A 55774-nucleotide genomic window follows, 5' to 3' on the forward strand; every position below is an offset into this window, starting at 1 on the left:
GATCAGCTCTTGGGCATGTGGCTGTGCGGGATCAGCTCTTGGGCATGTGGCTGTGTGGGACCAGCTCTTGGGCATGTGGCTGTGTGGGATCAGCTCTTGGGCATGTGGCGAGGGAGCTTGCTCCCGCTGGGCTGCGAAGCGGCCCCCGGATCGGACTGTATGGCGCACCAGCCCCGGCGCGGCAGCCGTTGGCGGTCGCTGCGCAACCGAGCGGGAGCAAGCTCCCTCGCCACAGGGGACGGGGCGGCCATGAGGCTCTAGCGGTGCTGGATCAGTTTGTTGCGCAGCGCCGTCATGTCGTCCGGCGCCAGCTCCAGCCAGAACTGCGGCTTGCCGGCGATCTCGGCGGCGGCCGGCACGCCGTCGCGGTACACCAGCCGGTTGCCCGCCAGCGCCGGCACTTTTGCGCCCGGCAACAGGGTGCCGGCCAGGTTCAGCGGGTCGACCCCGCACACCGCCACGAGGCTGCCGTCATGGGGCCGGCGACGGACCTCGCGCAGCAGCGGGATCGCTTCGGGCAGGGCGAACTGCTCGCCCGCCAGGCCGCTGACGAAGCGCCCGCCGCGGATCTCGCCCCGGGCCTCCAGGCGATGAAAGGTCTGGAGCAGCTCGCGCCAGCTCGGCAGCCAGTCCGCCTCGCGCTCCAGCAAGCGCCAGAACACCACGCCGTAGCGGCGCAGCAGGGTCATGGCGATGTGTTCCAGGGCCTGCGGTTTATCCACAGGCGCGCCGCGCCGCAGCAAGGCCCAGCGTCCGGCATCGTCCATGCCGCCGGCGAAGGCGCCGCGGCCGCGCCGGTGGCTGCGTTGCGGGCGTTTGCCGGCCGGGGCGGTCAACGCCCGCAGGCCGGCGAAGCTGTCGGCGTTCACCAGGCCCGCGCCCACCAGTTCCTGCAAGGCGGTCTCCAGTTCCGAGCGCAGCAGGTGCGCTTCGTGGATCAGCTCGTCGAAAAACAGTGCGCCGTGCAGGCTCAGGGCCTCGAACACCTTTTGGGCTTTGGGCGACAGTTCATCGCTCGGCGTCTGTTCGGCCAGCCCGCTCCACAGCCCCACCCGGCTGCGCGGCAGCAGCACCACCGGCGTGCTGCGCAGGGCGCTGCCGCCCGGGGTCGGGCGGGCGTTCAGGCGCATCCACACCTGTTTGCCGCTGCGGCACAGCTCGTCCAGCCAGCCTGGCGAGTAGTCCTTGAGCCTGGCCGGCAGCAGGTCGCTGTCCCAGGCCGACGCGGCCGCCGGGTAGCCTTCGAACTGGGCGACGATGGCCGGCAGCACGGCGTTGCCCTGGCCTTGGGTGGCGGCCGACAGATGCTGCCAGTCGAACAGGAACCGCATGAAGTCCTGCAGCGTCACCGGTTCGATTTCCCGGCGCAGGCGCTTGACCGTGTAGCGGTGGATCCGCGCCAGCAGGTGCCGCTCGCACCACTCTTCGGCGTCCAGCCCAGGCGTGAAGCGGCCGCGCAGCACATAGCCCTCGTGCTCCAGGCGGGCCAGGGCCTGTTGGACGAGCGAGGCCGACAACGCCAGCGGTTCGCCGATGGCCTGCACCGGCAGCGGGCCGAAACCGCCGAGCCGGGCGCGGATCACCTCGACCAACGCGTCATCGGCCGTCCAGGCCTCGTCGAAGCCGGGCAGCGGCTCCACCGCCGGATGCCGTTCGGCCTGTGGATAAAGCGCCAGCAGACAGGCCAGGCGTTCCCGCGCCAGCCACAGTTCCTGCTGCGCACCGATCCGCAAACGGCAGGCGCGGCCGCTGTCGGCCAATGCCTCCAGCCATTGCGGCCAACGTTGGTCGGCCTGGGCCTCGCGGTCGCTGACGCAGGCCAGGGTCATCAAGGCTTCGTGCATTTCATCGACGTTGCCCGGCGCCGGCCAGGCCTCTTGCGCGACGGCGGCGATCGCGTCGGCGTCCAGTGCGCCGAGGTCGTCGGTGGACTGCGGATCGCTCCAGCGCCGGTTGAGCACCGCCTGGGTGCGGCGTTCCTCCAGCGGCGCATCGTCGAGGAAGGTGTAGGGGCGGGCGCTGAGGATCTCGGCGGCCAGCGGCGAGGGCGCCGGCAGGTCGCGGCTGACCAGGCGCACGTCGCCGCGCTCGATGCGCCGCAGCAGGGCGAGCCAGCCCTCGGTGTCCATCGCTTCGTGCAGGCAGTCGTCAATGGTCTGCTCGACCAGCGGATGGTCCGGGATCTCACGCTCGCCGGCAAGGTTCTCAAGGCAGGCGATCTGGTCGGGAAACACGCTGGCGATCAGGTCTTCGCTTTTCATCCGCTGCAACTGCGGCGCGACCTTGCGCCCGCCGACGAAGCGCGGCAAGGCCAGCGCCACCCCGGCGTTCCAGCGCCAGCGCACGCCGAACAGCGGCGCGTCCAGCAGCGCTTGGATCAGCACGTGTTCGGCGCTGTCGCTGCGCAGGTAGCGCCAGACGTCGTCGAGGGCGAAGCTGTGGCTGGTGGACAGCGACAGCACAATCGCGTCTTCGCTGGCGGCCGCCTGCAGCTCGAAGTTGAAGGTGCGGCAGAAGCGCTTGCGCAGGGCCAGGCCCCAGGCGCGGTTGATGCGGCTGCCGAACGGCGAGTGGATGATCAGTTGGGTGCCGCCGGACTCGTCGAAGAAGCGCTCCATCAGCAGCGTGTCCTGCGAGGGCAGGGCGCCGAAGGACTGGCGGGCGCGGGCCAGGTAATCCACCAGTTGCCCGGCGCTTTCAGGGTTCAGGCCGAGGGTCGCGGTCAGCCAGTCGAGGGCCGGTTGCAGGTCGCCGGGGCGGGCGCCGAGCAAGGCGTCGAGCTGCGCGTGCAGGCGCGCCACCGCCGCCGACAGTTCGGCGCTGCGTCCCGGCGCTTCGCCGAGCCAGAACGGAATGGTCGGCGGCTGGCCCTGGGCGTCCTCGACCCGCAGCTTGCCGGTCTCCACCCGCAGGATGCGGTAGGACGTGTTGCCGAGCTGGAACACGTCGCCGGCGATGCTCTCCACGGCGAAGTCTTCGTTGACGCTGCCGACGTTCAGGCCCTGCGGCTCCAGCAGCACGCTGTAGTCGGCGTTGTCCGGGATGGTGCCGCCGCTGGTCACGGCGGTCAGTTGCGCGCCGCGCCGGCCGCGCAGGGTGCCGCTGACGGCGTCGCGGTGCAGGTAGGCGCTGCGGATGCCCTGGCGGCCGTTGTAGCCTTCGGCGAGCATCGTCAGCAGCGCCTGATAGTGCTTGTCGTCGAGCCCGGCATAGGGTTCGGCCTGACGCAGCAGCTTCAGCAGCGCGGCCTCGCTCCATTCCCGGCAGCTGACCTCGGCGACGATCTGCTGCGCCAGCACATCCAGCGGCGCCTCGGGGATGTGCAGGATGTCGAGTTCGCCCCGGCGCACGCAGTCGAGCAGGGCCGCGCATTCGATCAGGTCGTCGCGGGAGGTGGCGAACAGCCGGCCCTTGGGCGTGCCGCCGACCTGGTGCCCGGAACGCCCGACCCTTTGCAGGAACGCGGCGACCGAGCGCGGCGAGGCGATCTGGCAGACGAGGTCGACGTCGCCGATGTCGATGCCCAGCTCCAGCGCGGCGGTGGCCACCAGCACGCGCAGCTCGCCGCGCTTGAGCCGCTGTTCGGCCTCCAGCCGCGATTCCTTGGCCAGGCTGCCGTGGTGCGCCGCCACCGCGTCCTTGCCCAGGCGCTCGCTCAGGTGCCGGCTCAGGCGTTCGGCCAGGCGCCGGGTGTTGACGAACACCAGGGTGGTGCGGTGCTCGCGCACCAGGTCGGCGAGGCGCTCGTAGACGAGTTCCCAGACATCGTTGGCCATCACCGCCGACAGCGGCACGGGCGGCACCTCGATGCCCAGGTCCCTCGGCCGGGCGTGGCCGATGTCGATGATCTCGCAGGGGCGGCCGTGGCCGACCAGAAACCGCGCCACCGCCTCGATGGGGGTCTGCGTGGCCGACAGGCCGATGCGCAAGAGCGGCTCCGGGCACAGCGCCTGCAAGCGCTCAAGGCTCAGGGCCAGGTGGCTGCCGCGCTTGCTGGCGGCCATGGCGTGGATCTCATCGACGATCACCGTGCGCGCGGTGCCGAGCATTTGCCGCCCGGACTCCGAGCCGAGCAGCACGTAAAGCGATTCGGGGGTGGTCACCAGAATGTGCGGCGCGTTCTTGCGCATCGCGGTGCGGTCTTTCTGCGGGGTGTCGCCGGTGCGCACGGCGGTGGTGATCTCCAGCGCCGGCAGGTCCATCCGGCGCAATTGGTCGGTGATGCCGGCGAGGGGATCCTGCAGGTTGATGCGGATGTCGTTGGACAGGGCCTTGAGCGGCGAAACGTAGACCACCAGGGTTGCGTCCGGCAGCCCGTCGGGGTTTTCCAGGCCACGGCGGACGAGGTCGTCGAGCACGGCGAGGAAGGCGGTGAGGGTCTTGCCCGAGCCGGTGGGCGCCGCGATCAGGGCCGAGCGGCGCTGGCGGATCAGCGGCCAGGCGCGGGCCTGGGCGGCGGTGACCGTCGGGAACGTGCTGGCGAACCAGGCGCTGACGGCGGGATGAAAGCCTGCCAGGGCGCTGTCGGCGGGGAGGGGCAGATTCATGGGGCCAGTTATGCGGGCACCGGCCGCAAGTTGCAAGTCTGACAGGCTGACCGGTTCCTTGTGGCGAGGGAGCTTGCTCCCGCTCGGCTGCGAAGCAGCCGCCTTTCGTTCAATGCAACCCGAGCGTCGTCGGGGCCTCTGTGCCGCCGGCGGGAGCAAGCTCCCTCGCGATAAAGCCTGCGCCGATCCCGAAGATCTACACTTTGCGGGTGACGGTTGCGCACTAAACCCGCAAAATGCAACGATTCCGGCAATGACCGGCGGCGCCAGCCGCGCCGCCATCGCCATGTTTCCCATCAGACTGGGCCTGCTGACTCTATGCGAATGCGCCTTATGTTACTGGGCGGCGGAAATGCCCTTGGGCAGGCGCTGATTCGCCTCGGTGCAGAGGAAGACATCGGTTTCCTCGCCCCCCGCCCGCCCGAAGACGGCTGGGATGCCGCGAGCCTGACCCAACTGCTCGACGACACCCGTCCCGACGCGTTGATCAACCTCGCCTACTATTTCGACTGGTTCCAGGCCGAGGCCGTCAGCGAAAGCCGCCTGGCCGGGCAGGAACGCGCCATCGAGCGTCTGGCCGAGCTGTGCCAGCACCACGAAATCATCCTGTTGCAGCCCTCCAGCTACCGGGTGTTCGACGGCTCCCGCGCCACCGCCTACAGCGAGAAGGACGAGCCGGTGCCGTTGGGCCTGCGCGGCCAGGCCCTGTGGCGCATCGAGCAGAGCGTGCGGGCCACGTGCCCGCAGCATGTGCTGCTGCGCTTCGGCTGGCTGCTGGACGACAGCCCTGAGGGCACGCTGGGCCGTTTCCTCGCCCGCGCCGAACAACCCGACGAACTGCTCCTGGCCGATGACCGCCGGGGCAATCCGACCCCGGTGGACGACGCGGCACGGGTGATCATCTCGGTGCTCAAGCAACTCGATTGCGCGGCGCCGCTGTGGGGCACGTACCATTACGCCGGCCAGGAGGCGACCACGCCGCTGGCGCTGGGCCAGGCGATCCTGACCGAAGCGCGGGGCCTGCACCCGCTGGCCGTCGAAGCGCCGACCGCCCAGGCCCACGCCGCACGTCCGGACGCCGCCGAAGAGCCGCAGCACGCGGTGCTGGCCTGCAAGAAAATTCTGCACACCTTCGGGATCAAGCCGCGCGCCTGGCGCGCTGCGCTCCCGGGCTTACTGGATAGGTTTTACCGTCATGGCTGAAGGCCCTGTTTTAATCACCGGCGGCGCCGGTTTCATCGGCTCGCACCTGGTCGACGCACTGCTCGCCAAAGGCCGTTCGGTGCGGGTGCTTGACGACCTGTCCACCGGCAAGCGCAGCAACCTGCCGCTGGACAACCCCAAGGTCGAACTGGTGGTCGGCGATGTCGCCGACGCGGCGCTGGTCGCCACGGCGATGCAGGGCTGCAGCGCCGTCGCCCACCTGGCGGCGGTGGCGTCGGTGCAGGCGTCGGTGGACGACCCGGTGAAGACCCACCAGAGCAACTTCATCGGCACCTTGAACGTCTGCGAGGCCATGCGCGTGGCCGGCGTCAAGCGTGTGCTGTTCGCCTCCAGCGCGGCGGTCTACGGCAACAACGGCGAAGGCCAGGCGATCGACGAAGACACCCCCAAGGCACCGCTGACGCCCTACGCGTCGGACAAGCTGGCGGGCGAGCATTACTTCGATTTCTACCGGCGCCAGCACGGCCTGGAACCGGTGATCTTCCGCTTCTTCAACATCTTCGGCCCGCGCCAGGATCCGTCCTCGCCGTACTCCGGCGTGATCAGCATCTTCAGCGAGCGCGCGCAGAAAGGCCTGCCGATCACCGTGTTCGGCGACGGCGAGCAGACCCGCGATTTCCTCTACGTCGAAGACCTGGTCGATGTGCTGGTGCAGGCCATCGAGAAACCCGAGGCGCAGGCCGGTGCGGTGAACGTCGGCTGGAACCGCGCGACCAACCTCAAGCAGATGCTGGCCGAGCTGGAAAAGGTCGTCGGGCAGCTGCCGGCCGTGAGCTACGGCCCGGCCCGTTCCGGTGACATCCGCCACTCGCGGGCCGACAACCGGCGTTTGCTGGAGCGCTTCGACCTGCCGGCGCAGACGCCGATGAGCGTCGGCCTGGCGCGGTTGCTGGGGCGATAGTCCGAAGAAACAAAAAAGGCGCCTTTTCAGGCGCCTTTTTTGCGGGCGGGGTATCGCTTTGATGCTCGATGCGATCCCTGTGGCGAGGGAGCTTGCTCCCGCTCGACTGCGCAGCAGTCGCAGATCCCGTCAACGCGGTTTTTCTGAAGCACCGCTTCTGTCCGGATCGGGGCCGCTTTCGCAGCCCGGCGGGAACGAGTCCCCTCGCCGCATTAGCCCTCATCCACCACCACGTGAACGTTCTTAGAACTTGTAGCCCAGACCGACCATGTACACAAACGGATCGACGTCCACGTTCACCCGTGCGCGGGTGCCCGGGGCCACGGCGTTGTTCTCGACGGTGGCGCGGGTGTCGATGTCGATGTAGCGCACCTGGGCGTTGAGCATGATGTTGTCGGTCAGCATGTAGTCGGCGCCCACCTGCCAGGCCAGGCCCCAGGAGTTCTTCGCCTTGAAGTTGCTGAAGCCGTTGGACTGGGCCTGGCTGCCGACGTGCTCGTCGTAGATCCAGGTGTAGTTGATGCCGCCGCCGATGTACGGCTGGAAGGCCGACTTCGAATCCAGCGGGTAGTAGACCAGGCTCAGGGTCGGCGGCAGGTGCTTGAGGGTGCCGAGCTTGCCGTTGGCGGCAGCGAGGCCCGTGCCCTTGAGCTTCACGTCATGTTCGAACGGGGAGGCGGCGAGCAGCTCGACGCCCAGGTTCGGGGTGATCATGTAGGCGAAGTTCAGGCCCAGCTGCGTGTCGCTGCTCATGGTCGCCTTGCCGCCCAGGTTGGCGCCGCTCAACGGACCCTGGTCGACCTTGACGCTGGAGCTGTCGGCCTTCGGGTTGACGGTGATCGCACCGGCGCGAACGATGATGTCGCCGGCTTCGTGGGCATGGGCGAGCGGGGCTGCGAGCGCAAATGCAAACAGCGAGGCGCTGAGCAAGGACTTGTTCATGGGGGCTCCAAAAGGACGTTGAAAAGGTTCGATGTCCAAATGGTACGGAGCCGTCTGATACGGTCTTTTGATTCAGCTCAATGAAACAGTGATCGCCGGTTTTTCTGCGGAACTTCGCCGGCCCCATCGCCGGCAGGCCGGCTCCCACAGGGGATGGGAGTCAGGCACTGGGCCATTGTGGGCGCCAGCCTGCTGGCGACGGCAACCGCCCAGGCACCGCAGCCGTTGCGGATTCACTCCGGCAGTTCATACACATAGATCTTGTCCGCCGCCATCTGATACCCGGCGTCGGCCAGTTCGCTGGTGGACGGCTTGACCTGCAGCGGCCCCTCGACCCAGTACGGCTGGTACAGCTCGTCGAGCTTCACGCCCAGCTCGCTCTTCACATGCACGATCTGGTTCGACGGCGGTGGCGGCACGTGGATGCAGGCGCCGAAGTACGGCACCAGCAGGAAGTCCGTGGTGCGGCCTTCCTCGCTGACCTCCAGCGGCACGATGTAGCCCGGCAGGCGCACGTTCTGCCCGTCGAGGCTCTGCACCACCGGGGCGTTGGGCATGTCCTGCTTGGCCGCCGGCGCGGACTCGGCGGACAGCGCGTCGCCCATCTTCGACAGGTCGTGCAGCGGCGTCATGTTCGGCGTCTCCGCCGGCGCGTCCGGCGGGATCATCTCCGACCAGGTCAGGTCTTTCGGCGCGGCCGCCCACACGGGCAGGGCGACCAGCAACAGCAGCGCGAGCACGGCGCGGGGCATGGTGGACATCCTCATAGACGGATCGACAGGCCATCGGCCAGGGATTGGCGGTAGGCGCGCCAGGCCGGCACGCTGCCCATCAGCAGCGCGGCCGCCAGAATGCCACCGAGCAGCGTCCATTCATACTCGCTCGGCCAGGCCAGCGGCAGGTACAGCCCGTAGTTGGCCTGCACGTAACCTTGGGCCGCAGCGATGCCGATGTACAGCAAGGCCAGTCCGGCGGTCACGCCGACGAGCGCCAGGGCGAAGGCTTCCAGCACCAGCAGGCTTGCGATGTGCCAGGGCCGCGCACCCACCGAGCGCAGGATCGCCATCTCCCGGCGGCGTTCGTTGAGGCTGGTGAGGATTGCCGTGAGCATGCCGATCAACCCGGTCAGCACCACGAACAGCGACACCACGAACAGGGCCTTCTCGGCGGTGCCCATCAGGCTCCACAGCTCTTGCAGGGCCACGCCCGGCAGGATCGCCAGCAGCGGTTCGCCGCGGAACTCGTTGATCTCCCGTTGCAGGGCGAAGGTGGAAATCTTGCTGTTGAGGCCGAGCATGAACGCCGTGATCGCCTGGGGCGTCAGGTCCATGTTGCGCGCCTGTTCGGCGCTGATCCGCCCGTTGCCCCGGGCCGGCACGCCGTTGTGCCAGTCGATGTGGATCGCCTCCATGCCGCCGAGGCTGATGTGCAGCGTGCGGTCCACCGGCGTGCCGGTGCGCTTGAGGATGCCGACCACGGTGAACGGCTTGTCGTCGTGTTTGACCAGGCTGATCGCCGCCACGCCGTGGGCCAGCACCAGTTTGTCGCCGAGCTTGTAGTGCAGCGCCTCGGCCACTTCGGCGCCGAGCACCACTTCGAACGGATCGGTGGCGAAGGCGCGGCCGTCGGCCAGTTCCAGAGGCTGCTGGCGGCCGTACCGGTAGTGGTCGAAATAGGCGCCGGTGGTGCCCATCACCCGGTAGCCGCGGTGGGAGTCGCCGAGGGACATCGGGATCGCCCATTTCACCTTCGGATCGTTGGCGAAGTGCTCGAAGCTGTCCCAGCGGATGTTGTTGGTGGCGTTGCCGATGCGGAACACCGAATACAGCAGCAGGTTCACCGAACCCGAACGGGCGCCGACGATCAGGTCGGTGCCGCTGATGGTGCTGGCGAAACTGGCCTTGGCCTCGGTGCGCACGCGCTCCACCGCCAGCAGCAGGCAAACGGAGAGGGCGATCGCGAACGCGGTCAGCAGGGCGGTGAAACGGCGGTTGGCCAGGCTGGCCATGGCCAGGCGGAACAGATACATCTCAGACCTCGGCGGACGTGGCGGCGCGATTGAGTTCGGCCAGGGACAGGTGACGGTCGAACAGCGGGGCCAGGCTCTGGTCGTGGCTGACGAACAGCAGGCTCGATCCGGCGTCGCGGCATTCGGCGAACAGCAGGCGAATGAAGTTTTCCCGGGCGTCGTAGTCCAGCGCCGAGGTGGGTTCGTCGGCGATCACCAGTTCCGGCTGACCGATCAAGGCCCGTGCCGCCGCCACCCGTTGCTGCTGGCCGATGGACAACGAATCGGCGCGGCGGCCGAGGATGTTTTCATCGTTCAGGCCCAGGTGGGCGAGCAGGGTGGCGGCGGCCCGGTCGACACTGCCGTGGCGCTGCCGGGCCCGCTGCGCCCGCAGCTTCGAGAAGTGGCACGGCAGCTCGACGTTCTCGCGCACCGACAGGAACGGCAGCAGGTTGAACTGCTGGAAGATGTAGCCGGTGTGGTCGACCCGGAAGCGGTCGCGGGCGCCGGCGCCGAGATCGGTCAGCTCCTGGCCGAGCAGGCGGATGCTGCCGCGGCCGGGCTTCTGCACCCCGCCGAGCAGGCCGAGCAGGGTGGTCTTGCCGCTGCCGCTGGGGCCCTTGAGGAACAGGGTTTCGCCGGCCTCCAGGCGGAACGCCGGGATGTCCAGCAGCGGCGGGTGGCCGGGCCAGCTGAAGCCAAGGTCCGACAGTTCGATGAGTGTTTGGGTCATGGTGCCGATCCCACAGGGTTTGGGTGGGTTCAGAACTTCAGGGCAGCGGCCTTGGCCGTCACTTCGGTGCCTTGCTGGCCGCTCGGGCCGATCAGTTGCACCTGGATTTTCTGGGTGGCCGGGAAGGTGCTGAACACCTTCGAAAGGTCCAGCGCCTTCAGCGCACCCGGCGTCGCGCAGCTGAACTGGTAGTGGGCGTGGATCTCGCTGTGGTCGTGGTGATGCTCGTGGCCGTCCTTGTCGGCTTCCTCGTCATGGTCGTCGTCGGCGTCGGGCTTGTCGCCGAACAGCGGGCTTTCCAGTTCCTGGCGGGTGACCTTGCAGCCGGCGGCGGCCGGCAGGCTGAACAGCGCCAGCGGTTGTTCGAGCTGCGCGCGGGCGGCGGCGACCTTGGCCTTGTCGGCTTCGCTGGTGGCGGCGTGTTCGAAGCCGACCAGGTTCATCGCCGGGCTTTCCAGTTCCAGCTCCAGGGTCTGGCCGTCGAGCGCGGCGTTCAGGCGGCCGACGCCATGCTCGTGGGCGCCGAGGCTGCCATGTTCGTGGTCATGGTCGTGCTCGTCGGCGGCCTGGGCGACGGCCAGCGGCAACAGGGCAAACGGCAAAGCGAGCAGCAGACGGCGCATGGCGGTCTCCGGAAAGTAAAGTGAAGAGTTTGTTATGTAATCTTATAACGAAAGTGCGGAGAGTTTGCCCGCCCGCCCCGCATTGCGCAAGACATGAGCGCACGTTGCCCGCACCAGGTCGCGGGCAACGCTCGGGCGTCCGAAGGCGTTCGGACGGTCAGAACCCGTTGCCCGGATAGTCGAACCAGTAACGGCCCGACAGCACCTGACGGATGAAGCCGGGCTCCAGCATGTCCGGCGCGTCGCGGTTGAAGCGCTGGCGCCAGGCCGGCAGCCACCAGTAATCGACCGCCGTGCCGCGCGGGTGCACCACCAGCGTCAGCACCTCCCGGTCGATGCTGGCCTGCTCGTACAACTGATGGCTGCGATCCATGAAGCCCAGGTATTGGCCGATCGGCAGCTTGAACATCAGCGCGGCCGTGTAGACCTTCTCGCTCTGGCTGAACGCCGGGCTCTGCAGGATCTGCACGGCCTCGCAGGCATAGGCCTGGGGCTGATCGGCGATCACGCGGCCCTGAGGCGTGGAGAGCACGTCGAAGCGGTTGTCGAGTTCGCGCCAGTCCACCCGGCCGTTGCGCTCGAAGTAGCCGTGGACGAAGGCGCTCAGTGGCCCTGGCGCGCCGTCGCCGGAGGGGCAGGCCGTCATATCGACGGGCGACCAGGAGCGCCAGGCCGCAATCAGCGCCAGCGCAAGCACCGGGAGAATCCAGAAGAGTCGTTTCATTGGGGTGTGCTGTGCTTGTACCGTCGGAAAATGGTGAAGTCATGGTCGCTGTCGATGCCGTTGCCTGCCATCTGCCGGAAGCCGGCGTCGTTGACTTCGACCCTGTCCCAGCCGGCGGAAATGCACACGCCCTGGGCCAGGACGAACCCGACATGGCCGCTCGCATCGGTGTAATTGACAGCATACGCGCCGATGTCGCCGGGTAAAGCCGAGCGCTCCACCTTCCAGCTGTTGAGCAACCGGCTGTCGTCTGCCCATTCACCGGCCAGCGGCGGACTGAGCTTCATGTAGCCCGGTATGTATTTCGACTTGCCGTGTTCGATCAGCGCCACGTTGATGCCGATCGAGGTCAGCACGTCGTAGACGAACAGGTTGCATTTGTTGGTGTCGGCGGGAAATTCCACGCTCTGCTTCAAGGTCGGATGCTCCAGCGACTTTTTGCTCGTTTTGCCGGCCCATGCCGTGGAGCCCCGGTGCTGAAGGGCCGCCAGCAGTATCCGGCGCGGCATGTCCTGGATCATCACTTTGACGGTGCGGGTCTGGTTCTTGCGCTTGACCCCGTATTCCACTTCATAGAACACATCGTTCGTGACGGCCCCGGTGGTGGACAAGGGCACCCTGACCCAGGGTGACACGGCAACCATCGTCAGACGGTTGCCCGGGGTCAGCGTGGCGGTGTTGAGCGCCTTTTGCGCGCCGGAAGCCCCGACGACCCGCAGGCTGACCTCATGGCTGTCGCGGCTCTTGATGGTCTTGGTCTTTCCCGTGTCCTTGATGGTGACGAGGGTTTGCGCCTTGTCGGGCTGCAGCAGGTACGTCTGGTCGGGGCCGTCCGCCTGCGTGATCGCGTCGTCGATGACGTTGCCGTCGATCAGCAGCTGAAACTTCACGCCCCGGGGCGCCTGCATCAGGAAGTCCTTAAAGACCAGTTTGATTTCCGATTTCATGACGCCTCCTGATCCAGCGGCTCTTCGTAGACATAGAACGACCACTCGGCGTCTTCGCCGACCAGCAGGGTGTCGTAGTCTTCGGGGTTCTCCACGGCGTGTTCGCAGCCTTCGCCGGTGGCCGTGCAGGTGCTGTCCTCGAGGATGGCGGCCTTGTTCTTGTCCTTGAGGCGGTAGGCCAGGCCAGGCTTCTCGGTGTCGTCCTGGCGCTCGACGATCACCTGCAGATACCGGCGGGACGCCAGGGCGGCGACGGGCGGGCCCATGTCGATGGGGGCGGGTCGGCCGATGCCGGCATAGCCGCTGTGCTGTTGGGTCAGTACCTTGTTGGCCATGGGCGGGCAGCCGCAGGCGACGTAGTCGCCCTCAAGCGCCGCGGGGCCTGCGGGCAGCATCAGGGTGCGCTCGCCCACCGCGACGATCGGCCCCTGGCCGGCGCTGCAGGCCGGGCAACTGGCGAGTTGCCCGATGGAGGCGATGATCTGCCCTTCGATCCTGAGGTTCTCGTTGCCTTCGAGCACCGCGCCACCGGTGGAGGTGGGGGCTCCCTTGGAGGCCAGTTTCCTGCCTGCAGACATGGGCGTCCTTCCCATGGAGAAAAAAGGAAATATAGACGCTCCCGGCAAATCTGCCGGATGCCCTGAACGGTGCGCTTGGCGTTGCGCACTTGCCGTGGGAGCATGCGGCCATTCACGTGCGGGAGAGAACTATGTTGCGGATACGCGGAACCGTCGGCGACCTGCCGGTGGACTTGACGCTGGAACTGGATGACGGCGACTGGGCGCGGCTCGGTTCGCACTTCGGCGCGTCCTTGCAGGCGCCGCCGCCGACTGCCGCAGCGCCGGCGGCGAAACCGTCGAACCAGGACGACGCGCTGTGGCAGACGGCGCGGGAGCTGCTGCGCAAGGCCGGGCAACTCAGCGGGCCGGACCTGCTGGAGCAGTTGGAAGGGCTGACCGGCAGCGCCGCAGCGGCCAAGCGCTTGCTGGTGCGGCTGCGCCACTGCTCGCAGGTGAAGGTGGCGAGCGGCGGGGATACGCCGCTCTACAGCTGGATCGAGTGACCGGTCAGTACAGCGCCGCGAACACCTTGCGCCGGTAGGCGCTCACCAGCGGGTGATCGTTGCCCAGCAGTTCGAACACTTGCAGCAAGGTCTTGTGCGGCAGGCCTTCGCCGTAGCTGCGGTTACGGATGAACAGCTTGAGCAGGGCGTCCAGCGCCGCTTCGTACTGCTGGCGGGCCAGTTGCTGGATCGCCAGCTGATACACCGCTTCATCGTCCTGCGGGTTCTGCGCAAGGCGCGCCTTGAGCTCGGCGGCGTCCGGCAGGTCGCGGGCCAGGCCGAGGAACTTGATCTGGGCCTTGGCCCCGGCCAGCGCAGCCTTGTGCTCGTCGCTCTTGACCGCGTCGAGCACGGTCTGCGCCTCGCCCAGCTCGCCGCGTTCGGTGAGGCAGCGGGCGTACAGGATCAGCGCCTTGGCGTTGGTGTTGTCCTCGCCCAGGATCACCACCAGCGCGGCTTCGGCGTCCGCGAACCGGCCGGCGTCGAACAGCGCCTGGGCCTGTTCGAACGGGTCGGCGGCGGCCGGCGGCGGCATCTGCACATGGGGTTCGAGCATCGCGCGCACGGCGGATTCGGGCTGCGCCCCGGCAAAGCCGTCCACCGGCTGGCCGTCCTTGAACAGCACCACGGTCGGCAGGCTGCGGATGCCGAAGCGGGCGACGATGTCCTGCTCGATGTCGCAGTTGACCTTGGCCAGCAGCAGCTCGCCCTGATAGCTCTCGGCGATGCCCTGGAGCATCGGCATCAGCGCCTTGCACGGCGCGCACCACTCGGCCCAGAAATCCACCAGCACCGGTTTGTTGAAGGAGTTCTCGATCACCGACCGGTCGAAATCGGCGGTCGTGGCGTCGAAGATGTACGGCGTTTGCTGACTCATGGGGGCTCTCGTGAACGCGTGAATGGGGCAACTATACGGCTTGGCGGGGGGCGGCCGGAAGCGGTGGGCTAGCGCCGCGCATGGTAGAGGCTGACATGCCGGAACTCTTCGGGCTCGGCCAGGTCCGGCAGGGTCATGGCCTCCAGCATCTCGATGCGGGTGTACTGCGGATGACGGAAGTCGCGCACCCGGGAGTCGGCCACCAAGGCCTCGCGCCCGCGGCTGAGGAACGCGTCGAGCAGCGGCAGGTTCGCCCGGTCGTACAGCACGTCGGCGACCAGTATCAGGTCGAAGCGGTCCGCCTCGGCGAAGAAGTCCGTCGAGTAGCCCATCTCCACGCCGTTGAGCCTGGCGTTCGCCCGGCACGCGGCAATCGCCAGCGGGTCGAGGTCGCAGGCCACCACTTCCAGCGCGCCGGCCTTCACCGCGGCGATCCCGGCGATGCCGGAGCCTGCGCCGAAGTCCAGCACCCGCTTGCCCCTGACCCATTCGGGATGTTCGGCCAGGTATCGGGCCACCGCCAGGCCGCTGGCCCAGCAGAAACTCCAGTACGGCGGCTCATGGAGGATGCGGCGGGTTTCGTCCGGGGTGAATTCCCGGGCCATGTTGTCGCCGTCGATCAGCCACAGTTGCAGGTCGGTGCCCGGCAGCGGGCAAGCCACCAGCCGGGCGTCGCCGAGCAGTCCGCTCAGGGCCTGCTGCAGGTCGAACGGCGCATTCATGGCGCTTTGACGAACTGCAGCGGGCCCAGTGCCTGGGTGGTCGGCTGGGTGATGGTCTGCGACGGCAGGTGCAGGATCAACTGGCCGGACTGGCTGGCGCGGCCACGCAGCTCGACCCGGGCGCCGGCGGGGAAGGCGTCGGGGTTGAAGCGCAGGTGGAACGGCAGCGCCTGGTCGTTGCCGATCAGCGTGGCGCTGGCCAGCAGTTGCTGCGGCCGGTCCTTCTCGTCGATCACCAGCAGCGCCAGTTCGACTTCGGCGCCGGCGGGCACGCCTTGCAGGGTGCCGCTCAGCTCGCGCTGGTAGGCCGGCAGCGGGCCGAGGTCGGCGGCTTCCCGGGCCTTTTTCTGCGCCTGCTGCGGCGCAGGGCCCGGCGTCGGCGGCTGGGGCTTGGGCGCGTCGCTGCCGCAGGCCACCAGCAGGCTGAAGAGACTGAGCAAAACGAGCGGGCGTAACGGCATTGGCGGCTCCGTAATAATGAAATCCGTGGATCGTCAGATCATGGCAGTCTGTATACCGCAAAGCCTATGGCTTGTCTTGCCACGGGGATGCGCTACCATGGCCCTCCCATTTTTTGTTGCCAGCCACCATGCACTGTCCCTTCTGCGGTGCCAACGACACCAAGGTCATCGACTCGCGTCTGGTCGCCGAGGGCGAGCAGGTGCGCCGCCGGCGTGAATGCCTGGCCTGCGGCGAACGTTTCACGACGTTCGAGACGGCTGAGCTTGTGTTGCCGCGCCTGATCAAAACCGACGGCAGCCGCCAACCCTTCGACGAAGACAAACTCCGCGCCGGCATGCAGCGTGCGCTGGAGAAGCGTCCGGTGAGCGTCGAGCGCCTCGAGTCCTCGCTGGTGCACATCAAGCACAAGCTGCGCGCCACCGGCGAGCGCGAGGTCAAGTCCCTCGTGGTCGGCGAACTGGTGATGGCCGAGCTGCAAAAGCTCGATGAAGTCGCCTACATCCGTTTCGCGTCGGTGTACCGCCGCTTCCAGGACCTCAACGAGTTCCGCGAAGAGATCGACCGCCTGGCCCGCGAGCCGATGAAAGAATGACCGCCGCCGAACAGGCCGTCCTCGATGCGCACTTCATGGCCCGGGCCCTGGAGCTGGCGCGCAAGGGCCACTACACCACCCATCCGAACCCGCGGGTCGGCTGCGTGGTCGTGCGCGACGGGCAGATCGTCGGCGAAGGCTGGCACGAGCGCGCCGGCGAGCCCCATGCCGAAGTCCACGCCCTGCGCGCCGCCGGTGATCTGGCCAGGGGCGCCACCGCCTACGTCACCCTCGAACCCTGCAGCCACCATGGCCGCACGCCGCCGTGCGCCGACGCGCTGGTCAAGGCCGGCGTCGGGCGGGTGGTGGCGGCGATGCAGGACCCGAATCCGCAGGTCGCAGGCAAGGGCCTGCAACGCCTGGCCGACGCGGGCATCGCCATCGCCAGCGGCGTGCTGGAGGGCGAGGCGCGCAAGCTCAACGAAGGTTTTCTCAAGCGCATGGAGCACGGCTTGCCGTTCGTGCGGGTCAAGCTGGCCATGAGCCTCGACGGGCGCACGGCCATGGCGAGCGGCGAGAGCCAGTGGATCACCGGCCCCGCCGCCCGCTCGGCGGTGCAGCGCCTGCGGGCCCAGGCCAGCGTGGTGCTGACCGGCGCCGACACGGTATTGGCCGATGGCGCACGCTTGACCGTGCGTGCCGGCGAATTGGGCCTGGATGCGGCGCAGACCGCGCTGGCCATGAGCCGGCCGCCGCTGCGCGTGCTGGTCGACGGCCGCCTGCGGGTGCCGCTGGACGCGCCGTTCTTCAAGGCGGGTCCCGCGCTGGTCGCCACCTGCGCGGCCGTGGAAGAGCAGCACGCCGAAGGCCCCGAATGCCTGCATGTGCCGGGCGAGGACGGCCAGGTCGACCTGCGCCGGCTGCTGACCGAACTGGCCGGCCGCGGCGTCAACGAAGTGCTGGTCGAGGCCGGGCCGCGCCTGGCCGGCGCCTTTGCGCAGCAGGGGCTGGTCGACGAGTTCGTGATCTTCATCGCCGGCAAGTTCCTGGGCTCCGCGGCGCGTCCGCTGCTCGACTGGCCGCTGGCGTACATGAAGGACGCGCCGGAACTGAAAATCAGCGAAATCCGCGCGGTGGGCGATGACTGGCGAGTCACTGCAATCCCTCTGCCTGCCGCGAGCGTATAATTCCCGGCCATCGCGTTAGCGCAGGCGCCGTTCTCAAGGAGAACCCCATGTTCACCGGCATCATCGAATCCATCGGCAGCATCCGCGCACTGACCCCCAAGGGCGGTGACGTGCGGGTGCATGTCGAAACCGGCAAGCTCGACCTCAGCGACGTCAGGCTCGGCGACAGCATCGCGGTCAACGGCGTGTGCCTGACGGCGGTCGAACTGCCGGGCAACGGCTTCGCCGCCGACGTCAGCCGCGAAACCCTCGACTGCACCGCCATGAATGACCTCAAGAGCGGCAGCCCGGTCAACCTGGAAAAGGCCCTGACCCCGACCGCCCGCCTGGGCGGGCACCTGGTCAGCGGTCACGTCGACGGCGTCGGCGAGGTGGTGTCGCGCAGCGACAACGCCCGCGCCGTGGAATTTCGCATCCGCGCGCCGAAAGAACTGGCCAAGTACATCGCCCACAAGGGCTCGATCACCGTCGACGGCACCAGCCTGACGGTGAACGCGGTCGACGGCGCCGAGTTCCTGCTGACGATCATTCCGCACACCCTGAGCGAAACCATCATGGCGTCCTACAAGCCGGGCCGTCGGGTGAACCTGGAGGTCGACCTGCTGGCGCGCTACCTGGAGCGCCTGCTGCTGGGCGACAAGGCCGCGGAGCCGACCGCCGGCGGCACCATCACCGAAAGCTTCCTGGCCGCCAACGGCTATCTCAAATCCTGAAACTCAATTTCTGAAAGAATGGGGGTGCCTTGTGGCGCTCAATAGCATCGAAGAGCTGGTTGAAGACATCCGCCAAGGCAAGATGGTCATCCTCATGGATGACGAAGACCGCGAGAACGAAGGCGATCTGATCATGGCCGCCGAATGCTGCAAGGCCGAGCACATCAACTTCATGGCCAAGCACGCCCGCGGCCTGATCTGCATGCCGATGACCCGCGAGCGCTGCGAGACCCTGAAGCTGCCGCTGATGGCGCCGCGCAACGGTTCCGGGTTCGGCACCAAGTTCACCGTGTCGATCGAGGCCGCCGAAGGCGTGACCACCGGCATCTCCGCCGCCGACCGCGCCCGCACCGTGCAGGCCGCGGCCGCCAAGGACGCCAAGGCCGAAGACATCGTCAGCCCCGGCCACATCTTCCCGCTGATGGCCCAGGCCGGCGGCACCCTGGCCCGCGCCGGCCACACCGAAGCCGCCTGCGACCTGGCGCGCATGGCCGGTTTCGAGCCGAGCGGGGTGATCTGCGAGGTGATGAACGACGACGGCACCATGTCCCGCCGCGCGGAACTGGAAACCTTCGCCGCCGAACACAACATCAAGATCGGCACCATCGCCGACCTGATCCACTACCGGATGATCCACGAACGTACCGTTCAGCGGATCGCCGAGCAGCCGCTGGACAGCGAACTGGGCCAGTTCAACCTGGTCACCTACCGTGATTCGGTCGAAGGCGACGTGCACATGGCCCTGACCCTGGGCAACGTCTGCGCCGAAGAGCCGACCCTGGTGCGCGTGCACAACATGGATCCGCTGCGCGACCTGCTGATGGTCAAGCAACCGGGCCGCTGGAGCCTGCGCGCCGCCATGGCCGCCGTGGCCGAGGCCGGCAGCGGCGTGGTGCTGCTGCTCGGTCACCCGCTCGACGGCGACGTGCTGCTGGCGCACATCCGCGAGACCGGCGACCAGGCGGCGGCGAAAAAGCCGACCACCTACAGCATCGTCGGCGCCGGTTCGCAGATCCTGCGCGACCTGGGCGTGCGCAAGATGCGCCTGATGAGCGCGCCGATGAAGTTCAACGCGATATCCGGTTTCGATCTGGAAGTTGTAGAATACGTGCCCTCCGAATGATGACCGGTTGTTTCCGGCCCTTGATTCGCGGTTCAAATATCCCTGAGGGGCGCGTAACAGACGCGTCCCGGCTCTTTAAGAGATCTGACGAATGACCCTGAAGACCATCGAAGGTACTTTCATCGCTCCAAAAGGCCGCTACGCTTTGGTAGTGGGCCGTTTCAACAGCTTCGTGGTTGAAAGCCTGGTCAGCGGCGCAGTCGATGCCCTGGTTCGCCACGGCGTGAGCGAAAGCGACATCACCATCATCCGCGCACCGGGCGCCTTCGAAATTCCGCTGGTCGCGCAGAAAGTCGCCCAGAAAGGCGAATTCGCGGCGATCATCGCGCTGGGCGCGGTCATTCGTGGCGGCACCCCGCACTTCGAATACGTGGCCGGCGAATGCACCAAAGGCCTGGCCCAGGTCTCCATGGAGTTCGGCGTACCGGTCGCGTTCGGCGTGCTGACCGTCGACTCCATCGAGCAAGCCATCGAACGTTCCGGCACCAAGGCCGGCAACAAAGGTGCCGAAGCTGCCCTGTCCGCCCTGGAAATGGTCAGCCTGCTGGCGCAGTTGGAGGCCAAGTGATTAGCGACGACAGCGATCGTTTCAACCCGCGCGATCCGAAACCTGCGAACGCCGGCAAGCCATCCAAAAGCGCCAAGCGCCGCGAAGCCCGTCAGCTCGCGACGCAAGCGCTGTACCAGTGGCACATGGCCCGGGCTTCGCTGAACGAGATCGAGGCACAGTTTCGGGTCGACAACGATTTCACCGATGTCGACGGCGCGTACTTCCGTGAGATCCTGCACGGGGTTCCGGCCAACCGCACCGAGATCGACAACGCGCTCACGCCTTGCCTGGACCTGGCCATCGAAGAGCTGGACCCGGTCGAGCTGGCGGTGCTGCGCCTGTCCACCTGGGAGCTGCTCAAGCGCGTCGACGTGCCTTACCGCGTGGTGATCAACGAAGGCATCGAACTGGCGAAAGTCTTCGGTTCGACCGACGGCCACAAGTTCGTCAACGGCGTGCTCGACAAACTGGCCCCGCGCCTGCGTGAAGCTGAAGTGAAGGCGTTCAAGCGCTGACCGGCGTTTGAGACCTCATGGGCGAGTTTGAGCTGATCCGGAATTTCTTCGCCGCCGCGCCCTGTGCGCAGGGCGGCGAGGGCGTTGCCCTGGGGATCGGCGACGACTGCGCCTTGCTGGCGGTTCCCGGTGGGGAACAGCTGGCGGTTTCCACCGATACGTTGGTGGCCGGCGTGCATTTCGCCGATCCCTGCGATCCGTTCCTGCTCGGTCAGCGCTCGCTGGCCGTGGCGGTCAGCGACCTCGCCGCCATGGGCGCCACGCCCCTTGCCTTTACCCTTGCCCTGACCCTGCCGACGGTGACCGCCGATTGGCTGCAGGCCTATGCCCGCGGCTTGAGCCAGATGGCTCAGGGCTGCGGCGTGGCGCTGGTGGGCGGGGACACCACCCGTGGGCCGTTGAGCCTGACCATGACCGTGTTCGGCCGCGTGCCGGCGGGCCAGGCCCTGACCCGCAGCGGCGCTCGCCCAGGCGATCTGCTGTGCGTCGGCGGCGAACTGGGCAATGCCGCCGGCGCCTTGCCGCTGGTGCTGGGGCAGCGCGGGGCGGCGGACGATGTCGCGGGGCCGCTGCTGGCGCACTACTGGTCGCCGCAGCCGCAACTGGCATTGGGCCAGGCGCTGCGCGGCAAGGCCACGGCGGCGCTGGACATCTCCGACGGCCTGCTCGCCGACTGCGGGCACATCGCCCTGGCGTCGAACGTGCGGCTGGAGGTCGAGCGCGAGCGGGTGCCGCTGTCGGACGCCCTGGTGGCGTTCCTCGGCCAACCTTGCGCCGAGCGTGCGGCCCTGAGCGGCGGCGACGATTACGTGCTGGCCTTCACCTTGCCGTCCGTCGAGTTGCCGGCGCTGCTGGCCGACGGCTGGCCGATCCATGTGATCGGCCGCGCGGTGCAGGGGCAGGGCGTGGCGCTGCTCGACCGCGACGGACGCGACATCACCCCGCAGATCCGGGGTTATCAACATTTTCAGGAGTCACCGTGACAGATCACCCGAAACAGGTTCCGGCTGAATGCGTTCCGCCGTCGGTCTGGCGCAATCCGTGGCATTTCCTGGCCTTCGGGTTCGGTTCCGGCACCTTGCCCAAGGCGCCGGGCACCTGGGGCTCGCTGGTTGCGCTACCCTTTATCCCGTTGTGGCAGATGTTGCCCGACTGGGGGTACTGGCTGATGCTGGGCATCACCATGCTGTTCGGCTTCTGGCTGTGCGGCAAGGTGGCCGACGATCTGCGGGTGCATGACCACGAAGGCATCGTCTGGGACGAGATGGTCGGGATGTGGATCACCCTGTGGCTGGTGCCGGAAGGCTGGTACTGGCTGCTGGCCGGATTTGTGGTGTTCCGCTTCTTCGACATACTCAAGCCATGGCCGATCCGCTGGGTGGACCGGCATGTGCACGGCGGCGTCGGCATCATGCTCGACGACGTGCTGGCCGGCGTGTTCGCCTGGCTTGCGATGCAGGGACTGGTGTGGATTTTCGCCTGACGGTTCAGGCGTGAACGAGGGACTAGGGATGGCTCGACGCTGGTTGGCGCTGCTGGTTTTTGCCTGGCTCGGTTTCGGGGCCGCTTCCCTGGCCCGGGCGGAGGATGCGCCGCCTGCGGTCATTCATCTGGCCAGCGAGGAGTGGGAGGACTACACCGCCGCCGACGGCCACGGCCTGGCCTGGGACGTGCTGCGGCTGGTGTTCGAGCCGGCCGGGGTGAAGCTGGACATCCGCACCGTGCCGTACACCCGGTCGGTGGGGCTGGTGCAGCTCAAGGAGGTCGACGCGCTGGTCGGCTCCTACCGAGACGAAGCCGAGCAGGTGCTGTACCCGCGCTGGAACTTCGACTCCGACCACATCTACGCCCTGGGGCTTGCGAGCAATCCGGCGCCGACCCAGGCCTCCCTGGGCAAGTACCGCCTGGCGTGGGTGCGGGGCTACCGCTACGAGAACTACCTGCCCAACATCAAGCGCTTCAACCAGATCGAGCGGCGCACGGGGATCCTGTCGATGCTCAAGCAGGGGCGGGTGGATTTCTACATCGATGCGCTGACGGAGATCGAAGCGGTGGTCAAGGACGCCGACGATCCGGCGCAGTACCGCTACTCGCATCTGGCGGAGCTGCCGCTGTACCTGGGGTTCGCCGACACGCCGCAGGGCCGGGCCCTGATGGCGCTGTATGACCGGCGCATGGAGCAGTTGGTCAAGACCGGCGAGCTCAAGGCCGTCTTCGAGCGCTGGAAGCAGCCGTACCCGTTCGACCCGAACGGCTGACGCCATCGCCAGCGGGCAGGCTCCTACAGGTTCTGTGCCGGGCACAGGAGGGCGGGGGCTGGAATGCCCGGGCTGACATCAAACTTTTTGATGGTTATGGCCGACAATTCAGCCTAAGCGTCTGTCGGAACCTGCTGTTACAATGCCGCCCAGCGAATATTCAGACTTTTCAGATCAGGAGCACACCGGTGCCTGTCGTTTTTGTCGCCGCTTCCAAGCTGCCAACGCCTTTTGCGCAATTCACCATGCACGGTTTTCTCGACGATGCCACCGGCCGCGAGCACGTCGTGCTGAGCCTGGGCGAGATCGCCGACGGCGCTCCGGTGCTGGGCCGGCTGCATTCCGAATGCCTGACCGGTGACGCCTTGTTCAGCCAGCGCTGCGACTGCGGTTCGCAACTGGAAGCCGCCCTGCGCGCCATCGCCCGCGAAGGCCGCGGCGTGCTGCTGTACCTGCGCCAGGAAGGCCGCGGCATTGGCCTCTTGAACAAGATCCGCGCCTACGAACTGCAGGACGGCGGCGCCGACACCGTTGAGGCCAACGAGCGCCTGGGCTTCGCCGCCGACCAGCGCGACTACGCCATGTGCCTGCCGATGCTGGAGCACCTGGGCGTCAAGTCGCTGCGCCTGATGACCAACAACCCGCGCAAGGTCAAGGCGCTGACCGACATGGGCATCGTCGTTGCCGAGCGCGTGCCGCTGCACACCGGCCACAACCCGCACAACAAACTCTACCTGGCCACCAAGGCCAGCAAGCTCGACCACATGATGGGCAACGAGCACCAGGGCGAGGTCGACCGGGCGTGACCCGCGGTCAAGTGCGTCGCCGCCTGTCGCTGGCCTGGTGGAAATACCTGGCGCTGGCGCTGCTGCCGCTGTTCGTGCTCAACGGCGTGTTCGGCCAGGGCGAGGCGATCCTGCCGGTGCTGGCGATGCCGCTGTTCATCGCCGGCGTGGCGTCGATGTTCGTCAGCCTGAAGTTCTTCGGCCGCTACAAGCATGCGTTGATCGCCACCCAGAAATCCCTCGACACCCCCGAAGAGCCCGGTGCGTGGATCGCCTTGGCGGCCCGTCGCCGCACCGCGTTCCTGGCGGCGGCGTTGCCGGCCTGGATCGGCGCGCTGGCGGTGTTCGTCGGCCTCGAAGCCGTGCCGCTGATGCTGCTGGCGCTGTCCACGGCCGTGCTGTTCTACCTCTACCGCATCCCGCGTCAGCTCGGTTGATGCGGCGTCTCTGGCTGGCGGTTCTGCTGCTGGCCGCAAGCGGCGGGGCTTCGGCCGGCCTGCGGGTGGTCAGCCTCGCGCCTTCCCTGTCTGAAATCGTCGTCGAGCTGGATTCGGCCGACCTGCTGGTGGGCGTGCTGGACGCCGGCGAGCGGCCGGACGCGCTCAAGCAAGTGCCTTCGGTAGGACGCTACGGGCAGCTCGATATGGAGCGCTTGCTCAGCCTCAAGCCCGATCTGCTCCTGCTCTGGCCCGGCAGCGTCGGCCCGGCCCAGCGCGAGCAGCTCAAACGGCTGAACATTCCCACCTTCGTGGCCGAACCCCACAGCCTCGACGAGTTGCTCGCGCAGATCGAAGCCATCGCCCGGCGGCTTGGCCGGCCGGAGCGTGGGACCGAACGGGCCGCTGCATTGCGCAACGACCTTGAAGCGCTGCGCACGCGCTATCGCCGGGAAAGCCCTCTGCGGGTGTTCTATCAGGTCTGGGACAAGCCGCTCTACACCGTCGGCGGCGGGCAGATCATCAGCGATGCGCTGGCGGTGTGCGGCGCGCGCAACGTGTTCGCCGACCTGAGTTTGCCGGCGCCGCAGGTCAGCGTCGAGGCCGTGCTGCAGCGCGATCCCGAGGTGATCCTGGCCGGTGAACAGGCGCAGCTCGATGCCTGGAAAGCCTGGCCGCAGGTGGCGGCGGTGCGCCAGGGGCAATTGCTGTGGGTGACCGACAAGGGCCTGGAGCGGCCAAGCGGGCAGATGATCGAAGCGACCGCCAAGCTCTGCCGGTTGATTGCGCCCGGGCGTTGAGGCCTTTGCTTTACGGTGTCCTTGGTGGCGCCATCGCCAGCAGGCTGGCTCCCACAGTTTTTGCAGTGACCACAGATTCTGCACTCACCCAAGATCCCCTGTGGGAGCCAGCCTGCTGGCGATAGCGTCAGTCAAAACCCCGCCGCATTTCCGCTCAGAGCCGCGGTGTCCAGGTCACCCCGAACATCCACGCCCGACCTTCCTCGCGGTAGCCGTACTGACTGCCGTCATGGCTGTACAGCACCCGGCTGTAATCCTTGTCCAGCAGGTTGTCGACCTTGAGATCCAGCTTGATCTCCCGGCTCAGCGCCCAGCTGCTGCGCAGACCGAGCAGGCCGTAGCCGCCCAGGGCATGCTGGTTGTTCAGGTCGTCATAGCTGCCGCTGACCGCTTGCCAACTGGCGCCGAGGCCGAGCCGGTCGAACTGCCGGTCCAGGTCCCAGCTCAGCGTGCGGCGGGCGCGGCGGGCCAGGGTGTGGCCGGTGTCGCGGTCGCGCGGGTCGATGACCGCCACGCCGAGGTTGCTCTGCCAGCCGTACAGTTCCTGTTTCAGCGCCGCTTCGAAGCCGTTGATCCGCGCCGAGGCGACGTTCTGCGGCCGTGAGTTGCTGCCGAAAATGATCGCGTCCTCAAGGTCGGTGCGGTACAGCGACGCTTCGAGGCGGCTGCTGTCGCTCAACTGGCTGCGCCATTGCAGCTCGTAGCTTTTCGAGGTTTCCGGCTTCAGGTCCGGGTTGCTGAAGTCCGGGTAGTACAGGTCGTTGAAGGTCGGCGCGCGGAAACCTTCGCTGTAGCTCAGCAACAGGTCGTTGTCCGGGTTCACCGGCACGGTGAGGGTGCCGCTCCAGCTGTTCTGGCCGCCGAACTGCTGGTTCTGGTCGTGGCGCAGGCCCAGTTCGGTGGAGAAACTGTCGGCCTGGTAGCGGTGCTGGATGAAGGCGGCACGGTTCCAGCGGCTGTCCTCGTCGAACGCGGTGCTGCTGTTGATCCGGTCTTCGTACCAGTCGCCGCCCAGGATCAGGCTGTTGCGGGCATCGAGGGTCAGGTCGTTCTGCCAGTTCACCGAATCGCGGTAGGTGTTGAACACCGAGCGCTCGTCGCTGAGCTTGTCGAGGGTCTTGTCGCGGTTTTCGCTGTGGCCCAGCTCCAGGCGGGATTTCCAGCGCTCGTTGATCCGTGCGTCCACGTAGCTGCTGAAACCGCTGACGGCGAAGTCGCTGTAAGGCTGTTGCTGCACGGAGTCGAAGGTGACCGGGTCGAAGCGGCCGAACGGGTTGTCGAATTCGCTCTTGCCGCGGTTGTCCAGCAGGTTGGCGCCCACTTCGATGTCGTCGCTCAGCGCGTGGCTCAGGCTCAGGCTTAAGGACTGGTTGCGGTAGGCGTCGTGGTCGCCGTCGCTGGGATACGACTCATGGGTGCGGTCGATGCCGGCGGTTTCGTCGAGGCTGGCGCCGAGGTTGAAGCGGGTCTTGTCGTCGCCGCCGGACAGGCCGAGGCTGCGCTCCCAGGTCTGGTGGCTGCCCAAGCCCACATGCATCCGTGGTTGCAGGCCCGAGTCGCTGCCGCGCCGGGTGAAGATCTGGATCACCCCGCCGATCGCATCGCTGCCGTAGATCACCGAGCGCGAGCCGCGCAGCACTTCCACCCGCTCGATCTGTTCGATGTTCAGGTGCTGCAGGTTGCTGTCGCCGGAGGTGGCGTTGCCGATGCGCTGGCCGTCCACCAGCACCAGGCTCTGGGCCGATTGGGTGCCGCGGATGTAGATCCCCGGCAGGCTGCCGCGCCCGCCGGTCTGCGCCACCTGCACGCCCGGCACCCGCTGCAGCAGGTCGGTGACGCTGCGCGGCTGCAGCCGCTCGATATCGACGCGGGTGAACACGGTGTTGGCGGCGCTGCTGTCGTTGCGGGCCTCGACCTGGCGGTTGGCGCTGATCAGCACGTCGGGCAGCTTCAGGGCGTCGTCGCGCTCGAAGGCGTCGGCGAATGCCGGGTTGGCGGGGAGCAGGAGGAGGGGCAGGGCGAGGCGCGAGAGTTGCATCGGCAGTCCATTGAGGTTTCAGGCGTACATAAAACCAATGTGGGAGCGAGCCTGCTCGCGATGGCGGTGTGTCAGTCGGCATTGAAGTGACTGACACCGCCATCGCGAGCAGGCTCGCTCCCACATGGGCATTGCGTTTTACTTGTTAAGCAGTTCCAGGCGCTCGCGCACCGCCGCTTCGATCCCGGCCTCGTCCAGCCCGCACTCGGCGAGCATCTGCGCCGGTTTGGCGTGTTCGACGTAGATGTCCGGCAGGCCCAGGTGCAGGATCGACTTGAGCACGTTCTCGCGGGCGAGGAACTCGCTGACCGCGCTGCCGGCGCCGCCCATCACCGAGTTCTCCTCGATGGTCACCAGCAGGTCGTGGCCGGCGGCGGCTTCGCGCACCAGCGCTTCGTCCAGCGGCTTGACGAAGCGCATGTCGATGACCGTGGCGTCCAGCTTCTCGGCGACGTTCAGCGCCTCGGCCAGTTGCACGCCGAACACCAGCAAGGCGACCTTGCTGCCCTGGCGGCGCACCACGCCCTTGCCGATCTCGATCGGTTCCAGGTTCTTCTCGATGGGGGCGTTCGGGCCGGTGCCGCGCGGGTAGCGCACGGCCGCCGGGCCGTTGTACAGGTGGCCGGTGCTGAGCATCTTGCGCAGTTCGTTCTCGTCGCTCGGGGTCATGATGACCATGCCCGGGATGCAGCGCAGGTACGACAGGTCGAAGCTGCCGGCGTGGGTCGGGCCGTCTTCGCCCACCAGGCCCGCGCGGTCGATGGCGAACAGCACGTCGAGGTTCTGCACCGCCACGTCGTGGACCAGTTGGTCGTAGCCGCGCTGCAGGAACGTCGAGTAGATCGCCACCACCGGCTTGGCGCCTTCGCAGGCCATGCCGGCGGCGAGGGTCACGGCGTGCTGCTCGGCGATCGCCACGTCGAAGTAGCGCAGCGGGAAACGTTCGCTGAACGCCACCAGGTCCGAGCCTTCCTTCATCGCCGGGGTGATGCCCACCAGGCGCGGGTCGGCGGCGGCCATGTCGCACAGCCATTCGCCGAACACGCCGGAGTACTTCGGCCCGCCGGCCTTCTTCGGCGCAGCGGCCGGGGCGTCCAGCGGTTCGAGCTTGGTGATGGCGTGGTAGCCGATCGGGTCGACTTCCGCCGGGGCGAAGCCTTTGCCCTTCTTGGTGACCACGTGCAGGAACTGCGGGCCCTTCAGGTCGCGCATGTTGCGCAGGGTGGCGATCAGGGTCGGCAGGTCGTGGCCGTCGATCGGGCCGATGTAGTTCCAGCCCAGCTCTTCGAACAGGGTGCCGGGCACCAGCATGCCCTTGGCGTACTCTTCGGTGCGACGGGCGATCTCCCAGGCGCCGGGCAGGCGCGACAGCACTTTCTTGCTGCCTTCGCGCATGCTCGCGTAGGTGCGGCTGGAGAGGATCTTGGCCAGGTAGTTGGACAGGCCGCCGACGTTGCGCGAGATCGACATGTCGTTGTCGTTGAGGATCACCAGCATGTTGGCGTCCACTTCCGGCGCGTGGTTCAGCGCCTCGAAGGCCATGCCGGCGGTCAGCGCGCCGTCGCCGATCACGGCGATCGCCTTGCGGTCGCTGTTCTGCAGGCGGGCGGCGATGGCCATGCCCAGCGCGGCGCTGATCGAGGTGCTGGAGTGGCCGACGCCGAAGGTGTCGTACTCGCTCTCGGAGCGGCGCGGGAAGGCGGCGATGCCGTCCTTCTGGCGCAGGGTGCCCATGCGTTCGCGGCGGCCGGTGAGGATCTTGTGCGGATACGCCTGATGGCCGACGTCCCACACCAGCCGGTCGTCCGGGGTGTCGAACACGTAATGCAACGCGATGGTCAGCTCGATGACGCCCAGGCCGGCACCGAAATGCCCACCGGTCTGGCCGACCGTGTAGAGCAGTTCCAGGCGCAACTCATCGGCCAGGGTCTCCAGCTCGGCTTCGCCTAACCGGCGCAGGCCGTCCGGCGTGTTCGCGCGGTCGAGCAGGGGCGTGGTCGGGCGCTTGCGGGGAATCTCATGAAACGTCGTGGGCATCAGGCGAATCGTTATAGGTATAAAAGATGCGGCAGTTTACCTGATGCATCGCCCCCTGCCCACGCGTTGGTCCTTTTTGGCGGATCTGCCGTCAGTGGCGGCGCTCGACGATGTACCGGGCCAGGTCGCGCAGCGGCTCGGCGGCCGCGTCAAACGGTCGCAGCGCGTGCAGGGCCTGATCGCGCAGCTCCAGCGCATAGGCCTTGGCCGCGTCGAGGCCGAGCAGGGCCGGGTAGGTCGGCTTGTCGCGGGCGATGTCGGCGCCCTGGCGCTTGCCGAGGGTTTCGGTGTCGCTTTCGACGTCGAGGATGTCGTCCTGCACCTGGAACGCCAGGCCGATGGCCTGCGCATAAGTCTGCAGGGCCTTGAGCTCGTCCTTCTCGGCACGGCCGCTGGCCAGGGCGCCGAGCTTGACGCTGACCTCGATCAGCGCGCCGGTCTTGTGCCGGTGCATCTGCTCCAGGGCCTTCTGGTCGAGCTTGAGGCCCACCGAGCCGAGGTCGATGGCCTGGCCGCCGACCATGCCGGCCGGACCTGCTGCGTGGGCGAGGGCGGTGACCATCTGCAGGCGGATGTCGGCGGCCAGGTCACTCAGGCGCGGGTCGAGCAGGGCGCTGAACGCCAGGCTCTGCAGGCCGTCGCCGGCGAGGATCGCGCAGGCTTCGTCGTACTTCTTGTGGGTGGTGGGCTGGCCGCGGCGCAGGTCGTCGTCGTCCATCGCCGGCAAATCGTCGTGCACCAGCGAGTAGGCGTGGATCAGCTCCACCGCGCAGGCCGCGCCGTTGGCCTGCTCGGCCTTGCCGCCGAGGGCTTCGCACGCGGCGTAGGCCAGCAGCGGCCGCACGCGCTTGCCGCCGATCATCACGCTGTAGTGCATCGCCTCATACAGGCGCGCCAGTTCCGGCAGCGGGGCCTTGAACAGGATTTCCAGCGCCGCGTTGACCCGTGCCTGGCTGGTGGCCGAATACGCCGCGATCATTCCGGCTGATCCGCATCGAACGGGGCTTCGGCCAGTTCGCCGTCGCGCTCCAGCAGGATCTGCACCTTCTGCTCGGCCTGGGCCAGCGCCGCCTGGCAGTCGCGGGTCAGGCCGATGCCCTGCTCGAAGGCGGCCAGCGAGTCCTCCAGCGACAGTTCGCCGTTCTCCAGACGCTCCACCAGCGTTTGCAGGTCGGCGAGGGACTGTTCGAAATCCAGTGCAGCTTTTTTGCGGGCCATGGCGGCGGTTTCCGGTAGACGTTAAACCGGCGCGACACTAGCAGATAGGGGGGGCAGGGGCAAATGAGCGGGGCGTTCCCCGTGGCGAGGGAGCTTGCTTGCGCTGGGCTGCGCAGCCGTCCCGGGCGTGGTCGGAGCCAGCGCCGGATCGTTGGGTTCGGGGTCGCTTCGCAACCCGGCGGGAGCGAGCTCCCTCGCCACGGATTGATGTGCTTTGTCCGGGCATATCGTTATTCGGCTCATTTTGTGAGCCGAATAAGTCCGCTATTCGGCTCACGCACCGTAAATGTGCGTGATTCCCACCGCAAATCCAGATGTGTCCGATTGTTAAAAAACGGCCGAATCGTTAATCTTCGCGCCTTCTACGTCCCCGTTTTCAGGGGCTTTCAGACAAAACGCAGTGCGCGCCACTGTGAAGCGCCGAGGATCGGGCGCAAGGTTTCGTCAGGCATGGCAGGAGGCATCACATGCGTTCGTTTCTTTTGCTGCTGATCGGGTTGGCCTGCACGCCCGCGCTGCTGGCGGCGCCGAGCGCCGAATTGACGGAGCCCCAGGGCGGCTGGCGCTACCACGGCCTGCTCGACCGCACGGAAAACCCCCAGGTCGCCTATCCCACGCCGCCCATCGACCGCGGCATCCAGCGCAACCGCACGATGATCCAGGGCCAGCTCAAGGCCCTCGGCCACCAGCGCGGGCCGCACACCCTGGCGGTGAACGGCAATCCGCTGAACCTGTACACCGACGACGACGGGCGTTTCGCCCGGCCCTATGCCTTCGGCGCCGGCTCCAACAGCGTCGAGGTGCGCAGCGCCGAAGGCCAGTCGCTCAAGCGCGTCCAGTTCTATGAGGCCAACGACCTGCGCACGCCGGCGCGGATCCGCGTGGTGCTGGGCTGGGACGACCCCAAGGCCGAGCTCGACCTGCACATCGTCACGCCGGACGGCCAGCATGCCTTCTGGGCGCGCCCGGCCTTGAGCAACGGCGGCGGCCTGGATCCGGACGGCGTCGACGGCCCGGGCCCGGAAATGTTCACCATGACCGCGCCGCTGCACGGCACCTATCTGGTTTACGTCAACTATTGGGGCAACTTCGGCGACGGCGGCTATAACTTCGAGGAGGCCAGCAATCAGAACGAGGTGATCACCTCGCAGATCACGCTGGTGACCCAGGAAAACACCGTCGACGAAAAACGCGAAACGTTCATCGTGCCCCTGCGGGCGATCGGTGATCTGCTGCTGGTCAAGACTTTCAACTATTAAGCATCCCGTCCACGGATGAATCTCGGGTTTTGTGAACATGAGTGATAACGCTGCTTCTCCGGCCGTCCCGACACCGACCGGCCAACCTCCTCGGCGCTGGCCGCTGCTGCTGGCCGGGCTGTGCCTGGTGGCCGGCGTGGCGGGCGGCCTGGGCTGGCTGCTGCACAAGCCCAAGGCGCCGCCGGCGGAGCTGGCGAGCGACAAGCTGGGCATGAGCCGTCCTGACGCGCTGCTGGAGACCCGCTCCCTGAGCCAGTTGCCCAAGGACCTGTTGGCGGTGCCGTTCCTCAAGGCCACGCTCACCGAGGATTTCGTCTTCTATTACGAAAGCCATGCCGACCGCCTCGGCCTGATCGGCAGCCTGCGGCGGATCGTCTACGAACATGACCTGAAGCTGCAGGACAGCCTGATCGAGCAACTGTTCGACCAGCCGGCGGACGTGGCGCTGTGGCGCGGGGCCGATGGCCGGCTGAAGGATTTCCTGCTGGTGATGGATCGCGGCGGCCTGGCCAAGGTGCTGGAGCCGCTGGCGAAAGTGGCGCTGGACGACTCGCAGCTGGGTCAGTTGGGCGAGCTCAAGGTCGGCGGCGACACGGTGCCGCTGTATCAGCTCAGCTACAACGCCGGCAAATCGCTGCTGTTCGCCTCCCATGGCGACAAGTTGGTGGTGCTGTCCAACCCGGCCAAGTACTACGACCCGCAAAGCGGCGCGTCCGAGGAGTCGGGCCATGTGTCGCCCGAAGCGCTCGCGGCGCTGCTGGGCGGCCAGAAGCTGTTTCCCGAGGCCTTCGGCCTGCCGGCCAAGGCGCCGGAGATCAAGCAGCGCCTGTCGGTGAACGCCAGTGTGCTTGCGATGGGCTACCAGCGCTTCATCCCGAACTTCGCCGGCCTGCGCTTCGACATGGACGACAAGGGCTGGCACAGCTTCCTGGCCATGGACGAGCTCGACAATCAGCCGGACTTCGACTTCAAGCCGGTGTGGCAGGCCATGCCCCTGGGCGCCAGCGCCTGCGTGACCTTGCCGGTGGCCGCCGAACCGCAGAAGCCGCTGCTGGTGAAGCTCGGCGCCGAAGAGGCCGCTGCGCAAAAGCTCACCGAACACGTGGCCGGCGCGGCGGGGCTGTGCTGGTACGCCGATTCGCGGCTGTACACGCCGCTGCTGGTGGCCAGCCTGAACGACGGCGACAAGCTCGACGGCGACCTCGGTGCGCTGTTCGGTTCGATGGTCGGCGCCTATGAAGGCAACGTCGACGAACACGCGTTCCCGGTGGTGGAGAAGCAGGAAGGTCAGAGCCACCTGTGGCAGCGTCAGGTCAGCTCGAACTTCGGCCCCTATGCGGCCAAGGACGCCGAGAACCCCGACGCCATCACCGGCCGGGCCTTCATGAAGGTCAGCCTGGCGCGCCACGGCTCGACCCTGTTGTTCTCCCTCGACGACAAACTGGTCGACAAGGCCCTCGGCACCCTCGACAAGCGCTTCCCGCCGATGGCCGACGTGCTGCCCAAGGATGTGCTGATGCCGATCTACTTCGGCCCGGACGCGATCGCCCAACTGATGCAGCAGGAAACCCTCGACAGCCTGCCGCAGGACATGGAGCCGGTGTTCTACAACGCCGCGCAGACCTACCTGATCCCGAAACTGCGCACCCTCGGCGGCTACGGCAAATACGCCCTGACCCTGCCTGAAGGCAGCGAGCCCGACGGCCACTGGCAATGGCTGCCGCTGGAGTGGAAAGCACTGTGACCGGACTGATCCGCCGCCTCGGCCTGCTGGCGCTGCTGTTCTGCGCCCAGGCCGGCGCCATGGAAGCCCCTGCGCTCGATCCGCAGCAGTCCCAGGTGTTCCGCGCCTGGTTCGTGCGCATCGCCCAGGAACAGCTGAGCCAGGGCCCGAGCCCGCGCTGGTATCAGCAGGACTGCGCGGGGCTGGTGCGTTTCGCCGCCAACGAAGCGCTGAAGGTGCATGACGACAAGTGGTTGCGCAGCAACGGCCTGTCCAACCGCTACCTGCCGCCGGAGCTGGCGCTGAGCGCCGACCAGCGCAAGCTCGCCCAGCAGTGGCAGCAGGGCGGCGGCAAGGTCGGGCCCTACGTCAACGCGATCAAGCTGATCCAGTTCAACAGCCGCCTGGTGGGCCGCGACGTGTCGCAGGCGCGGCCGGGCGACCTCATGTTCTTCGATCAGGGCGACGACCAGCACCTGATGATCTGGATGGGCCGCTACATCGCCTACCACACCGGCACCACCACCCCAACCGACAACGGCATGCGCTCCGCAAGCCTGCAACAACTCATGACATGGAAGGACACCCGATGGATTCCCGACGCAGCCAACCCCAACTTCATCGGCGTCTATCGACTGAACTTTCTCTCCCAATGACCGGTGCCCGCATGCTGCGCATTTGCTCGAAAATCCCTCTGCTGCTGGCGCTGCTGCTGCCACTGGCGACCGTGAACGCCGAAGACACCGTGGCCCCGAGCGGCTACACGCCGGTGGCCGGCGAGAGTTTCTTCCTGCTGGCCGACAGCAGTTTCGCCAGCGACGAACAGGCGATGGTGCGCCTCGAAGCGCCGGGCCGCGACTATCGCCGTTTCCGCATGGAGCCCTACGGCGGCGCCGACATCCGGGTGTACCGGATCGACAAGCCGCTGGACTTCCTTAAGCGCCAGAAGAACCTGCACAGGGTGGTCAGCGACGGCCAGTTCAAGGGTGAGGGCCTGTCCAACACCTTGGCGTACCTGTGGGACAACTGGTACCGCAAGTCCCGCCGGGTGATGCAGCGGGCGTTCTCCTACGAGTCGCGCAAGCAGGTCACCGAGGAAGTGCCGGAGCTGAAGATGGGCAACGCCATCGCCGCGCCGACGCCGTATGACGCCCAGCCGCAGTTCGCCCTGATTCCGGGCTTGCCGGTGGTCACCCAGTTCCGTTACCCGCTGTGGCAGGCCAAGCCGATCCAGCCGCCGGAAGGGGTGAAGCTGGCCGGTTCGTCCAGCGAGTTCGTCAGCGTCGCGCCGGGCAACGTCTACATTCCGCTGGGCCAGCTGAAGCCGGGCCTGTACCTGGTCGAAGCGCTGGTGGGCAAGTACCGGGCGACCACCGTGGTGTTCGTCTCCAACACCGTGGCGGTGAGCAAGATAGCCGGCGACGAGCTGCTGGTGTGGGCGGCGCGCAAGCATGAAGGCAGTTCGGTGGCCAAGGCCAACGTGCTGTGGACCGACGGCCTGGGCGTGATGAGCAGCGGCGCCACCGATGCCGATGGATTGTTGCGCCTGAAGCACGTCAGCCCCGAGCGTTCGTTCGTGATCGGCGAAGACGAAGAGGGCGGGGTGTTCGTCTCCGAGAACTTCTACTACGACAGCGAAATCTACGACACCAAACTCTACGCGTTCACCGACCGGCCGCTGTACCGGCCGGGGGATTGGGTGTCGCTGAAGATCGTCGGCCGCGAGTTCAAGAACGCGCGGGACTCGGTGCCGCCGGGCGCGGCGGACGTCAGCGTCAGCGTGCTCGACGCCACCGGAACCGAACTGCAGACCCTCGACCTGAAGCTCGATTCGAAGGCCGGCACCCAGGGCCGCTTCCAGTTGCCGGACAACGCCGTGGCCGGCGGTTACGAGCTGCGCTTCAACTACAAGGACCAGGCCTACAGCAGCGCCTTCCGGGTGGCGGAGTACATCAAGCCGCACTTCGAGATCTCGCTGAACCTGGCCAAGCAGGATTACCGCACCGGCGAGCCGGTCAAGGGCAGCCTGGTGCTGCTCTACCCGGACGGCAAACCGGTGGCCAACGCCAAGCTGACCCTGAGCCTGCGGGCCCAGCAGCTGTCGATGGTCGACAATGAGCTGCAATACCTGGGGCAGTTCCCGGTGGAGCTGACCAGCACCGAACTGACCACCGACGGCAAAGGCAACGCGACCCTGGACCTGCCGGCCGCCGACAAGCCGAGCCGCTACATGCTCACCGTGTTCGCCAGCGACGGCGCGGCGTACCGGGTCAAGACCACCAAGGAAATCCTCATCGACCGGGGCGCGGCCAGTTTCCGCCTGAGCGCGCCGCAACGGTTCAGCGCGGCGGGCGACAAGGTCGCGTTCAGCTACGTCAACGAGGGCGGCAGCGAAGCGGCCAAGGCCGTGACGCCGAGCGGCTACAGCTGGGTGCGCCTGGAAGACCAGAGCACCGGCGAAGGCAAACTGGCGGCCAGCGACAAAGGCTTCAGCCTGGCCTTCGAGCGTCCGGGCACCTACAACCTGACGCTCAAGGACCAGCACGGCCGGGTGCTCGGCGCCACCGGCCATTCGGTGACCGGCGAAGGCGTGAAGGCGGTGCCGGGCACCGTGGAAATCGTCCTCGACAAACCCGAATACAAGGCCGGCGACGAAGCGCTGGCGCTGATCACCTTCCCGGAACCGGTCAGCGATGCGCTGCTGTCGCTGGAGCGCGACAAGGTCGAAGCCACCGCGCTGCTGGCCAAGGGCGGCGACTGGCTGAAGCTGGAAAAGCTCAGCGACACCCAGTACCGCGCGCGCATCCCGGTGAAGGACACCTTTGCGCCGAACATGACCTTCTCGGCGCTGTACACCAAGGGCGGTCAGTACAGCTTCCAGAACGCCGGGATCAAAGTGGCCGCGCCGCAGATCGACGTGGCGATCAGCACCGACAAGCCGGTGTACCTGCCGGGCGACACGGTCACGGTGGACCTGTCCACCCAGTTCGCCGGCAAAGCGGTGCCGGCGCACCTGACGGTCAGCGTCGTCGATGAAATGGTCTACGCGCTGCAGCCGGAGATCGCGCCGACCATCGACCAGTTCTTCTACCACCCGCGCCGCAACAACGTGCGCACCAGCGCCAGCCTGTCGTTCATCAGTTACGACGTGGCGCTGCCGGGCAGCCCCGGCGCACCGGGCAAGGCCAACCGCAGCGAGCGCGGCGTGAAGGTGCTGGAGCGTCCGCGCCGCGAAGACGTCGACACCGCCGCCTGGCAGCCGGAGCTGTTGACCGGCGCCGACGGCAAGGCCCGCTTCACCTTCAAGATGCCGGACTCGCTGACCCGTTGGCGCATCACCGCGCGGGTCATCGCCGATGACGGCCTGGTGGGGCAAAAGAAACAGTTCGTCCGTTCGGAAAAACCGCTGTACCTGAAGTGGAGCGGGCCCAGCACGTTCCGCAAGGGCGACCAGCCGCAACTGGGCGTGTTCGCCTTCAGCCAGGCCGAGAAACCGGTCAAGGCCGAACTGGTGACCCGTTACGCCGGCACTGAGCAGCGCCTGCCGGTGACCCTCGACAACGGCATCAACTACCTGCCGCTGCCGGCGTTTGCCCTGGCGTCCGGCGAGTGGACGGCGGAGCTGGTGCAGGACGGCAAGACCGCCGACTCCCTCGCCGTGCGCCTGACCGCGACCGGCGAAGGCTGGCAGGTCACCCAGACCCAAAGCCTGGACGTGGCCGCCGGCGACACGCCGCTGAGCCTGCCGGCGGACGCCACGGATATCCGCCTGCGCCTGGACGACAGCCCGCAAGCGCTGTTCCGCTCGGCCCTCGACGATCTGCTGAGCTACCCGTACGGCGGCGTCGAGCAGACCGCCAGCCGTCTGCTGCCGCTGAGCATCGCCTACCCGTCGCTGGCGTCGAGCCCGCAGGTTCGCGACCGCTTGCGCCTGATCATGCAGAACAGCCGCCTGCGCCTGGTGCAGATGGCCGGGCCGTCGGCGAGCTTCACCTGGTGGGGCTTCGACGGCGAGCCGGACGCGTTCCTGACCGCCTACGCCTACTACGCCGACTGGAACGCCAGTCGGGCGCTGGAGCTGACCCTGCCGCCGGAGCACTGGCAGCGGGTGCTGGAGGTCTACGCCAAGCAGGCGCCGAACACGCCGCTGCTGCAACGGGCGCTGATCCTGTCGTTCGCCCGGCAGATGCACTTGCCGGTCAACACCTTGCTCAGCGGCCTGATGGACGATTTGGCCAAGGCCGGCGAAGGCAATGCCGAGACCCTGATGGACGACGGCGAAGACAGCCTGGTGATGGACGATCCGGATTCGGCGCTGGGGCTGGCGGCGGCGCGGGTGCTGACCGCCGCGTTGGCGAAACAGGTGAGCGTCGCGTTGCCGGAGGCGTTCAACCGTCAGGTCGGAGCCGCCCAGCAACGGCTGGCGGTGAGTTCGCAGCCGTTCGCCGAAGCCCTGAACCTGTCGCAGCAGGCGTTCGATCAGGCGCGGGCCAAGGCCTTGCTGCAACGCCTGTTGCCGCAGCAATCGACCCTGGAGCGCGCCTTGGCGCTGACCTGGCTGCAGCGCAGCATCGAACAGGCGTCGCCGACCATTGCGTTGGCGCCGGGCGAAGGCTGGAAGAAGCAGTACGGTGCGAGCGGCGAGATGTTCTGGACCTGGCAGGGCGCCGCGCCGGTGCCGGCGGTGCTGTCGGTGTCCGGCACGCAGGAGCGTCCGCTGCGCGCGGCGTTGAGCTTCAAGACCGCGCAACCGGCGGTCGAGCCGATGGCCGTGACCGTCACCCGGCGCCTGTCACGCCTGGTGCCGGGCGACGAAGCGTTCACCTTCAAGCTGGAGCCGGTGGGCAACAAGCCATTGTCCAGCGACAGCCTGTACCTGGACGAAGTGATCCTCACCGGCAAGGCCGCCAGACCGCTGCGCTACGGCATGCTCGAAGTGCCGCTGCCGCCGGGCGCCGATGTCGAGCGCACCACCTGGGGCATCAAGCTGCAGGGCAAGGACGGCACCGAGCCGACCGCCCTGGAGAAGGCCCGCTTCGAACCGGGTCAACTGGCCTACGCGGTGCCGGTGGACGCCTTGAGCGGCGAACTGCGCCTGCGGCATCTGGTGCGCTTCTCGCAGAAGGGCCAGTTCAACCTGCCGCCGGTGCGTTTCACCCAGGTGTATGCGCCGCAGCATCAGGCCCAGGAGGCGAAAGCGGCCCTGGGTCAGGTCACGGTCAACTGACATGAGCCGGCCGCTGGTCTGGCTGCTGTTGTGTCTGGTTCCTGCGCTGGCGACGGCGCAGGATGAGCCGTTGCGCCTGGCCTACAAGGGCGAGCTGCTGTCGCTGAACCGCACGCAGCTGATCAACCGTGAGCCGTTGCCCGAGACGTTGCAGGCGCCGCTGGGCAGCCTGTGGAAACTGTTCGTCTACGCCTGGCTGGCGGACACCGGCGCCCGGGAACCGGCCTATGAATGCCGCGGGCAGTCGAAAGAGGAAGTCTACTGCTGCTCCGCCGGCGGCAAGGTCGAGCGCGATCAGGCGTTGGTGAAGTCCTGCGGGCTGTATTTCGAGCCGGCGCGGCTGGGCATCTCCGCTGCCGATTGGCGCGGTTACTGGCAGGCGCGCAACGCACCGGGATGGTTGCTGGACCTGCCGTCGGTGCAGCCGGCGCAACGGGTTCCGGTGGCCGAGCTGCTGCGGGTGCTGGCGTCCGTTCCCGCTCAGGCTCAGATGCGCCGGGTGCTGCTCGATGTGGTGCTGGGCGCGGCGGACGGCAATGTCGTCGGCGAGCTGGGCGGACGCTTGCGGGTGAAGACCTGGAGCTGGCTCGGCGATCAGGACGCGGCGTCGCGGCAGGGCGGGTTCGCCGGCTGGACGGCGGACGGTGCGCCGGTGTGGGCGGGCGGACGCGGCACCAGTCAGACGGTGCTGCGGCACTACGGGCAGGTGCTGGCTTCGGTGCTGCCGGCTCCGTGGCCGGCGGAGTCCGGGCGTTGCGTCGAAGTGGGGCTGTTTTCGCGCTACCCGCTTGCACGCGTGATGTCGGCTGGCCGCGCCGTGGCCTCCGGCCCGCTGCAGGGCGACTACCGCGTCGAGTTCGCCAACGGCAACGCGCTGGATATCCACAGCGCCGGCGAACTGTTCCTGCTCAACGACAGGCTGGTGGCGCGGCTGGACCGCGAAGAGTACGTCGCCCGCGTCCTCGACCGCGAAGCCAAGTCCGAGCCCGCCGAAGCCGCCAAGGCCCTGGCCGTGGCGATCCGCACCTACCTGCTGCAGAACGCCGCGCGCAGCGGCGAGTGCCTGAGCATCGACGACAGCAGCAACCGCCAGCGGGTCGCCCCGCGTCCGGCCTCCGCCGAGTCACGCGCGATCGCGGCGTGGACGGCGGATCTGGTGTTGGCCGGCAGCACCGTCACCTATCACTCCGACCAGCCGGGCCCGGACAGGCTCGCCTGGCAGCAGGCCGTCGAGCAGGCCAACGCCGGCCAGCGCTACGACGCGATCCTGCTGCACGCCTATCCGCGCGCCAGCCTCAGCCGCTGGGACAACCCGGTCGCCTCCTGCGAGGCGTTGCCCGCCGCCCAGGACTGGCTGCAGAAGCAGCGGCGCGGCTGGCGCCCGAGGCTGGAAGGCGAAACCGGCTACAACGAGGTCAGCACCTTTGCGGTCTGCAAGCTCGCGTTCGGGAGGCCGTTCGTCGACCGCGAACGCCAGCGCATCTACGTGCGCGGCGTCCTCACGCTGCAGGACCGCCTCGACCTGACCCACGAATACCTGCACCTGGCCTTTGAGGCACACCCCAACGGCCAGGACGAAACCTACATCGAAGGGCTTGCCCGTCACCTTTTGCTGGAATAGACCATGACACTCCGTTATCCACAGGTCTTGCTGTTGCTCTGTGCCTTCGCCGCGCTGTCGCCGGCGACGGCCGCCGACGGCGTCAAACTCGACACCCCGGTCGGCGGCTGGCGCACCGGTGCGCCGGAGGGCGAAGGCGAAAGCTTCCGCCAGACCGTCAACTACCCGGCCTCGTCGGTCAACACCCCGATCGGCCAGGCCAACACCGCACGCATCAGCGGCCAGATCAAGGCCGCGCCGAAGGACAACGCGCCCGGCCGGCTGATCGTCAACGGCGTCAGCATGCCGCTGAAGATCGATGACGCCGGCCGCTTCGACCGCCCGTTCTCCTTCCCCAACGGCAGCAACAGCGTCGAAGTCCGCAGCCCCGACGGCCAGCAGCGCCACCGCACCCAGTTCCTCAACGCCAACGGCGGCGCCACCCCGGCCAAACTGCGCGTGCTGCTGGCCTGGGACAGCGACGGCACCGACCTCGACCTGCACCTCGTCACACCGGACGGCGCCCACATCTGGTACGGCGCCCGCACCGCCCCCAACGGCGCCGCCCTCGACGTCGACGTCACCACCGGCTACGGCCCGGAAATCTTCGCCATGCCCGCACCGATCAAGGGCCAGTACCTGGTCTACGTGAACTACTACGGCGGCGGTTACCGCGGGGATGACGAAGGCGGCGACGAGGCCGTTCAGCCGTTGACCACGGCGCAGGTGACGGTGATCACCGAAGAGGGCACGCCGAGCGAGAAGATGGAGACGTTCGTGGTGCCGATGCGGGCGGTGGGGGAGCTGACGCTGGTGAAGTCGTTCAGTTATCCGTGAGGCTCAGGTACAGCTGACGCAGCGTCTGCACGCGGTTGCGCCCGCGGTCCTTGGCGCCGTACAACGCTTCGTCGGCTTCCGAGAGCAGGCGTGACAGTTCATAACCCGACTCCCGTGTCGTGACGACACCGATGCTGACGCTGAGCAGCCCCGGCGCCGGCATGGGCAAGCGCGAGAAGGCCAGCCGCATGCGCTCCGCCACCTGCACGGCGGTCTGCTCGTCACAGGCGCCCAGCAGGCAGGCGAACTCCTCGCCACCGATCCGGCCCGACACGTCTTGCTTGCGCAGGCTCTGGGCCATGACTTGGCTGAACGCAACCAGGGCCTGATCCCCTACGGGATGCCCATAAGTGTCGTTCAGGTTCTTGAAGTGATCCAGGTCGCAGAGCAGCAACGCCGCCGACTTTCCCCGCCGCTTGCTGTCGGCCAGCGTTTGCTCGGCGTGAAGCATGAAGGCGCGGCGGTTGCCGATGCCGGTCAGCGGGTCGGTCAAAGCAGCGGCCCTGAACTTCAGTTCGGCGCGTTCCTTCACCATCGCCAGCGTCATGTAGCCGATGCCGATGACGTACAGCATCGACTCGAACAGCATGAACGCAAAGAACTGCGCACCGCTGACCGTGCCCGATGCGGTGTGATCCGGTTTCAGGCCCTGATCGGTTGCGCTGCGCACGGCATAGAACGCGGTGTGCAGCAGGATCAGCACCAGCGCCGGCATGAACGCGACCTCCAGATGCTTGCGGCCGCGCCAGAACTCCAGCGCCGTGAGCACACCGTAACCGACCGTCAGCAGCGAATACGCCGTCACCCGGGCCGACATGTCGCCGTAGAAGGCAGGGATCAGGCACAGGGTCAGCCAGATGGCGGCCCCGGCCAACATGCCCGGAACCGAGGGCGAGCGCCCGACGAACACGCGGATCGCCGTCCAGTTCAGTGCTGCGCCGAGCAACAGAATGACGTTGCCGATCACGATCGGAATGAAGTCCATGCCGTGGTCGCGCCAGCTGACCAGCAACATGCCCAAGGTTGCCGACAACATCATGCCGCCCAGGTACGCCAGCGGCCGCTCGCGGGTTTCGCGGTGCCAGGCATGGAGCGTCAGCAGCCCCATCAAAAAGAACACGAAGACCGACACGGCCAGCAGGGTAGGGATGTGAAGCGCCATTCCTTGGGTTCCCTACGGGGCTCAGTACCGAAATCCGGTCGGTGGAGGGGGAGTCGTTGAGGTGTGCTGCAAGGGCGGGATTTAGCACCGAGGGGGGTGAGGTTGGCAAGTGGCGGGTTTGCCGAGAGGGAGGACGTTGAGGCGCTGGCTCGGGATTTTCCTGAGTCGGGCGCGTTGCTCCGGCCGCCGGAAACGGCCAAGCCAAATCGCAGGCATTAAAAAGCCGGCTTGTGGCCGGCTTCTCGGGGACTGGCTTGGCTTATTTTTGGTAAGCCGCGCCAGCCTTCAAAACGTACACCCGGATCTTGCGTCCGGCTGTGGGACTTGGTCAGACGTTGGTCTGCCGCGTCGTGCGTCATCCGGGCCGCTGGGCGGGCCGATGCGCTGAGGTGGGGCGCAGGATACTGAGTTTTGCCGGGGATGCCCAGCCCGAAGTGCGGAATAGAGCGATCCATTCGGGAGAAATCCGGCTTTTGTACGGATTTCCAGGGTCATCTTGCAGGGACGGTGTGCGCCGGGCGCTCAGAGGAACGGCACCACCGGCCGGCGCTTGTTCAGGGTCGACCACCAGAACACCCAGCCCAGCACGTGGATCCGCTGCTCCTCGATCTGGGCGGCGCGGAAGATCTCGTCCGGGTACTGGGCGCTGTTGTGGCTGCGCAGGCGCAGGGCGTTGCCGGGCATGCGGTGCAGGTATTTGATGCGCAGCATGCCGTCGTGCTCGATGGCGTAGATTTCGCCGTCCACCACCTGGGTGAGGCTGCGGTCGATGGCGAGGGCGGAGCCGTCTTCGATCTTCTCGGCCATGCTGTTGCCGACCATGTGGGCGCAGATGGCGTCGGTGTGCTTGATCTCAAGGGCGTCGAGGTGGCTGCGGGGCAGGCGGACGGTCTGGTCCGGGTCGCGGATGACGTGGGTCTTGCCGGAACCGGCGGCGGTGGGGACTTCCTTGTAGAGGGGCAAGGCGATGTCCAGGTGATCGACCACGGCGTAGACGCCGCGCAGGGCCTGGGCGTCGAGGGCGTCGGCAGCGTCGGGCGAGCGCACGCGGGTGGAGTCCTTCGGGCCTTCGCCGGTCTTGAGCCAGTCGCTGTTGACCGAGAGCAGGCGCGCGACTTCTTCCATGCGGTAGGCCGGTACGCCGCGGGTGTACCAGTTATGGATGTTTTGGGCTTCCGTGCCCCAGAACCTGGCGAATCCCGTGGTGGTGATGTTCGCAGCTTCCAGGAGTGCCTTGAATCGTGGACCGCTAGTGTTCTTTCTCATGAACACGGAGTCTACGGCCGTGCCAGAGCGGTTTGAATAAACCGGCTGTTCAAAATGGGCGGCAATTTAAGACTGGATGTAAAGCGCACTTTGGAGAATTTAAACAGCGCGCAACCGTGGCGGCCAATATTAAACATGTCGTTTAGTGGCGGTTTGACGGGCACAAAAAACCCCGGATCGACCGGGGTTTTCTTCAAGCGGTGCGCTTAGCCCTTGTAGGCGGCCACCGACTTGGTGATCGCGGCGCGGGCGGCGTCGGCGCCGTCCCAGCCTTCGATCTTGACCCACTTGCCCTTCTCCAGATCCTTGTAGTTCGCGAAGAAGTGCTCGATCTGCTGGATCAGCAGCGGAGGCAGGTCGGTGTATTCCTTCACGTCAACGTACAGCTGGGACAGCTTGTCGTGAGGAACGGCAACGACCTTGGCGTCGCCGCCGCCGTCGTCGGTCATGTTCAGGATGCCGACCGGACGGGCGCGGATCACCGAACCCGGCGCGACCGGGTAAGGGGTCACGACCAGCACGTCCAGGGGATCGCCGTCGTCGGCCAGGGTGTTCGGGATGTAACCGTAGTTGGCCGGGTAGAACATCGGGGTGGCCATGAAACGGTCAACGAACAGGCAGTCGCTGTCTTTGTCGATTTCGTATTTGATCGGCGCGTGGTTGGCCGGGATCTCGATCGCGACGTAGATGTCGTTCGGCAGGTCTTTGCCAGCCGGGATCTTGCTGTAGCTCATTGGGCGGTGCCCCCGTTAGTTGACCAAAAACACTTGGCCGGATTGACCAAAAAGTGGCGGCGATTATAGGCACATTCTGCCGCGGACGCCACGTGCCACCTTAGTCGTGGGCCTGATAGGCCGGGTCGTGCGCCTGAAGTCGCTGCAGCCTGGCCAGCGGATCCTGCCGGTAGAAAAGCCGCAGTTGCGCGTACACCTGTGGATAACTTTCGTGCAGCAGGTCCGGGGCGCTGAAAAAGTATTCGCTGGTGACCGCAAAGAACTCGGCCGGGTTCTCGGCGGCGTAGGGGTCGATGGCCGTTTCGGCGTCGGGGTTGCGGTCGAGCTGGCGGTTGAGGTCATCGTAGGCCGCCTGCATGACCGTCGCCCAGTCCTTGACCCGCATGTCGGCGTGCAGCGGCGGCAGGCCGTTGGCGTCGCCGTTGAGCATGTCGAGCTTGTGCGCCAGTTCGTGGATGACCAGGTTGTAGCCTTCCCAGCCGCCGCTGGACATCACGCCGGGCCAGGCCATGATCACCGGCCCGTGCTGCCAGGCTTCGCCGCTGTGCTCGGCGTCCCACTCGTGCTCCACGCCGGCGGCGTCGCGGTGGCGCTGGGGGCTGAGGAAGTCGTCGGGGTAGAGGATGATTTCGTGGAAGCCCCGGTACCAGTTCAGGTCGCCCAGGTGCAGCAGCGGCAACTGGGCCTGGACGGCGAGCAGCAGGCGCTGTTCCTGGTGCAGCTCGACGCCGGGCAGGGCGGTGAGGTGCTTGTCCTCAAGGAACAGCACGCAGGCCTCGCGCAGCCAGCGGTCCTCATCGGCGCTGATGCCGTCGAGGAAGCTCAGGTGATGGCGCACCCGTTGCCAGAGGTCGTCGGCGATCGGGTGCCTGGCCAGGGTGCGCCGGCGTCGCCAGGCGCTCAGCGACCACACGGGATCAGCGCGAAGCGGCTTTGGAGCCGGCGCCGCCGAGGCGGCTGCGCACCACGCCGATGATCATCGGCACCAGCGACAGCAGGATGATGCCGACCACCAGCAGCGACAGGTTTTTCTTGATGAACGGCACGTTGCCGAAGAAGTAGCCCAGGGTCACCAGGCCGCCGACCCACAGGATGGTGCCGAGGACGCTGAACGCGAAGAAACGCGGATACGGCATTTTCGCCACGCCGGCGACGAACGGCGCAAACGTGCGGATGATCGGCAGGAAGCGCGCCAGGGTCACGGTCTTGCCGCCGTGCTTGTCGTAGAAGTCGTGGGTCTGCTGCAGGTAGTCGCGGCGGAAGATTTTCGAGTTCGGGTTGCTGAACAGCCTTTCGCCCGCCGTTCGTCCGATCACGTAGTTGGTGCTGTCGCCCAGGATCGCCGCCAGCATCAGCAGACCGCCCAGCAGCACCGGATCCATGCCGCCGCCCGCCGCCACTGCGCCGGCGATGAACAGCAGGGAGTCGCCCGGCAGGAACGGCATCACCACCAGACCGGTTTCGCAGAAGATCACCAAGAACAGGATCGCGTAGATCCAGGTGCCGTAGTTGGTCACCAGCATGTCGAGGTAAACGTCGAGATGCAAAACCAGGTCGATCGGGTTGAAATCCATGTGGGCACCTGTGGTGATGGCCCGACTCGGCAGGCCTGTGCGGATGACTTCGCGAAAGGCTACACGCGGGTGTAGTTTTTCTTACAAGCCGGAAAGGTCTGGATTATACGGTTTGAGAGGTGAAAAGCGTGTTGGTTTTGTAGCGGGGAATGTCGGGGTGTGAGGAATTGTCAGGCAGGGGGCTGTGGCGAGGGAGCTTGCTCCCGCTCGAGTGCGCATGGCTGACAGACCGACGGGGCTGCTTCGCAACCCAGCGGGAGCAAGCTCCCTCGCCACAGGGATCGCAGATGAGAGGGCGCAAGGGTGCATTTGAGCGGGAGCCGGCTCCCTCACTAAAGGAGCCGGCTCCGTCATCGGTAGGCGCTCAGAGCTCGTCGCTGATCGGCAGCACGTAGTTCTTGAACTCGGTGTCTTCCTTGAAACCGATGGATTCGTAGGTTTTCTGCGCCACTTCGTTGTTGCTGCTGGTGGACACGCGCATGCGCACGGCCTGGGTGTCCTTGGCCATTTTCTTGGCCGTGCGGATCAGGTTGTCGGCCACCAGTTGCCGGCGGGCGTCCTCGGCGACGTAGATGTCGTTGAGGATCCACACGCGCTTGAGCGACAGCGAGGAAAAGCTCGGGTAGAGCTGGCAGAAGCCCATCAGTTTGCGGTCGTCGTCATCGGCCAGGGCCAGGTAGATCACCGACTCCTTGCGCCGCAGGCGCTTTTCCAGGAAGGCGCGGGACGAGTCCGGATAAGGCAGCGAGCCGTAGAACTCGCGGTATTTGACGAACAACGGGGTCAGCAGATCCAGGTGTTCGAGGGTCGCTTGGATAATCCGCATGGTAGGTCTCGTCCTTCAATTGGCTGTCTTCACGTGCGCTGACGGCAATGGGAAACCCGGGCGGCCGTGCGTCGATCCTGCCTCAAACCGACGCGCGAAGGCAATGCGGAAACGGTTCAGGCCGGGGGCGGATCCAGCAGGAAATTGCTTTTCATGTCCGTCCCGTCTTCCGACTCCAGTGTCTGAACCTGCGCTTCGTCCTTCAGGTTCACGCCCGACAGCTGCCGCCGGCAGGCTTCGCGCATCAGGTACAGCAAACGGTGGGCCGCCATGCCGTAGCTCAAGCCCTCCAGCCGCACGTTGGAGATGCAATTGCGGTAGGCATCGGTGAGGCCGACCTTAGGATTGTAGGTGAAATATAAACCCAGGCTGTCCGGCGAACTGAGGCCCGGCCGCTCTCCGATCAGCATCACCACCATTCTGGCGCCCAGCAGTTGACCGATCTCGTCGCCGATGGCCACGCGACCCTGTTCCACCAGGATCACCGGCGCGCATGACCATCCGTCGGCGCCCATCTGCTCTTCCAGGCGCGTGAGGAACGGCACGGTGTGGCGATGGACGGCCAGCGCCGAGAGGCCGTCGGCCACGACGATGGCCAGGTCGACGCCGCCGGGGTGGGCGGCGGCGTATTCGCGCAGGGCCTGCGCCGACGCATCGCTGAGCCTGCGCCCCAGGTCCGGGCGTTGCAGGTAGCTGTTGCGGTCGCTCGCGGCGCTGTGCAGCAGCAGGCTGTCGCGCCCGCGTCCGTTCAGTTGCCCGGCGAGCCCGGCGTGGTCGAACGGCAGGTGCACCGCGTCCCGGGCCTGGGCGTGGGCGTACTGGAAGTCCAGCTGCGCGCGGGTCGGCAGGCTGGTGCCGGTGCGGCCCAGGGCGATGCGCGCAGGCGTCAGGTTGCGCAGGGCCAGCCAAGGGTTTTGCGGATCGACGGGCGGTTTTTCCATGTGGCTCATCCCAGTTGCGCCAGCGCCTGGCGGAAGGCCGGCGGCAGTTGGTTGCCGAAGCGGACCTTGCCGTCCGCCTGGGTGAAGATGCCCATGTTCGCCAGCCACTGCTCGAACTCCGGCGCCGGCTTCAGGCCCAGGGTCTGGCGGGCGTAGAGGGCGTCGTGGAAGGAGGTGGTCTGGTAATTGAGCATGATGTCGTCGGAGCCGGGGATGCCCATGATGAAGTTGATCCCGGCCACGCCCAGCAGGGTCAGCAGGGTGTCCATGTCGTCCTGGTCGGCTTCGGCGTGGTTGGTGTAGCAGATGTCGCAGCCCATGGGCACGCCCAGGAGCTTGCCGCAGAAGTGGTCTTCGAGGCCGGCGCGGATGATCTGCTTGCCGTTGTAGAGGTATTCCGGGCCGATGAAGCCGACGACGGTGTTCACCAGGAACGGCTTGAAGTGCCGCGCCACGGCGTAGGCCCGGGTCTCGCAGGTCTGCTGGTCGACGCCGTGGTGGGCGTTGGCCGACAGCGCGCTGCCCTGGCCGGTCTCGAAATACATCAGGTTCTGCCCCAGGGTGCCGCGGTTCAGGCTCAGCCCGGCCTCGTAGCCTTCCTGCAGCACGTTGAGGTTGATGCCGAAGCTGGCGTTGGCCGCTTCGGTGCCGGCGATGGACTGGAACACCAGGTCCAGCGGCACGCCCCGGTTGATCGCCTCGATGGAGGTGGTGACGTGGGTCAGCACGCACGCCTGGGTGGGGATGTCGTAGCGCTGGATGATCGCGTCGAGCATTTCCAGCATCGCGCAGATCGAGGCGATGCTGTCGGTGGCCGGGTTGATGCCGATCATGGCGTCGCCGTTGCCGTACAGCAGCCCGTCGAGGATGCTCGCGGCGATGCCGGCGGGCTCGTCCGTCGGGTGGTTGGGCTGCAGGCGCGTGGACAGGCGTCCGCGCAGGCCCAGGGTGCCGCGGAACTTCGTGACCACGCGGATCTTCTGCGCCACCAGCACCAGATCCTGCACGCGCATGATCTTCGACACGGCGGCGGCCATCTCCGGGGTCAGGCCGGGGGCGAGGGCGCGCAGGCTGGCTTCGTCGGCGGCCTCGCTGAGCAGCCAGTCGCGCAAACCGCCGACGGTGAGGTGGCTGACGGCGGCGAAGGCTTGTTTGTCGTGGCTGTCGATGATCAGCCGGGTGACTTCGTCGGATTCGTAAGGGATCAGCGCTTCCTGGAGGAAGTGCGTGAGCGGGATGTCGGCCAGCGCCATTTGCGCGGCCACCCGTTCGCCGTCGTTGAGCGCGGCGACCCCGGCCAGGAAGTCGCCGGAGCGGGCGGGGCTGGCCTTGGCCATCACGTCCTTGAGGCTGTCGAAGCGGTAGGTCTGGGCGCCGACGGTATGGGCAAATGCGGCCATGGGGCGCGTTCCTCCTGAAACTGTGGATGACTCTGTTCCCTGCGGGAGGGACTGCATGCACATCTATAAGGCAGGCACCGGGCGCGCGGCCCGGTGCCGGTGCATCTCACACACCTTCGAGCATAGCGTCCGCCGGCGCCTCGGAGCGTTGCTTGGCGGTCAGCTGGAAGTACAGGTAGCCGGCGGCCATGAACCCGAGGAACACACAGCCGATCAGGGCGTTGAACCACGCCATCGCCACCAGGCACACCACCGCCAGGAACAGCGCGATGGCCGGCACCACCGGATAGCCCGGCGCGCGGAAGGTGCGCTCCAGGTTCGGTTCGGTGCGGCGCAGCTTGAACAGGCTGAGCATACTGATGATGTACATCACGATGGCGCCGAATACCGACATGGTGATCATCGCCGCCGTCAGGCTCATGCCTTGCAGGTTGACCAGGCCGTCGCTGTAGATCGCCGCGATGCCGATGACGCCGCCGGCGATGATCGCCCGGTGCGGGGTCCGGAAGCGCGACAGCTTGGCCAGCCCCTTGGGCAGGTAGCCGGCGCGGGCGAGGGCGAAGAACTGGCGCGAGTAGCCGAGGATGATCCCGTGGAAGCTCGCCACCAGGCCGAACAGGCCGATCCACACCAGCATGTGCATCCAGGTCGAGTTGTTGCCGACCACCGCCTTCATCGCCTGGGGCAGCGGGTCGTTGATGTTCGACAGCTGGCGCCAGTCGCCGACGCCGCCGGCCATCACCATCACGCCGATGGCGAGGAACACCAGGGTCAGGATCCCGCTGACGTAGGCCCGCGGAATCGTGCGTTTCGGGTCCTTGGCTTCCTCGGCCGCCATGGCCGCGCCTTCGATGGCCAGGAAGAACCAGATCGCGAACGGGATGGCGGCGAAGATCCCCGGCACCGAGGCCAGGCTGAACTCGTTGGCGCCGGACCAGCCGTTGAGCACGAAGTTGCTGAAGCTGAAGCCCGGCGCGACCACGCCCATGAACACCAGCAGTTCGGCCACCGCCAGCACGGTGACCACCAGTTCGAAGGTGGCGGCGATGCTGACGCCGAGGATGTTCAGGGTCATGAACACGAAGTACGCGCCGACCGCCGCGACTTTCGGGTCGAGCCCCGGATACTGCACGTTGAGGTAGGCGCCGATGGCCATGGCGATGGCCGGCGGGGCGAACACGAATTCGATCAGGGTGGCGATCCCGGCGATCAGACCGCCCTTCTCGCCGAAGGCCCGGCGGCTGTAGGCGAACGGCCCGCCCGCGTGGGGGATGGCGGTGGTCAGCTCGGTGAAGCTGAAGATGAAGCAGGTGTACATGGTCGCGACCATCAGGGCCGTGACCAGAAAGCCCAGGGTGCCGGCGGTGCCCCAGCCGTAGCTCCAGCCGAAGTATTCGCCGGAGATCACCAGGCCGACGGCGATGCCCCACAGGTGCAGGGTGCCGAGTGTGGGTTTGAGCTGTGTGGTGGAAGTCATAAGTCCTCGCTAACTCTTTTTATTGTTCGATCTGTTGGACTTTCGGGTGTCGCGCTTGCAGGGCAGATCCTGGATGACGGGTACGCAAGGGCCGTGCCAGAGCGGCCAGGCCTTGGGTGGTGGTCATTCAGGGCGCCTTCGCGGGCATGCCCGCGAAGGCGGTCGGGAAGGCGGCACCGGGGTGCGGCGCCGCCCCGGTTCTTTAGAAGAAGCCCAGCGGATTGATGTCGTAGCTGACCAGCAGGTTCTTGGTCTGCTGGTAGTGGTCGAGCATCATCTTGTGGGTCTCACGGCCGACGCCGGACTTCTTGTACCCGCCGAACGCGGCGTGCGCCGGGTACAGGTGGTAGCAGTTGGTCCACACGCGGCCGGCCTTGATGCCGCGGCCCATGCGGTAGGCGCGGTTGATGTCGCGGGTCCAGACGCCGGCGCCGAGGCCGAACTCGGTGTCGTTGGCGATCGCCAGGGCTTCGGCTTCGTCCTTGAAGGTGGTGATGCTCACCACCGGGCCGAAGATTTCCTCCTGGAACACGCGCATCTTGTTGGTGCCCTTGAGCAGGGTCGGCTGGATGTAGTAGCCGGTCGACAGGCTGCCGTCGAGTTTTTCCACCTTGCCGCCGGTGAGCAGCTCGGCGCCTTCCTTCTCGGCGATCTCAAGGTAGGAGAGGATCTTGTCGAACTGCTGCTCGGACGCCTGGGCGCCGACCATGGTGTCGGTGTCCAGCGGGTCGCCGCGCTTGATCTGCTTGATCTTCTTCATCACCTCTTGCATGAACGCCGGGTAGATCGATTCCTGCACCAGCGCGCGGGACGGGCAGGTGCAGACCTCGCCCTGGTTGAAGAACGCCAGCACCAGGCCTTCGGCGGCCTTCTCGATGAAGCTTTGCTCGGCCTGCATGATGTCTTCGAAGAAGATGTTCGGCGACTTGCCGCCCAGCTCCACGGTGGACGGGATGATGTTCTCGGCGGCGCACTTCATGATGTGCGAGCCGACCGGGGTCGAGCCGGTGAACGCGATCTTGGCGATGCGCTTGCTGGTGGCCAGGGCTTCGCCGGCCTCTTTGCCGAACCCTTGCACCACGTTCAGCACGCCCGGCGGCAGCAGGTCGCCGATCAGCTCCATCAGCACGCAGATGCCCAGCGGCGTCTGCTCGGCGGGCTTGAGCACCACGCAGTTGCCGGCGGCCAGGGCCGGGGCGAGTTTCCAGGCAGCCATCAGCAGCGGGAAGTTCCACGGGATGATCTGGCCGACCACGCCCAGCGGTTCATGGATGTGGTAAGCCACGGTGTTGCCGTCGATCTCGGCGGCGCTGCCTTCCTGGGCGCGCAGGCACCCGGCGAAGTAGCGGAAGTGGTCGGCGGCCAGCGGGATGTCGGCGTTGAGGGTCTCGCGGATGGCCTTGCCGTTGTCCCAGGTCTCGGTGATCGCCAGCAGTTCGAGGTTCTGCTCGATGCGGTCGGCGATCTTCAGAAGGATCAGCGAGCGGGCCTGCGCCGAGGTGGCGCCCCAGGCATCGGCGGCGGCGTGGGCGGCGTCCAGGGCCTTTTCGATGTCTTCGGCGGTGGAACGCGGGAATTCGGCGATCGGTTGGCCGTTGACCGGCGAGGTGTTGGTGAAATACAGGCCTTTGACAGGCGCGACGAACTCGCCGCCGATGTAGTTTCCGTACTTGCTCTTGAACGAGACCTTGGCGCCTTCAGTACCCGGGTGAGCGTAACGCATGATGGTTTCTCCTTGCTTTTGTATTTGTCGGGAGGCGCATGTGCGCTTGCTTTAAGCGTAGAGCAAAGGTCGGGCCAGCGCCGTGCAAGTCAGGCAAATCAAGGCCTTGCACCGGTTTTGCCGGACAGGCGGCCGGCGCTTGTGGCGATTGCGGTACAGGTGGCGTGACAGTTTGTACCGCCTACGGCACAACCTGTGACCGGACGGTTCCGCCAGCATTGCAAAGCATCGGTGGCTGGAGGATGCTGGGCCTCGAATCGCCAAGCAGGTCACTCTGCGACGAGGGAGCAAGCGCCCTCGCCGCAAGCCGCGGGGAGAACAATAAGAAATGCACGACAACCATTTGAGTCGCCATGCCCGGCAAGTCCTCACGGTCACCCAGGGCAAGCCGCGCCTGCACGGGCCGGGCGCCGATCCGTCGATCGCCCGCTCGTGGCTGCGCTGCCTCGAGGACTACCACCTCGACCCGGCCCTGGCGATGGCGCCGACGGTGCTCGAGCACGGGCGCGTCCTCGAAAGCCGCGAGCGCCTGCAGCAGGTGCTGCAGATCGCCGGCAACGAAATGAGCAGCCTGCACCAGCAACTGTCCGGCGCCGGCCATGCGGTGCTGTTGACCGACGCCCGCGGGGTGATCCTCAACTGCGTCACCGATCCGTCCGAGCGCAAGAGCTTCGAGCGTGCCGGGCTCTGGCTCGGCGCCGACTGGAGCGAGGCCTGCGAAGGCACCAACGGCATCGGCACTTGCCTTGTGGAGCGCCAGGCGCTGACCATTCACCAGGGCGAACACTTTCGCGGCCAGCACACCGGCCTGACCTGTTCCGCCAGCCCGGTGTTCGACCCCCACGGCGAACTGCTGGCGGTGCTCGACGTGTCGTCGGCCCGGCCGGACGTCTCGCGCCAGAGCCAGTTCCACACCATGGCGCTGGTCAACCTGTCGGCGAAGATGATCGAGAGCTGCTATTTCCTGCGCTGCTTCGACAATCAATGGCTGCTGCGCTTTCACTTGCAGGCCGAATCGGTCGGCCTGTTCAGCGAAGGTTTGCTGGCGTTCGACGGGGAAGGGCGGATCAGCGCGGTCAACCAGAGCGCGCTCAACCTGCTGGGGCACATCCGCGGCGGCCTGCTCGGCCAGCCGGTCGAGGCGTTCTTCGACTGTTCGCTGGATGAACTGCTGGGCCGGGCCAGCGCCAACGCGAGCGCCAGTTGGCCGCTGCGCACCCGCGACGGGCGCCATCTGTTCGCGGTGCTGCGGGGCGAGTCGCGCAGGCCGGTGCCGGCCGTGCCCGTTCCGGTCAAGGCTCCGGCGCCGGGCGTGCCGGGCATTTGCCTGGGGGACGCCGGATTGCAGGCGGACTTTCGCAAGGCGTTGCGCGTCTTCGAGCGCGACGTGCCGCTGCTGATCAACGGCGAGACCGGTTCCGGCAAGGAAGCCGTGGCCAAGGCCGTTCACCTGGCCAGCCAGCGCAGCGCCAAGGCGTTCGTCGCCCTCAACTGCGCGGCGATCCCCGAAAGCCTGATCGAGAGCGAACTGTTCGGCTACCGCGGCGGCAGCTTCACCGGCGCCCGCAAGGAGGGCATGCGCGGCAAGCTGCAGCAGGCCGACGGCGGCACGCTGTTCCTGGACGAGATCGGCGACATGCCGCTGGCCTTGCAGACCCGCCTGCTGCGGGTGCTGGAGGATCGCCAGGTGGTGCCGATCGGCGGCGAGCCGGAAACGGTCGACGTGCGGATCATCAGTGCCACCCACCGCAATTTGCTGGAGCGGGTCGAGGACGGCGGTTTCCGCGAGGACCTGTATTACCGGCTCAATGGCCTGGAAGTGACGCTGCCGGCCTTGCGCGAGCGCAGCGACAAAGCGCAACTGCTGGATTTCCTGCTGGCCGAAGAGGCGGGCGGGGAGACGATCGTGATCGAGGAGCCGGCGCGCCAGGCGCTGCTGGCGTTCAACTGGCCGGGGAACGTGCGACAACTGCGCAATGTGCTGCGCACCCTGGCGGCGTTGTGCGAGGGCGGGCGGATCTCGCTGGAAGACTTGCCGGCGATGATCCGGCAGGCGCGGCCGGTGCCGGTTCAGGCGGTCGAGGCGTTGTCCGGCCATCCGCTGGACGATGCGGAGCGGTCGGCCTTGCTCGATGCGCTGGATCAGACGCGCTGGCACATGACGCATGCGGCGCAGCAGCTGGGCATCAGCCGCAACACCCTGTACAGGAAAATGCGCAAGCACGGCATCGCCCGCTCGGCCTGACCGGTGGCGGGGGAGCCAGATCCCCCGCCACAAACACAAGGTGCCATTTCCCCCACCCTGCGCTACCCTGCGGCCATGTTTTACGAGGTCGACTATGCACATTCATATTCTGGGTATCTGCGGGACTTTCATGGGCTCGATGGCGGTTCTGGCCAAAGAGCTGGGCCATCACGTCACCGGCTCCGACGCCAACGTCTATCCGCCGATGAGCACGCAGCTCGAGGCCCAGGGCATTGAGCTGACCCAGGGCTACGACCCGGCGCAGCTCGATCCGGCGCCGGACCTGGTGGTGATCGGCAACGCCATGTCCCGTGGCAATCCGGCCGTGGAATATGTGCTGAACAAGGGCTTGCCGTATGTCTCCGGCCCGCAGTGGCTGGCCGACCACGTCCTTCAGGGCCGCTGGGTGCTGGCCGTCGCCGGCACCCACGGCAAGACCACCACCAGCAGCATGCTCGCCTGGGTGCTGGAGCACGCGGGCATGAGCCCGGGCTTCCTGATCGGCGGCGTGCCGCAGAACTTCTCGGTGTCCGCACGGCTGGGCGGCACGCCGTTCTTCGTGATCGAGGCCGACGAGTACGACAGCGCGTTCTTCGACAAACGCTCCAAGTTCGTCCACTACCGTCCGCGCACCGCGATCCTCAACAACCTCGAGTTCGACCACGCCGACATCTTCCCTGACCTGGCGGCCATCGAGCGGCAGTTCCACCACCTGGTGCGCACCATCCCGAACGAAGGCCTGGTGATCCACCCGACCACCGAGCCTGCGCTGCAGCGGGTGATCGAGATGGGTTGCTGGACGCCGGTGCAGACCACCGGCGCCGGCGGCCAGTGGCAGGTCAAGCTGCTCAAGGAAGACGGTTCGGCGTTCGAGGTGATGTTCGACGGCCAGTCCCAGGGCGTGGTCGAGTGGGAATTGACCGGCCAGCACAACGTCGCCAACGCCCTGGCCACCCTGGCGGCCGCCCGCCATGTCGGCGTGGTGCCGTCGATGGGCATCGCCGGCCTGAGCGCGTTCAAGAGCGTCAAGCGCCGGATGGAGAAGGTCGCCGAGGTGCGCGGCATCACCATCTACGATGACTTCGCCCACCACCCGACCGCCATCGCCACCACCCTCGACGGCCTGCGCAAGCGCATCGGCGACGCGCCGCTGATCGCGATCATCGAGCCGCGCTCCAACTCCATGAAGCTGGGCGCGCACCGCGACGGTCTGCCGGACAGCGTGGTCGATGCCGACCAGGTGATCTGGTACGCCCCGCCCAACCTGGGCTGGGACCTGGCGGGCACGGCGGCGCAATGCTCGGTGCCGTCGGTCGTCAGCGACTCGCTGGAAGGCATCATCGACCGCGTGAAGAGCCAGGCCCAGCCCGGCACCCACGTGGTGATCATGAGCAACGGCGGCTTCGGCGGCCTGCACGGCAAACTGGCCGAGGCGCTCAAATGAACAACGGCCCGGAACGCATCACGCTGGCGATGACCGGCGCGTCCGGCGCCCAGTACGGCCTGCGCCTGCTGGACTGCCTGGTGCGCGAGGACCGCGAGGTGCACTTTCTGATCTCCAAGGCCGCGCAGCTGGTGATGGCCACCGAGACCGACGTGTCGCTGCCGGCCAAGCCGCAGATGATGCAGGCGTTCCTCACCGAGTACACCGGCGCCGCCGACGGGCAGATCCGCGTGTACGGCAAGGAAGACTGGATGTCGCCGGTGGCTTCGGGCTCCGGTGCGCCGGCGGCGATGGTGGTGGTGCCGTGTTCGACCGGCACCCTGTCGGCCATCGCCACCGGGGCCTGCAACAACCTGATCGAACGGGCGGC

At 67.0% G+C, this 55774-nt stretch carries 51 protein-coding genes (1 of these 51 cut by a window edge); 24 read left to right on the plus strand and 27 right to left on the minus strand.

Annotation, left to right across the window (positions count from 1 at the left end; genetic code table 11):
- Positions 1-257 precede the first annotated feature (257 nt).
- Positions 258-4547, minus strand: a complete 4290-nt coding sequence (locus ACIP0B_RS06165) for a DEAD/DEAH box helicase (RefSeq protein WP_400830528.1) — start codon at positions 4545-4547, stop codon at positions 258-260.
- Between the two features lie 318 nt (positions 4548-4865).
- Between ACIP0B_RS06165 and ACIP0B_RS06170 the strand changes: the two genes are divergently transcribed.
- Together ACIP0B_RS06170 and ACIP0B_RS06175 are read left to right on the plus strand one after the other, a co-directional pair.
- Complete coding sequence (locus ACIP0B_RS06170) at positions 4866-5750, plus strand: sugar nucleotide-binding protein (protein WP_400830530.1); 885 nt, start codon at positions 4866-4868, stop codon at positions 5748-5750.
- Positions 5743-6672 (plus strand): NAD-dependent epimerase/dehydratase family protein, encoded by a 930-nt coding sequence (locus ACIP0B_RS06175; RefSeq protein ID WP_400830532.1) that lies wholly within the window; start codon positions 5743-5745, stop codon positions 6670-6672. Before ACIP0B_RS06170 ends, ACIP0B_RS06175 begins: the two co-directional genes overlap by 8 nt.
- Before the next feature lie 243 nt (positions 6673-6915).
- Here the strand turns inward: ACIP0B_RS06175 and ACIP0B_RS06180 are convergent, their stop codons facing one another.
- From ACIP0B_RS06180 to ACIP0B_RS06215, 8 genes are all read right to left on the minus strand, one after another.
- Positions 6916-7614, minus strand: coding sequence for an OmpW family protein (locus ACIP0B_RS06180; RefSeq protein ID WP_400830534.1), 699 nt, complete (start codon positions 7612-7614; stop codon positions 6916-6918).
- A gap of 233 nt (positions 7615-7847) precedes the next feature.
- A complete protein-coding gene (locus ACIP0B_RS06185; RefSeq protein ID WP_400830535.1) occupies positions 7848-8366 on the minus strand; it encodes a DUF3299 domain-containing protein in 519 nt (172 codons plus the stop codon).
- An 11-nt stretch (positions 8367-8377) separates the two neighbouring features.
- A complete protein-coding gene (locus ACIP0B_RS06190; protein WP_400830537.1) occupies positions 8378-9643 on the minus strand; it encodes an ABC transporter permease in 1266 nt (421 codons plus the stop codon).
- A 1-nt stretch (position 9644) separates the two neighbouring features.
- Positions 9645-10355, minus strand: coding sequence for an ABC transporter ATP-binding protein (locus tag ACIP0B_RS06195; RefSeq protein ID WP_400830538.1), 711 nt, complete (start codon positions 10353-10355; stop codon positions 9645-9647).
- A 29-nt stretch (positions 10356-10384) separates the two neighbouring features.
- Complete coding sequence (locus ACIP0B_RS06200; RefSeq protein ID WP_400830539.1) at positions 10385-10978, minus strand: DUF2796 domain-containing protein; 594 nt, start codon at positions 10976-10978, stop codon at positions 10385-10387.
- Between the two features lie 157 nt (positions 10979-11135).
- Positions 11136-11702: a hypothetical protein gene (locus tag ACIP0B_RS06205; RefSeq protein WP_400830541.1), complete on the minus strand. Its 567-nt coding sequence runs from the start codon at positions 11700-11702 to the stop codon at positions 11136-11138.
- On the minus strand, positions 11699-12649 hold the full coding sequence (locus ACIP0B_RS06210; RefSeq protein WP_400830542.1) for a CHAP domain-containing protein: 951 nt from the start codon (positions 12647-12649) through the stop codon (positions 11699-11701). The genes ACIP0B_RS06205 and ACIP0B_RS06210 overlap by 4 nt, the downstream gene beginning before the upstream one ends.
- The gene (locus ACIP0B_RS06215; RefSeq protein WP_400830544.1) at positions 12646-13227 is read right to left on the minus strand and encodes a PAAR domain-containing protein; all 582 of its coding nucleotides are present in this window, start codon (positions 13225-13227) and stop codon (positions 12646-12648) included. Before ACIP0B_RS06215 ends, ACIP0B_RS06210 begins: the two co-directional genes overlap by 4 nt.
- Positions 13228-13358: 131 nt before the next feature.
- Here ACIP0B_RS06215 and ACIP0B_RS06220 point away from each other — a divergent pair, with 131 nt between their 5' ends.
- Complete coding sequence (locus ACIP0B_RS06220) at positions 13359-13712, plus strand: hypothetical protein (protein ID WP_400830545.1); 354 nt, start codon at positions 13359-13361, stop codon at positions 13710-13712.
- Positions 13713-13716: 4 nt separating this feature from the next.
- Here ACIP0B_RS06220 and trxA read toward each other — a convergent pair whose 3' ends face one another.
- From trxA to ACIP0B_RS06235, 3 genes are all read right to left on the minus strand, one after another.
- Positions 13717-14589: a thioredoxin gene (gene trxA / locus ACIP0B_RS06225; RefSeq protein WP_400830546.1), complete on the minus strand. Its 873-nt coding sequence runs from the start codon at positions 14587-14589 to the stop codon at positions 13717-13719.
- 68 nt (positions 14590-14657) lie between these two features.
- Complete coding sequence (locus tag ACIP0B_RS06230) at positions 14658-15311, minus strand: class I SAM-dependent methyltransferase (protein ID WP_400830547.1); 654 nt, start codon at positions 15309-15311, stop codon at positions 14658-14660.
- Complete coding sequence (locus tag ACIP0B_RS06235) at positions 15308-15772, minus strand: YbaY family lipoprotein (RefSeq protein WP_400830548.1); 465 nt, start codon at positions 15770-15772, stop codon at positions 15308-15310. The genes ACIP0B_RS06230 and ACIP0B_RS06235 overlap by 4 nt, the downstream gene beginning before the upstream one ends.
- Positions 15773-15900: 128 nt before the next feature.
- Here ACIP0B_RS06235 and nrdR point away from each other — a divergent pair, with 128 nt between their 5' ends.
- The 12 genes from nrdR to ACIP0B_RS06295 all read left to right on the plus strand — a co-directional run bounded on the left by nrdR (position 15901) and on the right by ACIP0B_RS06295 (position 24673).
- Positions 15901-16365: a transcriptional regulator NrdR gene (gene nrdR / locus ACIP0B_RS06240; protein ID WP_400830549.1), complete on the plus strand. Its 465-nt coding sequence runs from the start codon at positions 15901-15903 to the stop codon at positions 16363-16365.
- Entirely contained in the window at positions 16362-17492 is a 1131-nt protein-coding gene (gene ribD / locus ACIP0B_RS06245; RefSeq protein ID WP_400830551.1) for a bifunctional diaminohydroxyphosphoribosylaminopyrimidine deaminase/5-amino-6-(5-phosphoribosylamino)uracil reductase RibD, read from the plus strand. Before nrdR ends, ribD begins: the two co-directional genes overlap by 4 nt.
- 47 nt (positions 17493-17539) lie before the next feature.
- A complete protein-coding gene (locus ACIP0B_RS06250; protein WP_400830552.1) occupies positions 17540-18205 on the plus strand; it encodes a riboflavin synthase in 666 nt (221 codons plus the stop codon).
- Positions 18206-18236: 31 nt separating this feature from the next.
- Complete coding sequence (gene ribBA / locus ACIP0B_RS06255; protein WP_085585886.1) at positions 18237-19328, plus strand: bifunctional 3,4-dihydroxy-2-butanone-4-phosphate synthase/GTP cyclohydrolase II; 1092 nt, start codon at positions 18237-18239, stop codon at positions 19326-19328.
- Positions 19329-19419: 91 nt separating this feature from the next.
- Complete coding sequence (ribE, locus tag ACIP0B_RS06260) at positions 19420-19896, plus strand: 6,7-dimethyl-8-ribityllumazine synthase (protein ID WP_003228649.1); 477 nt, start codon at positions 19420-19422, stop codon at positions 19894-19896.
- Positions 19893-20393 carry a transcription antitermination factor NusB gene (gene nusB / locus ACIP0B_RS06265; protein ID WP_085585888.1) on the plus strand — a complete coding sequence of 167 codons (501 nt, stop codon included), beginning with the start codon at positions 19893-19895 and terminating at the stop codon, positions 20391-20393. The genes ribE and nusB overlap by 4 nt, the downstream gene beginning before the upstream one ends.
- A gap of 17 nt (positions 20394-20410) precedes the next feature.
- Entirely contained in the window at positions 20411-21376 is a 966-nt protein-coding gene (gene thiL, locus ACIP0B_RS06270; RefSeq protein ID WP_400830554.1) for a thiamine-phosphate kinase, read from the plus strand.
- Positions 21373-21876: a phosphatidylglycerophosphatase A gene (locus tag ACIP0B_RS06275; protein ID WP_085585892.1), complete on the plus strand. Its 504-nt coding sequence runs from the start codon at positions 21373-21375 to the stop codon at positions 21874-21876. The genes thiL and ACIP0B_RS06275 overlap by 4 nt, the downstream gene beginning before the upstream one ends.
- Before the next feature lie 28 nt (positions 21877-21904).
- Positions 21905-22651, plus strand: coding sequence for a substrate-binding periplasmic protein (locus ACIP0B_RS06280; RefSeq protein WP_400830555.1), 747 nt, complete (start codon positions 21905-21907; stop codon positions 22649-22651).
- A 188-nt stretch (positions 22652-22839) separates the two neighbouring features.
- Positions 22840-23457, plus strand: a complete 618-nt coding sequence (gene ribA / locus ACIP0B_RS06285; protein WP_400830557.1) for a GTP cyclohydrolase II — start codon at positions 22840-22842, stop codon at positions 23455-23457.
- Positions 23454-23873, plus strand: coding sequence for an MFS transporter (locus ACIP0B_RS06290; RefSeq protein WP_400830558.1), 420 nt, complete (start codon positions 23454-23456; stop codon positions 23871-23873). Before ribA ends, ACIP0B_RS06290 begins: the two co-directional genes overlap by 4 nt.
- A complete protein-coding gene (locus tag ACIP0B_RS06295) occupies positions 23873-24673 on the plus strand; it encodes a cobalamin-binding protein (RefSeq protein ID WP_400830560.1) in 801 nt (266 codons plus the stop codon). Before ACIP0B_RS06290 ends, ACIP0B_RS06295 begins: the two co-directional genes overlap by 1 nt.
- A 154-nt stretch (positions 24674-24827) precedes the next feature.
- On the opposite strand, the gene ACIP0B_RS06300 is transcribed toward ACIP0B_RS06295, so the two are convergent.
- From ACIP0B_RS06300 to ACIP0B_RS06315, 4 genes are all read right to left on the minus strand, one after another.
- Positions 24828-26711 (minus strand): TonB-dependent receptor domain-containing protein, encoded by a 1884-nt coding sequence (locus ACIP0B_RS06300; protein WP_400830561.1) that lies wholly within the window; start codon positions 26709-26711, stop codon positions 24828-24830.
- A gap of 138 nt (positions 26712-26849) precedes the next feature.
- Complete coding sequence (dxs, locus tag ACIP0B_RS06305; protein WP_400830563.1) at positions 26850-28748, minus strand: 1-deoxy-D-xylulose-5-phosphate synthase; 1899 nt, start codon at positions 28746-28748, stop codon at positions 26850-26852.
- A 91-nt stretch (positions 28749-28839) separates the two neighbouring features.
- A complete protein-coding gene (gene ispA, locus ACIP0B_RS06310) occupies positions 28840-29727 on the minus strand; it encodes a (2E,6E)-farnesyl diphosphate synthase (RefSeq protein ID WP_400830565.1) in 888 nt (295 codons plus the stop codon).
- Complete coding sequence (locus ACIP0B_RS06315) at positions 29724-29966, minus strand: exodeoxyribonuclease VII small subunit (RefSeq protein WP_400830566.1); 243 nt, start codon at positions 29964-29966, stop codon at positions 29724-29726. The genes ispA and ACIP0B_RS06315 overlap by 4 nt, the downstream gene beginning before the upstream one ends.
- A 467-nt stretch (positions 29967-30433) precedes the next feature.
- Between ACIP0B_RS06315 and ACIP0B_RS06320 the strand changes: the two genes are divergently transcribed.
- Genes ACIP0B_RS06320 through ACIP0B_RS06335 form a run of 4 tightly spaced genes read left to right on the plus strand, consistent with a single transcriptional unit; the run spans position 30434 to position 38175 of the window.
- Positions 30434-31225 (plus strand): YfaP family protein, encoded by a 792-nt coding sequence (locus ACIP0B_RS06320; protein WP_400830568.1) that lies wholly within the window; start codon positions 30434-30436, stop codon positions 31223-31225.
- Between the two features lie 37 nt (positions 31226-31262).
- Entirely contained in the window at positions 31263-32969 is a 1707-nt protein-coding gene (locus ACIP0B_RS06325) for a DUF2138 domain-containing protein (RefSeq protein WP_400830569.1), read from the plus strand.
- Positions 32939-33604: a DUF1175 domain-containing protein gene (locus ACIP0B_RS06330; protein WP_400830570.1), complete on the plus strand. Its 666-nt coding sequence runs from the start codon at positions 32939-32941 to the stop codon at positions 33602-33604. Before ACIP0B_RS06325 ends, ACIP0B_RS06330 begins: the two co-directional genes overlap by 31 nt.
- Positions 33601-38175, plus strand: a complete 4575-nt coding sequence (locus ACIP0B_RS06335; RefSeq protein WP_400830572.1) for an alpha-2-macroglobulin family protein — start codon at positions 33601-33603, stop codon at positions 38173-38175. The genes ACIP0B_RS06330 and ACIP0B_RS06335 overlap by 4 nt, the downstream gene beginning before the upstream one ends.
- Here the strand turns inward: ACIP0B_RS06335 and ACIP0B_RS06340 are convergent.
- Positions 38168-38473 (minus strand): hypothetical protein, encoded by a 306-nt coding sequence (locus tag ACIP0B_RS06340; RefSeq protein WP_400830633.1) that lies wholly within the window; start codon positions 38471-38473, stop codon positions 38168-38170. The genes ACIP0B_RS06335 and ACIP0B_RS06340 overlap by 8 nt on opposite strands.
- Here ACIP0B_RS06340 and ACIP0B_RS06345 point away from each other — a divergent pair.
- Together ACIP0B_RS06345 and ACIP0B_RS06350 are read left to right on the plus strand one after the other, a co-directional pair.
- Positions 38372-39796 (plus strand): DUF2300 domain-containing protein, encoded by a 1425-nt coding sequence (locus ACIP0B_RS06345; protein ID WP_400830634.1) that lies wholly within the window; start codon positions 38372-38374, stop codon positions 39794-39796. The two genes, ACIP0B_RS06340 and ACIP0B_RS06345, sit on opposite strands and share 102 nt — an antisense overlap.
- A gap of 3 nt (positions 39797-39799) precedes the next feature.
- Positions 39800-40612, plus strand: coding sequence for a YfaP family protein (locus ACIP0B_RS06350; protein ID WP_400830574.1), 813 nt, complete (start codon positions 39800-39802; stop codon positions 40610-40612).
- On the opposite strand, the gene ACIP0B_RS06355 is transcribed toward ACIP0B_RS06350, so the two are convergent.
- The 10 genes from ACIP0B_RS06355 to ACIP0B_RS06400 form a co-directional block, all read right to left on the minus strand.
- A complete protein-coding gene (locus ACIP0B_RS06355; protein ID WP_400830576.1) occupies positions 40599-41774 on the minus strand; it encodes a diguanylate cyclase in 1176 nt (391 codons plus the stop codon). The genes ACIP0B_RS06350 and ACIP0B_RS06355 overlap by 14 nt on opposite strands.
- Before the next feature lie 522 nt (positions 41775-42296).
- Positions 42297-43040 carry a helix-turn-helix transcriptional regulator gene (locus ACIP0B_RS06360; RefSeq protein ID WP_400830578.1) on the minus strand — a complete coding sequence of 248 codons (744 nt, stop codon included), beginning with the start codon at positions 43038-43040 and terminating at the stop codon, positions 42297-42299.
- A gap of 206 nt (positions 43041-43246) precedes the next feature.
- Positions 43247-43774 (minus strand): inorganic diphosphatase, encoded by a 528-nt coding sequence (gene ppa, locus ACIP0B_RS06365; protein ID WP_085585933.1) that lies wholly within the window; start codon positions 43772-43774, stop codon positions 43247-43249.
- Positions 43775-43874: 100 nt separating this feature from the next.
- Positions 43875-44687, minus strand: a complete 813-nt coding sequence (locus tag ACIP0B_RS06370; protein ID WP_400830580.1) for a zinc-dependent peptidase — start codon at positions 44685-44687, stop codon at positions 43875-43877.
- 4 nt (positions 44688-44691) lie between these two features.
- The gene (locus tag ACIP0B_RS06375) at positions 44692-45348 is read right to left on the minus strand and encodes a DedA family protein (RefSeq protein WP_400830582.1); all 657 of its coding nucleotides are present in this window, start codon (positions 45346-45348) and stop codon (positions 44692-44694) included.
- 364 nt (positions 45349-45712) lie between these two features.
- The gene (locus ACIP0B_RS06380) at positions 45713-46174 is read right to left on the minus strand and encodes an N-acetyltransferase (protein ID WP_085585939.1); all 462 of its coding nucleotides are present in this window, start codon (positions 46172-46174) and stop codon (positions 45713-45715) included.
- 116 nt (positions 46175-46290) lie between these two features.
- Positions 46291-47124, minus strand: a complete 834-nt coding sequence (eutC, locus tag ACIP0B_RS06385) for an ethanolamine ammonia-lyase subunit EutC (RefSeq protein ID WP_400830583.1) — start codon at positions 47122-47124, stop codon at positions 46291-46293.
- Positions 47121-48515 carry an ethanolamine ammonia-lyase subunit EutB gene (locus tag ACIP0B_RS06390; protein ID WP_400830584.1) on the minus strand — a complete coding sequence of 465 codons (1395 nt, stop codon included), beginning with the start codon at positions 48513-48515 and terminating at the stop codon, positions 47121-47123. Before ACIP0B_RS06390 ends, eutC begins: the two co-directional genes overlap by 4 nt.
- 106 nt (positions 48516-48621) lie before the next feature.
- Complete coding sequence (gene eat, locus ACIP0B_RS06395; RefSeq protein ID WP_400830586.1) at positions 48622-49992, minus strand: ethanolamine permease; 1371 nt, start codon at positions 49990-49992, stop codon at positions 48622-48624.
- Positions 49993-50194: 202 nt separating this feature from the next.
- A complete protein-coding gene (locus tag ACIP0B_RS06400) occupies positions 50195-51715 on the minus strand; it encodes an aldehyde dehydrogenase family protein (protein WP_400830587.1) in 1521 nt (506 codons plus the stop codon).
- A 328-nt stretch (positions 51716-52043) separates the two neighbouring features.
- On the opposite strand from ACIP0B_RS06400, the gene ACIP0B_RS06405 reads away from it, so the two are divergent.
- From ACIP0B_RS06405 to ubiX, 3 genes are all read left to right on the plus strand, one after another.
- A complete protein-coding gene (locus ACIP0B_RS06405) occupies positions 52044-53960 on the plus strand; it encodes a sigma-54-dependent Fis family transcriptional regulator (protein ID WP_400830588.1) in 1917 nt (638 codons plus the stop codon).
- A gap of 94 nt (positions 53961-54054) precedes the next feature.
- The gene (gene mpl, locus ACIP0B_RS06410) at positions 54055-55404 is read left to right on the plus strand and encodes a UDP-N-acetylmuramate:L-alanyl-gamma-D-glutamyl-meso-diaminopimelate ligase (RefSeq protein WP_400830589.1); all 1350 of its coding nucleotides are present in this window, start codon (positions 54055-54057) and stop codon (positions 55402-55404) included.
- On the plus strand, positions 55401-55774 hold the 5' portion of the coding sequence (gene ubiX, locus ACIP0B_RS06415; protein WP_400830591.1) for a flavin prenyltransferase UbiX. Its footprint extends 259 nt past the window's final position; only the first 374 of its 633 coding nucleotides appear in the window; its start codon is at positions 55401-55403; the stop codon falls past the right edge of the window. Before mpl ends, ubiX begins: the two co-directional genes overlap by 4 nt.

It is taken from the genome of Pseudomonas sp. NPDC089534 (assembly GCF_044749305.1).
GTDB lineage: Bacteria > Pseudomonadota > Gammaproteobacteria > Pseudomonadales > Pseudomonadaceae > Aquipseudomonas > Aquipseudomonas ekonensis.

Bases quoted from the DNA above. Each gene is read 5' to 3' on its own strand.
- ACIP0B_RS06165 (WP_400830528.1), bottom strand. From the start codon at position 4,547: ATGAATCTGCCCCTCCCCGCCGACAGCGCCCTGGCAGGCTTTCATCCC.
- ACIP0B_RS06170 (WP_400830530.1), top strand. From the start codon at position 4,866: ATGCGAATGCGCCTTATGTTACTGGGCGGCGGAAATGCCCTTGGGCAG.
- ACIP0B_RS06175 (WP_400830532.1), top strand. From the start codon at position 5,743: ATGGCTGAAGGCCCTGTTTTAATCACCGGCGGCGCCGGTTTCATCGGC.
- ACIP0B_RS06180 (WP_400830534.1), bottom strand. From the start codon at position 7,614: ATGAACAAGTCCTTGCTCAGCGCCTCGCTGTTTGCATTTGCGCTCGCA.
- ACIP0B_RS06185 (WP_400830535.1), bottom strand. From the start codon at position 8,366: ATGCCCCGCGCCGTGCTCGCGCTGCTGTTGCTGGTCGCCCTGCCCGTG.
- ACIP0B_RS06190 (WP_400830537.1), bottom strand. From the start codon at position 9,643: ATGTATCTGTTCCGCCTGGCCATGGCCAGCCTGGCCAACCGCCGTTTC.
- ACIP0B_RS06195 (WP_400830538.1), bottom strand. From the start codon at position 10,355: ATGACCCAAACACTCATCGAACTGTCGGACCTTGGCTTCAGCTGGCCC.
- ACIP0B_RS06200 (WP_400830539.1), bottom strand. From the start codon at position 10,978: ATGCGCCGTCTGCTGCTCGCTTTGCCGTTTGCCCTGTTGCCGCTGGCC.
- ACIP0B_RS06205 (WP_400830541.1), bottom strand. From the start codon at position 11,702: ATGAAACGACTCTTCTGGATTCTCCCGGTGCTTGCGCTGGCGCTGATT.
- ACIP0B_RS06210 (WP_400830542.1), bottom strand. From the start codon at position 12,649: ATGAAATCGGAAATCAAACTGGTCTTTAAGGACTTCCTGATGCAGGCG.
- ACIP0B_RS06215 (WP_400830544.1), bottom strand. From the start codon at position 13,227: ATGTCTGCAGGCAGGAAACTGGCCTCCAAGGGAGCCCCCACCTCCACC.
- ACIP0B_RS06220 (WP_400830545.1), top strand. From the start codon at position 13,359: ATGTTGCGGATACGCGGAACCGTCGGCGACCTGCCGGTGGACTTGACG.
- trxA (WP_400830546.1), bottom strand. From the start codon at position 14,589: ATGAGTCAGCAAACGCCGTACATCTTCGACGCCACGACCGCCGATTTC.
- ACIP0B_RS06230 (WP_400830547.1), bottom strand. From the start codon at position 15,311: ATGAATGCGCCGTTCGACCTGCAGCAGGCCCTGAGCGGACTGCTCGGC.
- ACIP0B_RS06235 (WP_400830548.1), bottom strand. From the start codon at position 15,772: ATGCCGTTACGCCCGCTCGTTTTGCTCAGTCTCTTCAGCCTGCTGGTG.
- nrdR (WP_400830549.1), top strand. From the start codon at position 15,901: ATGCACTGTCCCTTCTGCGGTGCCAACGACACCAAGGTCATCGACTCG.
- ribD (WP_400830551.1), top strand. From the start codon at position 16,362: ATGACCGCCGCCGAACAGGCCGTCCTCGATGCGCACTTCATGGCCCGG.
- ACIP0B_RS06250 (WP_400830552.1), top strand. From the start codon at position 17,540: ATGTTCACCGGCATCATCGAATCCATCGGCAGCATCCGCGCACTGACC.
- ribE (WP_003228649.1), top strand. From the start codon at position 19,420: ATGACCCTGAAGACCATCGAAGGTACTTTCATCGCTCCAAAAGGCCGC.
- thiL (WP_400830554.1), top strand. From the start codon at position 20,411: ATGGGCGAGTTTGAGCTGATCCGGAATTTCTTCGCCGCCGCGCCCTGT.
- ACIP0B_RS06280 (WP_400830555.1), top strand. From the start codon at position 21,905: ATGGCTCGACGCTGGTTGGCGCTGCTGGTTTTTGCCTGGCTCGGTTTC.
- ACIP0B_RS06295 (WP_400830560.1), top strand. From the start codon at position 23,873: ATGCGGCGTCTCTGGCTGGCGGTTCTGCTGCTGGCCGCAAGCGGCGGG.
- ACIP0B_RS06300 (WP_400830561.1), bottom strand. From the start codon at position 26,711: ATGCAACTCTCGCGCCTCGCCCTGCCCCTCCTCCTGCTCCCCGCCAAC.
- dxs (WP_400830563.1), bottom strand. From the start codon at position 28,748: ATGCCCACGACGTTTCATGAGATTCCCCGCAAGCGCCCGACCACGCCC.
- ispA (WP_400830565.1), bottom strand. From the start codon at position 29,727: ATGATCGCGGCGTATTCGGCCACCAGCCAGGCACGGGTCAACGCGGCG.
- ACIP0B_RS06315 (WP_400830566.1), bottom strand. From the start codon at position 29,966: ATGGCCCGCAAAAAAGCTGCACTGGATTTCGAACAGTCCCTCGCCGAC.
- ACIP0B_RS06320 (WP_400830568.1), top strand. From the start codon at position 30,434: ATGCGTTCGTTTCTTTTGCTGCTGATCGGGTTGGCCTGCACGCCCGCG.
- ACIP0B_RS06325 (WP_400830569.1), top strand. From the start codon at position 31,263: ATGAGTGATAACGCTGCTTCTCCGGCCGTCCCGACACCGACCGGCCAA.
- ACIP0B_RS06330 (WP_400830570.1), top strand. From the start codon at position 32,939: ATGGCTGCCGCTGGAGTGGAAAGCACTGTGACCGGACTGATCCGCCGC.
- ACIP0B_RS06335 (WP_400830572.1), top strand. From the start codon at position 33,601: ATGACCGGTGCCCGCATGCTGCGCATTTGCTCGAAAATCCCTCTGCTG.
- ACIP0B_RS06350 (WP_400830574.1), top strand. From the start codon at position 39,800: ATGACACTCCGTTATCCACAGGTCTTGCTGTTGCTCTGTGCCTTCGCC.
- ACIP0B_RS06355 (WP_400830576.1), bottom strand. From the start codon at position 41,774: ATGGCGCTTCACATCCCTACCCTGCTGGCCGTGTCGGTCTTCGTGTTC.
- ACIP0B_RS06360 (WP_400830578.1), bottom strand. From the start codon at position 43,040: ATGAGAAAGAACACTAGCGGTCCACGATTCAAGGCACTCCTGGAAGCT.
- ppa (WP_085585933.1), bottom strand. From the start codon at position 43,774: ATGAGCTACAGCAAGATCCCGGCTGGCAAAGACCTGCCGAACGACATC.
- ACIP0B_RS06375 (WP_400830582.1), bottom strand. From the start codon at position 45,348: ATGGATTTCAACCCGATCGACCTGGTTTTGCATCTCGACGTTTACCTC.
- ACIP0B_RS06380 (WP_085585939.1), bottom strand. From the start codon at position 46,174: ATGCGGATTATCCAAGCGACCCTCGAACACCTGGATCTGCTGACCCCG.
- eutC (WP_400830583.1), bottom strand. From the start codon at position 47,124: ATGAGCCACATGGAAAAACCGCCCGTCGATCCGCAAAACCCTTGGCTG.
- ACIP0B_RS06390 (WP_400830584.1), bottom strand. From the start codon at position 48,515: ATGGCCGCATTTGCCCATACCGTCGGCGCCCAGACCTACCGCTTCGAC.
- eat (WP_400830586.1), bottom strand. From the start codon at position 49,992: ATGACTTCCACCACACAGCTCAAACCCACACTCGGCACCCTGCACCTG.
- ACIP0B_RS06400 (WP_400830587.1), bottom strand. From the start codon at position 51,715: ATGCGTTACGCTCACCCGGGTACTGAAGGCGCCAAGGTCTCGTTCAAG.
- ACIP0B_RS06405 (WP_400830588.1), top strand. From the start codon at position 52,044: ATGCACGACAACCATTTGAGTCGCCATGCCCGGCAAGTCCTCACGGTC.
- mpl (WP_400830589.1), top strand. From the start codon at position 54,055: ATGCACATTCATATTCTGGGTATCTGCGGGACTTTCATGGGCTCGATG.